The 57,671-nt window shown below is 70.1% G+C and carries 39 protein-coding genes and 1 tRNA gene (2 of these 40 cut by a window edge); 14 read left to right on the top strand and 26 right to left on the bottom strand.

Translation table 11 applies throughout. The features are described 5' to 3' along the window. Together mtaB and dapF are read right to left on the bottom strand one after the other, a co-directional pair. Positions 1–1,268, bottom strand: the 5' portion of a protein-coding gene (gene mtaB / locus B0A89_RS06500) for a tRNA (N(6)-L-threonylcarbamoyladenosine(37)-C(2))-methylthiotransferase MtaB (protein ID WP_085377445.1). The gene continues 4 nt to the left of window position 1, outside the view; the window shows 1,268 of its 1,272 coding nt (coding positions 1–1,268); the start codon lies at positions 1,266–1,268; its stop codon lies off the left edge, out of view. Then, entirely contained in the window at positions 1,265–2,107 is an 843-nt protein-coding gene (gene dapF / locus B0A89_RS06495; protein WP_085377444.1) for a diaminopimelate epimerase, read from the bottom strand. The genes mtaB and dapF overlap by 4 nt, the downstream gene beginning before the upstream one ends. A gap of 93 nt (positions 2,108–2,200) precedes the next feature. Between dapF and B0A89_RS06490 the strand changes: the two genes are divergently transcribed. The 3 genes from B0A89_RS06490 (at position 2,201) to B0A89_RS06480 (ending at position 5,728) form a co-directional block, all read left to right on the top strand. After that, positions 2,201–2,276: transfer RNA gene (locus B0A89_RS06490), tRNA-Lys, on the top strand. Between the two features lie 688 nt (positions 2,277–2,964). Further along, complete coding sequence (locus tag B0A89_RS06485) at positions 2,965–4,119, top strand: HlyD family secretion protein (RefSeq protein ID WP_240558667.1); 1,155 nt, start codon at positions 2,965–2,967, stop codon at positions 4,117–4,119. A gap of 163 nt (positions 4,120–4,282) precedes the next feature. Then, the gene (locus B0A89_RS06480; RefSeq protein WP_085378786.1) at positions 4,283–5,728 is read left to right on the top strand and encodes a DHA2 family efflux MFS transporter permease subunit; all 1,446 of its coding nucleotides are present in this window, start codon (positions 4,283–4,285) and stop codon (positions 5,726–5,728) included. 330 nt (positions 5,729–6,058) lie between these two features. On the opposite strand, the gene B0A89_RS06475 is transcribed toward B0A89_RS06480, so the two are convergent. The 3 genes from B0A89_RS06475 to B0A89_RS06465 are packed head-to-tail and all read right to left on the bottom strand — an operon-like array spanning position 6,059 to position 8,569. Continuing rightward, positions 6,059–6,838: a MetQ/NlpA family ABC transporter substrate-binding protein gene (locus B0A89_RS06475; RefSeq protein WP_085377443.1), complete on the bottom strand. Its 780-nt coding sequence runs from the start codon at positions 6,836–6,838 to the stop codon at positions 6,059–6,061. A 26-nt stretch (positions 6,839–6,864) separates the two neighbouring features. Then, complete coding sequence (locus B0A89_RS06470; RefSeq protein WP_085377442.1) at positions 6,865–7,536, bottom strand: methionine ABC transporter permease; 672 nt, start codon at positions 7,534–7,536, stop codon at positions 6,865–6,867. Then, a complete protein-coding gene (locus tag B0A89_RS06465) occupies positions 7,526–8,569 on the bottom strand; it encodes a methionine ABC transporter ATP-binding protein (protein ID WP_085377441.1) in 1,044 nt (347 codons plus the stop codon). The genes B0A89_RS06470 and B0A89_RS06465 overlap by 11 nt, the downstream gene beginning before the upstream one ends. 320 nt (positions 8,570–8,889) lie before the next feature. On the opposite strand from B0A89_RS06465, the gene B0A89_RS06460 reads away from it, so the two are divergent. Beyond that, a complete protein-coding gene (locus B0A89_RS06460) occupies positions 8,890–10,368 on the top strand; it encodes an efflux RND transporter periplasmic adaptor subunit (protein WP_157115268.1) in 1,479 nt (492 codons plus the stop codon). Positions 10,369–10,372: 4 nt separating this feature from the next. Then, the gene (locus B0A89_RS06455; protein ID WP_085377440.1) at positions 10,373–13,534 is read left to right on the top strand and encodes an efflux RND transporter permease subunit; all 3,162 of its coding nucleotides are present in this window, start codon (positions 10,373–10,375) and stop codon (positions 13,532–13,534) included. A 91-nt stretch (positions 13,535–13,625) separates the two neighbouring features. On the opposite strand, the gene B0A89_RS06450 is transcribed toward B0A89_RS06455, so the two are convergent. From B0A89_RS06450 to pobA, 8 genes are all read right to left on the bottom strand, one after another. Further along, the gene (locus B0A89_RS06450; protein WP_085377439.1) at positions 13,626–14,918 is read right to left on the bottom strand and encodes an MFS transporter; all 1,293 of its coding nucleotides are present in this window, start codon (positions 14,916–14,918) and stop codon (positions 13,626–13,628) included. 65 nt (positions 14,919–14,983) lie between these two features. Next, positions 14,984–16,303, bottom strand: a complete 1,320-nt coding sequence (locus B0A89_RS06445; RefSeq protein WP_085377438.1) for a lyase family protein — start codon at positions 16,301–16,303, stop codon at positions 14,984–14,986. A 24-nt stretch (positions 16,304–16,327) separates the two neighbouring features. Next, positions 16,328–17,182 carry a 3-oxoadipate:acetyl-CoA acetyltransferase gene (locus tag B0A89_RS06440; protein WP_085377437.1) on the bottom strand — a complete coding sequence of 285 codons (855 nt, stop codon included), beginning with the start codon at positions 17,180–17,182 and terminating at the stop codon, positions 16,328–16,330. Next, positions 17,175–17,900 carry a protocatechuate 3,4-dioxygenase subunit alpha gene (locus B0A89_RS06435; RefSeq protein ID WP_085377436.1) on the bottom strand — a complete coding sequence of 242 codons (726 nt, stop codon included), beginning with the start codon at positions 17,898–17,900 and terminating at the stop codon, positions 17,175–17,177. Before B0A89_RS06435 ends, B0A89_RS06440 begins: the two co-directional genes overlap by 8 nt. A 1-nt stretch (position 17,901) precedes the next feature. Beyond that, entirely contained in the window at positions 17,902–18,624 is a 723-nt protein-coding gene (gene pcaH, locus B0A89_RS06430; RefSeq protein WP_085377435.1) for a protocatechuate 3,4-dioxygenase subunit beta, read from the bottom strand. Further along, positions 18,621–19,013, bottom strand: a complete 393-nt coding sequence (gene pcaC, locus B0A89_RS06425) for a 4-carboxymuconolactone decarboxylase (protein WP_085377434.1) — start codon at positions 19,011–19,013, stop codon at positions 18,621–18,623. Before pcaC ends, pcaH begins: the two co-directional genes overlap by 4 nt. Next, positions 19,003–19,794 carry a 3-oxoadipate enol-lactonase gene (pcaD, locus tag B0A89_RS06420; RefSeq protein ID WP_085377433.1) on the bottom strand — a complete coding sequence of 264 codons (792 nt, stop codon included), beginning with the start codon at positions 19,792–19,794 and terminating at the stop codon, positions 19,003–19,005. The genes pcaC and pcaD overlap by 11 nt, the downstream gene beginning before the upstream one ends. Beyond that, positions 19,794–20,963: a 4-hydroxybenzoate 3-monooxygenase gene (gene pobA / locus B0A89_RS06415; RefSeq protein ID WP_085377432.1), complete on the bottom strand. Its 1,170-nt coding sequence runs from the start codon at positions 20,961–20,963 to the stop codon at positions 19,794–19,796. Before pobA ends, pcaD begins: the two co-directional genes overlap by 1 nt. An 89-nt stretch (positions 20,964–21,052) precedes the next feature. On the opposite strand from pobA, the gene pcaQ reads away from it, so the two are divergent. Beyond that, positions 21,053–21,976: a pca operon transcription factor PcaQ gene (pcaQ, locus tag B0A89_RS06410; RefSeq protein WP_085377431.1), complete on the top strand. Its 924-nt coding sequence runs from the start codon at positions 21,053–21,055 to the stop codon at positions 21,974–21,976. A 510-nt stretch (positions 21,977–22,486) separates the two neighbouring features. Here pcaQ and B0A89_RS06405 read toward each other — a convergent pair. The 6 genes from B0A89_RS06405 to B0A89_RS06380 all read right to left on the bottom strand — a co-directional run bounded on the left by B0A89_RS06405 (position 22,487) and on the right by B0A89_RS06380 (position 29,880). Further along, positions 22,487–23,587 (bottom strand): flagellar basal body P-ring protein FlgI, encoded by a 1,101-nt coding sequence (locus B0A89_RS06405; protein ID WP_085377430.1) that lies wholly within the window; start codon positions 23,585–23,587, stop codon positions 22,487–22,489. Then, positions 23,584–24,594, bottom strand: coding sequence for a flagellin (locus B0A89_RS06400; RefSeq protein ID WP_085377429.1), 1,011 nt, complete (start codon positions 24,592–24,594; stop codon positions 23,584–23,586). Before B0A89_RS06400 ends, B0A89_RS06405 begins: the two co-directional genes overlap by 4 nt. Further along, on the bottom strand, positions 24,591–26,042 hold the full coding sequence (gene flgK, locus B0A89_RS06395) for a flagellar hook-associated protein FlgK (RefSeq protein ID WP_085377428.1): 1,452 nt from the start codon (positions 26,040–26,042) through the stop codon (positions 24,591–24,593). Before flgK ends, B0A89_RS06400 begins: the two co-directional genes overlap by 4 nt. 34 nt (positions 26,043–26,076) lie before the next feature. Continuing rightward, on the bottom strand, positions 26,077–27,393 hold the full coding sequence (locus B0A89_RS06390) for a flagellar hook protein FlgE (RefSeq protein WP_085377427.1): 1,317 nt from the start codon (positions 27,391–27,393) through the stop codon (positions 26,077–26,079). Between the two features lie 84 nt (positions 27,394–27,477). Then, on the bottom strand, positions 27,478–28,224 hold the full coding sequence (locus B0A89_RS06385; protein WP_085377426.1) for a flagellar motor protein MotB: 747 nt from the start codon (positions 28,222–28,224) through the stop codon (positions 27,478–27,480). Positions 28,225–28,287: 63 nt separating this feature from the next. Next, positions 28,288–29,880: a GMC family oxidoreductase gene (locus tag B0A89_RS06380; RefSeq protein ID WP_085377425.1), complete on the bottom strand. Its 1,593-nt coding sequence runs from the start codon at positions 29,878–29,880 to the stop codon at positions 28,288–28,290. Between the two features lie 159 nt (positions 29,881–30,039). Between B0A89_RS06380 and B0A89_RS06375 the strand changes: the two genes are divergently transcribed. Genes B0A89_RS06375 through B0A89_RS06360 form a run of 4 tightly spaced genes read left to right on the top strand, consistent with a single transcriptional unit; the run spans position 30,040 to position 34,309 of the window. After that, complete coding sequence (locus B0A89_RS06375) at positions 30,040–30,786, top strand: paraquat-inducible protein A (protein ID WP_085377424.1); 747 nt, start codon at positions 30,040–30,042, stop codon at positions 30,784–30,786. Beyond that, positions 30,786–31,487 (top strand): paraquat-inducible protein A, encoded by a 702-nt coding sequence (locus tag B0A89_RS06370; protein WP_085377423.1) that lies wholly within the window; start codon positions 30,786–30,788, stop codon positions 31,485–31,487. Before B0A89_RS06375 ends, B0A89_RS06370 begins: the two co-directional genes overlap by 1 nt. Further along, positions 31,484–33,565 carry a PqiB family protein gene (locus B0A89_RS06365; RefSeq protein WP_085377422.1) on the top strand — a complete coding sequence of 694 codons (2,082 nt, stop codon included), beginning with the start codon at positions 31,484–31,486 and terminating at the stop codon, positions 33,563–33,565. The genes B0A89_RS06370 and B0A89_RS06365 overlap by 4 nt, the downstream gene beginning before the upstream one ends. A gap of 3 nt (positions 33,566–33,568) precedes the next feature. Next, positions 33,569–34,309: a PqiC family protein gene (locus B0A89_RS06360; protein WP_085377421.1), complete on the top strand. Its 741-nt coding sequence runs from the start codon at positions 33,569–33,571 to the stop codon at positions 34,307–34,309. Positions 34,310–34,312: 3 nt separating this feature from the next. Here B0A89_RS06360 and ferA read toward each other — a convergent pair whose 3' ends face one another. The 6 genes from ferA to B0A89_RS06330 all read right to left on the bottom strand — a co-directional run bounded on the left by ferA (position 34,313) and on the right by B0A89_RS06330 (position 42,676). Continuing rightward, a complete protein-coding gene (gene ferA, locus B0A89_RS06355; protein WP_169712141.1) occupies positions 34,313–34,867 on the bottom strand; it encodes a flavin reductase FerA in 555 nt (184 codons plus the stop codon). Continuing rightward, entirely contained in the window at positions 34,851–35,645 is a 795-nt protein-coding gene (locus B0A89_RS06350; protein ID WP_085377420.1) for a 3'(2'),5'-bisphosphate nucleotidase CysQ, read from the bottom strand. Before B0A89_RS06350 ends, ferA begins: the two co-directional genes overlap by 17 nt. Beyond that, positions 35,632–36,990, bottom strand: a complete 1,359-nt coding sequence (locus B0A89_RS06345; protein ID WP_085377419.1) for a TldD/PmbA family protein — start codon at positions 36,988–36,990, stop codon at positions 35,632–35,634. Before B0A89_RS06345 ends, B0A89_RS06350 begins: the two co-directional genes overlap by 14 nt. Positions 36,991–37,064: 74 nt before the next feature. Continuing rightward, entirely contained in the window at positions 37,065–38,747 is a 1,683-nt protein-coding gene (locus B0A89_RS06340) for a DUF2125 domain-containing protein (RefSeq protein WP_085377418.1), read from the bottom strand. Positions 38,748–38,916: 169 nt separating this feature from the next. After that, complete coding sequence (locus tag B0A89_RS06335; protein ID WP_085377417.1) at positions 38,917–39,297, bottom strand: hypothetical protein; 381 nt, start codon at positions 39,295–39,297, stop codon at positions 38,917–38,919. Positions 39,298–39,358: 61 nt separating this feature from the next. Next, entirely contained in the window at positions 39,359–42,676 is a 3,318-nt protein-coding gene (locus B0A89_RS06330; protein WP_085377416.1) for a M10 family metallopeptidase C-terminal domain-containing protein, read from the bottom strand. A 407-nt stretch (positions 42,677–43,083) separates the two neighbouring features. Here B0A89_RS06330 and B0A89_RS06325 point away from each other — a divergent pair, with 407 nt between their 5' ends. The 4 genes from B0A89_RS06325 to pbpC all read left to right on the top strand — a co-directional run bounded on the left by B0A89_RS06325 (position 43,084) and on the right by pbpC (position 57,505). Continuing rightward, positions 43,084–47,046 carry a glycosyltransferase gene (locus tag B0A89_RS06325; protein ID WP_085377415.1) on the top strand — a complete coding sequence of 1,321 codons (3,963 nt, stop codon included), beginning with the start codon at positions 43,084–43,086 and terminating at the stop codon, positions 47,044–47,046. After that, entirely contained in the window at positions 47,043–49,544 is a 2,502-nt protein-coding gene (locus B0A89_RS06320) for a glycosyltransferase (RefSeq protein WP_085377414.1), read from the top strand. The genes B0A89_RS06325 and B0A89_RS06320 overlap by 4 nt, the downstream gene beginning before the upstream one ends. A 196-nt stretch (positions 49,545–49,740) precedes the next feature. Then, complete coding sequence (locus B0A89_RS06315) at positions 49,741–55,290, top strand: alpha-2-macroglobulin family protein (protein ID WP_085377413.1); 5,550 nt, start codon at positions 49,741–49,743, stop codon at positions 55,288–55,290. Beyond that, positions 55,265–57,505, top strand: a complete 2,241-nt coding sequence (pbpC, locus tag B0A89_RS06310; RefSeq protein ID WP_085377412.1) for a penicillin-binding protein 1C — start codon at positions 55,265–55,267, stop codon at positions 57,503–57,505. The genes B0A89_RS06315 and pbpC overlap by 26 nt, the downstream gene beginning before the upstream one ends. Positions 57,506–57,650: 145 nt before the next feature. Here the strand turns inward: pbpC and pqqE are convergent, their stop codons facing one another. After that, positions 57,651–57,671: the 3' end of a pyrroloquinoline quinone biosynthesis protein PqqE gene (gene pqqE / locus B0A89_RS06305; RefSeq protein ID WP_085377411.1), read on the bottom strand. Its footprint extends 1,110 nt past the window's final position; the window shows 21 of its 1,131 coding nt (coding positions 1,111–1,131); the start codon falls outside the window, past its right edge — the gene reads right to left on this strand; the stop codon is at positions 57,651–57,653.

The following is a 57,671-nucleotide window of genomic DNA, read 5'->3' as shown; positions in this document are numbered from 1 at the left end:
GCGGCGATCAGCCGCGCGCCATCATGGCCCTGCGCCGACACGGTCAGCAGGGTGCCTTCGGGCATGTCGCGGGCAAAGGCGATCTCGGTGAACTGGGGGGTGCGCCCCAGGCGCGGGCCTTCGGTCAGGACGCGGTGCACCCGGCCGACCTGCGCATCCAGATGCGCGCGCAGCGCCGCATCGCCCGCGGCACGCAGGCGGGCGGCGCGTTCGCGGATCACCTCGCCGCGGACCTGCGGCATCCGCGCCGCGGGCGTGCCCTTGCGGGCGCTGAAGGGAAAGACGTGCAGGAAGCTCAGCCCGCAATCCCTCACCAGCGCCAGCGCGTTCTGGAACATCGCCTCGGTTTCGGTGGGAAAGCCCGCGATGATGTCGGCGCCGAAGACGATGTCGGGGCGCAGCTGCCGGGCCTGTTCGCAAAACCCGATCGCGTCATCGCGCAGGTGGCGCCGCTTCATCCGTTTCAGGATCAGGTCGTCTCCATGCTGCAACGACAGGTGCAGATGAGGCATCAGGCGCGGCTCGGTGGCGATCGCCTCCATCAGCTCGGCATCCGCCTCGATGCTGTCGATCGAGCTGATGCGCAGCCGCGGCAGGTCGGGCACCATCCGCAGGATGCGCCGCACCAGGTTGCCCAGCCGCGGCGCGCCGGGCAGATCGGCGCCCCAGCTGGTCAGATCGACGCCGGTCAGCACGACCTCGTTGAAGCCCCGGTCCCGCAGGCGCCTGATCTGGTCCACCACGACGCCGGCGGGCACAGACCGCGAATTGCCGCGCCCATAGGGGATGATGCAGAAGGTGCAGCGGTGATCGCAGCCGTTCTGGACCTGCACATAGGCGCGGTGGCGGCCAAAGCCGTCGATCAGGTGGCCGGCGGTTTCGCGCACCGACATGATGTCGTCGACCATCACCCGCTCGGTCCCGTAATCGGGGGCGGCAAGGCCGGCCCATGTCGCGGGCTGCATCTTTTCATGGTTGCCGACGACGCGGGCGACCTCGGGCATGGCGGCGAAGGTTTCAGGTTCGGTCTGCGCGGCGCAGCCGGTGACGATGATCGGCGCGCCGGGGTTCTCGCGGGCAAGGCGGCGGATTTCCTGGCGCGCCTTGCGCACCGCCTCGGCGGTCACGGCGCAGGTGTTCACGATCACCGCGCCGTCAAGGCCCGCGGCCGCCGCCATCTCGGCCATCGCCTCGGATTCATAGGCATTCAGGCGGCAGCCGAGCGTTGCCAGCAGCAGCGGGCGGGGGGAGCCTGCGGGCGCGGTCATGCCCCGTGCCCCGCGGCCAGCCATTCGGCGCGCAGCACGCCGTCAAAGACCCGCGCGACCGGGCCGGTCATCCACACACCGTCCTCGCGCCAGTCCACGATCAGCGTTCCGCCGTCCAGATCAAGGGTGACGCGCCGGCCCGTCAGCCCGCGGCGATAGGCCGCCACCGCAGCCGCGCAGGCGCCCGATCCGCAGGCGAGCGTGATGCCCGTCCCCCGTTCCCACACCCGCATCCGCAGCCGGTCGGGGCCGGTGAGGCTGGCAAATTCGACATTCGTGCGCTGGGGGAACAAGGGATCGCGCTCGACCGCCGGGCCGCGTTCGGCCAGGGGAACGGCCTCGGCATCGGGCACGAAGAACACGCAATGCGGATTGCCCATGCCCACCGCCGCGGGGCCACCCTCCAGCGGCAGGTGGCCCGGATCCACCGCGCGGGCCAGCGGCACCTCGTCCCAAGCAAGCTGCGGCGCGCCCATGTTCACCCAGACCCCGCCTTGCTCATGGCGGGCGGCAAGGATGCCCCGCGCCGTGGCAAAGCGGACCGCGCCGGTGCCCGCCTCGGCCAGCATCAGCGCCGCCACGCAGCGCGAGGCGTTTCCGCATGCGCCCGCCTGGCTGCCATCCGCATTCCAGAAGATCAGGCGGTAATCCGCCCCATCATCGGGGACGATCTCGGCCAGCTGGTCGAAGCCGACCCCCCGGTGCCGGTCCCCGATGGCGCGCGCCTGCGCGGGCGAGACGCGCCGCCCGTCCCGTGCGCGCGAATCAATGATGACGAAATCATTGCCCGCCCCGTGCATCTTGACGAAGGGCAGGCCGTCAGACGAAGGACGCTCCATCCCCCCTTCATACCTGCAAGGCCGCCTTTGTGCCAGAGCGTGCTTTTTCCGCTTGACCCCCGGCGGGACGCTGCCTAATCAGCCCCCTGTGTTGGGCCCATAGCTCAGTTGGTAGAGCAACTGACTTTTAATCAGTGGGTCACAGGTTCGAATCCTGTTGGGCTCACCACTGAATACCTTGCCGGGCGACCTGTGGTGTTGTCTTGAACAACAGCCTCCCTGAATGAGATCCCGGATCGGCTGCTCTGCGGGCCTGTGAACGGGCGACAGGCGTTGTCATCCAAGGCCGTTGGCCCTGACCGCAATGGCCGGCCTTATCCATATTGCGCACCTTCCTGCCAGTCCCGCGTAAAGCTGTGTCTCATCCCTCGTCCTTTCAGGGCCGCAGGCTGACCCGTCGTGGACCGGGCGCAGGGGTGCCACCAGCGGCATGGGACGGGCTGGGCGCGATCGGGCGGGGCGCAGATCGGGGTGCGGGGACGGGGCTTCACGGCCTTGCGCCTGCCGGCTGCGGGCGATCCGACCTTGTGAAATGATCTCCGTCCTGTCGCGGCGGGCGAGTGGGTGATTGAAAGACGGGGAATGGCTGACTATGCCATGAGCCTGCCTGACCTTTCCCCGGTTCGTATTGCCCGCTGCCTTTCGCCCCTTGGCCAATTCCCTTGCGATGCCGCCGCGGCGCGGCGCCTGCGCATGGCCGTGCGGGCCCGAAGGGGCGATCCGCGGCCGCATGCCCCCATCCGGCCCCGCGTCCCGCGCCCGGAAACCTGGGGCCGGCCCGGCCGGGATGCCGGGGCGGGACGACAACCCTGGCACGCCCTCGCCCGGCGGCGCCTTCATCGAACAGGACCGCAGGAATGAGTGACGATCTGCCGATGCCCGCCACCGAGGCGGCGAAACCATCGGGCCATGCAGCGAGCGCTGCAGTCACCGCAGCGCCCGCGCCGCGCCGCGCGGGCCGGCGGCGCGCCCTGATGCTGGCGCTGCCCGTGGCGCTTGCCGCGGCGGCCGGCTGGTATGTGCTGAACGGCGGGCGTTACGAGGAAACCGACAACGCCAGCCTGCATCAGGCGCGGCTGCTGGTCGCGCCCGATGTGGGGGGCCGCGTCACCGAAAGCCGCGTGCACGAGGGCGGGCGCGTCGCCAAGGGCGATGTGATGTTCGTCGTTGACCGTGAGCCGCTGGCGATCGCGCTGGCGCAGGCCGATGCTGCGGTCGCTTCGGCCCGGCTGCAGGTCACGGGTCTGCGGGCCGCCTGGCGGCTGGCGTCAAGCAAGCTGGACACCGCGCGCGAGGATCTCGCCTACCGGGAAAGCGAGGCGCAGCGGCAGGACCAGCTGACCCGCCGCGGGGTCGGAACCCAGTCGGCGCGCGACGAGACGAACCACGCCCTGCAAACCGCGCGCCAATCCGTCACGGCGGCCGAGGCCGAGGTTCAGAACGCCGCCGCGGCGCTGGGCGGGCAGCCCGAGGGGGCGGTGGACGACCATCCGCTCGTGCGCCAGGCCCAGGCCGCGCGCGACGATGCGGCCCTCAGGCTGGCCCGCACCGGGATGCGCGCCCCCGCCGACGGCATCGTCACGCAGGCATCCTCGTTCCGGCCCGGCCAGTTCGTGGCCGCCGGCACCCCGGTCTTTTCGCTGATGGTGACAGGCCAGAGCTGGATCGAGGCGAACTTCAAGGAAACCCAGCTGGCCAGCATCGCCCCCGGCCAGCCCGCCACGGTTGCGTTCGATGCCTTTCCGGGGCGCGAATACACCGCCCGCGTCGACACGATCGCCCCCGGCACGGGGGCCGAATTCTCGTTGCTGCCGGCGCAGAATGCGACGGGCAACTGGGTCAAGGTCACCCAGCGTGTGCCGGTGCGGCTGCTGCTGTCGGACGGACAGGACATCGCCGACCTGCGATCGGGGCTGAGCGCGACGGTCACGGTGGACACGCGCCGTCAGACGCGCCTGCAAGCCCTGGAAGGCCGGCTGGGCGCGCTGGCCGGGCAGGACGCGGTGCATTGAGCAGCAGCCCGCCCGCCGAGGCCCCTGCGCACCGACCGGCCCCCGGCCCGCCCCGCCCTCCGTCCCGCCGCCCGCCAAGGGCCTTGCCGCCGGCGCGGCCGCGGCACAGGCGGCGCCTCCGGCGGGGCCGGTGCCGCGGCGCGGGCTGATCACCATATCGGTGATGCTGGCGACGGTGATGCAGGTGCTGGACACCACCATCGCCAATGTCGCGCTGCCCTCGATGCAGACCGACCTGGGCGCCTCGCCCGACACGATCAACTGGGTGCTGACATCCTATATCGTCGCCGCCGCCATCGCGACGCCCCTGACCGGCTGGGTCGCCGACCAGATCGGGCGCAAGCGGCTGTTTCTCGTCTCGATCATCGGCTTCGTGCTGGCCTCGGTGCTGTGCGGGCTGTCGTGGAACCTGGGCGCGATGGTCGCCTTCCGCCTGATGCAGGGGCTGTTCGGCGCCGCCATCGTGCCGCTGTCGCAAACCTTCATGCTGGACATCAACCCGCCCGAGCGGCAGGGCCAGGCCATGGCGATGTGGGGCGCGGGGATCATGGTCGGCCCGATCATCGGCCCGACGCTGGGCGGCTGGCTGACGGAAAACTTCGACTGGCGCTGGGTGTTCTTCATCAACCTGCCGGTGGGCATCATCGCGCTGCTGGGGTCGGCCGCCTATCTGCCCGAACGCGCGCCCAGGCCGCGCCATTTCGACCTGTTCGGCTTTGCCTTCCTCGCGCTGGGCATCGGGGCGCTGCAGATGATGCTGGACAGGGGGGCCGAGCTGGACTGGTTCAGCTCCACCGAGGTCTGGGTGGAACTGGGGCTGGCGCTGACGGGGCTGTGGGTGGCCTCCACGCATTTCCTGACGGCCGAGCGGCCCTTCATCGACCCGCGCCTTTTCGCCGACCGCAACTTTTCCCTGGGGCTGGTGATGATCTTCGTGGTCGGGATGGTGCTGATGGCCTCGATGGCGCTGCTGCCGCCGCTGCTGTCGCGCATCTACGGCTTTCCGGTGCTGACGGTCGGGATGATCATGGCGCCGCGCGGCATGGGCACGATGCTCGTCATGCTGCTGGTCGGACGGCTGCTGCGCTTTGTCGATGCGCGCGCGCTGATCGCGGCGGGGCTGCTGCTGACCGGCTGGTCGATGCACATGATGAGCGGCTTTTCACCCCTGATGGGGGCCGAGCCGGTGATCCGCACCGGCGTGATCCAGGGGATGGGGATGGGCCTCGTCTTCGTGCCGCTGTCCTCGATCGCCTTCGCCACGATGGAGCCGACGCTGCGCGCCGACGGGACGGCGCTGTTCAGCCTGATGCGCAACATCGGATCGTCCATCGGGATCTCGATCCTCGGCTATCTGCTGACCCGCAACACGGCCGTGAACCATGTCGAGCTTGTCAGCCCCCTGACGGCCGTCAACCCCGACCTGCAGCGCATGGCCGATGGGCTGGGCGGGCTGACCACGGCGCAGGCGGCGGGCGTGATCGACAGCCTCGTGACCCGGCAGGCCATGATGATCGCCTATAACGACGATTTCGTGGTGATGATGTGGATGTGCCTCGCGGTGGTTCCGCTGATCTTCCTGCTGCGCCGCCCCCGGGCGCGGCGCTAGCCTGCGCCGGCGCCTGCCGCGCGCGGGCAAAGGCGCGCCGCCCCGCAGGGTTCACGGCGCCGCCGATCATGAACCGCCGGCCCGCCTTGCCGCGCGCAGGGCGCGCCCATGCCCGCCCGGTCAAAGGGCAAACGCCGCGGCCCTGGATGCAAGGACAAGGGCGCGCGCCCGGCCGCGCCTGCCTGCGCGCCACGGCCCTGCACGGGCGCGGCGGGCTTTCTGCCCCCGATTTGCCCTGCCTCGCAGCGCCGGCACCGCCCAAGCCGGAACGATGCCGCGGCGGCTGAGGCGGCCGCGGCACAGGGGCGGGGCCGTGCAGGCCCCTTCGGCTTACCAGGCGGTGATCACCGCACCGTCATACTTGCTGTCGATGAAGGTCTTGACCTCGGCCGAATGGTAGATGTCCACCAGTTCCCTGACCCAGGGCTTGTCCTCGTCACCCTGCCTGACGACGATCACGTTGGCATAGGGGCTGTCGGCCTTTTCCATCGCGATGGCATCGGTCTTGGGCTTCATCCCGGCGGCCAGGGCGAAATTGGTGTTGATGACTGCCGCGTCCGCATCCTTGAGCGCGCGGGGCAGCTGGGCCGCGTCCAGCTCCAGGAACTTCAGCTTCCGGGGGTTTTCCGCCAGATCCAGCGGCGAGGGCGTCAGCCCCGTGCCCTCCTTCAGCTTGATGATGCCCTTGTCCTGCAACAGCAGCAGCGCCCGCCCGCCATTGGTCGGATCGTTCGGGATCGCGACCTTGCCGCCCTCGGGCAGGGCGTCCAGCGATTTCAGGCTGGCCGAATAGACGCCCATCGGCGTGGTGATCGTCTTGCCGACCGCCGCCAGCTTGAAGCCGCGGTCCTTGATCTGGTTTTCCAGATAGGGGACATGCTGAAAGCTGTTGGCGTTCAGATCGCCGTCCGCCAGCGCCTGGTTGGGCACGACATAGTCGGAAAACTCGACCACCTTGATGTTCAGCCCCTTGGGGGCGGCCAACTTGGCGACCTCTTCCATGATCTCGGCATGCTCGCCGGGGGTGACGCCGACGGTGATGTCCTCGGCGGCGGCCATCGCGGCCGACAGGGCCAGCGCGGACAGGGACAGGGTGAGAATGCGGCGCATGATGCGTTCCTTTGCTGCGGGGATGGTCAACGGCGGCGGCGGGGGGCGCGCTTGTCCAGCCGGGCGGCGATCGCCTCGCCGATCGTCTGGACCAGCTGCACCAGCACGATCAGCACCACGACGACCGCCAGCATCACGGCTGGCATGAAGCGCTGATAGCCATAGCGGATGCCCAGATCGCCCAGGCCCTCGCCGCCCACGGCGCCGACCATGGCGGAATAGCCGATCAGGCTGACCGCCGCCAGCGTCAGGCCCAGCACGATGCCGGGCAGCGCCTCGGGCAGCAGCACCTTGCGCACGATCTGCCAGGGGGTCGCGCCCATGGCGCGGGCGGCCTCGATCAGCCCGGCGTCCAGCTCGCGGATCGAGGTTTCGACCAGCCGCGCGATGAAGGGCGCGGCGGCGATGGTCAGCGGCACGATGGCCGCGGTGGTGCCGATCGAGGTGCCGACCAGCGCGCGGGTAAAGGGGATGATCGCCACCACAAGGATGATGAACGGGACTGATCGCGCGGCGTTCACCACCAGCCCCAGCCCCGCGTTCAGCGCCGGCGCGGCCAGCAGCTCGCCCCGCCGCGAGGTGGCAAGGAACACCCCCAGCGGCAGACCGATCAGCGTGCCCAGCAGGGCCGCGGCGGCGACCATGTAGAGCGTCTGCCCGGTGGCCTGCGCGATCAGCGCGATCAGTTCAGGCGACATAGCCCAGCACCCGCGTCAGCATCCCGTGCCTTTCCAGTTCGGCCGCGGCCTGGCCCGCCTGGCCGGCATCCAGCGCCACCAGCAGGTTGCCGAAGGGGCGCGGCCCGATTTCCTCGATCGCGCCGGCAAGGATGTTCACGTCCAGCCCCAGATCGCGGGTCAGCCGCGACAGCATCGGGTCGGTCGCGTGCTGGCCGACGAAGGTGACCTGCATCACCGCCTGCGAAGGCCCCTGCGGGCGCGTCTCGGTCATCCGCTCGGCCACGAAGCGCGGCAGGGCGATGGTGGTGATCCCGGTCAGGAAGGACCGCGTCACCGCATGGGCAGGGGCGGAAAAGACGCGGTAGGTTTCGCCCGCCTCGACGATGCGCCCGGCCTCGATCACCGCGACATGGGAACAGATCTGCCGCACGACCGCCATTTCATGAGTGATCAGCAGGATGGTCAGGCCAAGCTGGGCATTGATGTCCGACAGCAGCGCCAGGACCGATCGGGTGGTTTCGGGATCAAGGGCTGATGTCGCCTCGTCCGACAGCAGCACCCGCGGGCCGGTGGCCAGCGCGCGGGCGATGCCGACGCGCTGTTTCTGCCCGCCTGACAGCTCGGCCGGATAGCGGTCCAGCAGACCGTCCAGCCCGACCAGCCGCGCCAGCTCCCCCACCCGCCCGGCCGCGTCGCGCCGGCCCGCGATTTCCAGCGGCAGCGCGATGTTGCCGGCCACCGTGCGGTTGGCCAGCAGGTTGAAATGCTGGAAGATCATTCCGACATCGCGGCGGATCGCGCGCAGGGCGGCGCCGCTGGCGCGGCCGACATCCGCCTCGCCCACCCGGACAGTGCCGGCGGTGGGCCGCTCAAGCCCGTTGGCCATGCGCAGCAGCGTGGACTTGCCCGCCCCGGACCGGCCGATGATGCCGGTGATCGCGCCGGCTGGCACGTCAAGCGTCACCCCGTCCAGCGCCCGGACCCCCTGCCCGTCCCGCTGCGGCCAGACCTTGCTGACGGTATCGAAACGGATGGGAACGGCGACGCTCATGCCGGGCGGGATAAACCCAGCCGCCGGCGGGCGCAACGGGGCTGACCCGCGGGCACATGGGCGGGCGCCGGGCGCAAGGCTGATGTGTCCTTTACACTCCTTTGCGAAGGTTGCTAGATCGGCCCCATCCGAGGCTGGCGGACAATGCGGCAGGGCAAGCAGCCCGAAAGCCGGCCCCTGCCCCGATTCGCGTGCAGGTTGTCGCGCACGGCTGCCCCCTGACCGGGCAGAAGCACCCAAGCCCTGCCGGCGGGCATTGCCCTTGCCCGCCGCTGCGCATGAAATATGTGCAAGCCCTGTCCGTTGTTCGAAAGCGCGCCATGTCCCTTCGCACCACCTTTCGCCTTGCCCTTGCCGCGACGATCGGCGCCCTGATCCCCCTGGCTGCGGGCGCCCAGGAAGGCGCGCCCAAGCCCTCGGTGACGGTGGTGGCGGCGCAGCCCACCGATTTCACCCTCAGCGCGCGGCTGCCCGGACGGATCAAGGCCTCCACCGTCGCCGAGGTGCGCCCGCAGGTCTCGGGCATCATCCGCGAGCGGCAGTTCGAGGAAGGCTCGAATGTCGAGGCGGGGCAGGCGCTTTATACGATCGAGCCTGAAACCTATGCCTCGGCCGTGGCGGCCGCCAAGGCCAGCGTGGCGCAGGCCCAGGCCAATTTCGACCTGACCCAGCGCGAGGCGCGGCGCGCGCAGGAACTGTTCGCCCGCAACAACGCCTCGGGCGCGGCCCGTGACAGCGCGCTGGCCGCCCGCGATGCGGCGGATGCGGCGCTGCAGCTTGCCAAGGCGCAGCAGCAATCGGCCGAAATCGACCTTGACCGGACGACGATCCGCGCGCCCATCGCCGGGGTCATCGGCTTTTCGCAGGCGACCGCCGGCTCACTGGTCGCGGCGCAGCAGACAGCCGCGCTGACGACCATCCGTTCGCTGGACCCGATCTATGTGGACGTGACGCAATCGGCCAACGACCTGCTGCGCTGGCAGCAGTCGCACAAGGGCGGCGGGGTTCTGGCCACCGGACAGGCAACGCTGATCCTGCCGACCGGGGACATCTATCCTGTCAAGGGCGAGCTGCGCGCGGCCGAGCCGCAGGTCGAGCCGACCACCGGCATGATCACCCTGCGCGTGTCCTTCGCCAACCCCGACCACCTGCTGCTGCCCGGCCTTTACGTCGAGGTCGCCCTTCCCCAGCAAGAGGAAAAGGGCGTCTACATGGTGCCGCAGATGGCGGTGATGCGCGATCAGCAGGGCACGGCAAAGGTCTGGGTGGTCGAGAACGGCGTGATCGCCGAGCGGCCGCTGAAGGTGCTGACGGCGGATGGAAACAACTGGGTCGTGACCGAGGGCCTCAAGCCGGGCGATCTGATCGTCACCTCCGGCTTCCAGAAGGCCGGACCGGGCGCGCCGGTCGATATCGCCGCGCCCGAGGCGGGCGCGGAGGGTGCCGCCGCAGGGCAGGCTGCGCCCGAGGGCGCCAGCACGGCGGGCGGCGAACATACGAGCGGCACGGCCGCAGGCGCCCCGGCACCCGCGGACGGTGCGGGCGCAGCGGCAGGCGGCACGGCGCCGGACGGCGCGCCCATGGGCGCCTCGGCCCCGGGGGCGGGGGCGGCGGGCGGCTCGGCAGGGCAGACGTCCGAGGGCGGGGTGGATGCAGCCGGCGCGCCGCAACCGCAAAGCATGGCCCAGCCCGCCGGATCGGCAGGATCGCCGGCGGCGGGCGCGGGCGCATCCTCGGGATCGACTGCGGCCCCGTCCGAGGGCGCCGGCGCGGGCGCAGCCCCGGCGCAGGGGAACTGAGCCGATGGCGCGATTTTTCATCGACCGGCCGATCTTTGCCTGGGTCATCGCCATCATCATCATGGGGCTGGGCACCCTGTCGGTCCTGCGGCTGCCGATCTCGCAATATCCGTCCATCGCGGGGCCCTCGGTCGTCATCAGCGCCGCCTATCCGGGCGCCTCGGCGCAGACCGTCGCCGATACCGTGGTGCAGGTGATCGAACGGCAGATGACCGGCCTTGACGGGCTGCGCTACATCAACAGCTCGACCACCTCGGCCGGCAGCGGGCAGATCACGCTCAGCTTTGCGCTGGGCACCGATCCCGACATCGCGCAGGTGCAGGTCCAGAACAAGCTGGCCCAGGCCGAGGCCGGCCTACCGGAGGCCGTCACCCGCCAGGGCGTCACGGTCGAGAAATCGGCGACCGGGTTCCTGATGGTCATCGGCCTGGTGTCCACAGACGGCACACGCTCGGCCGTGGACCTGGCCGACTATCTCAACAGCTACATGGTCGAGCCGCTGTCGCGGACCCAAGGGGTCGGCAACATCAGGGTGTTCGGGTCGGAATACTCGATGCGCATCTGGCTGGACCCGACGCGGCTGAAATATTACAGCATCACGCCCGCTCAGGTCATCGCCGCGGTCAGCGCCCAGAACGCGCAGATCTCGGCCGGATCGTTCGGGGCCATGCCCGCCCCCGCCGGCCAGCAGCTGAACGCCACGATCACGGCCCAGTCGCTGCTCAAGACCCCCGAGGATTTCGAGCGGATCGTCCTGCGCTCGGACACCGATGGCGGGCTGGTCCTGCTGCGCGACGTGGCGCGGGCCGAACTGGGGGCCGAGAACTACGAGATCGCCAGCTTCTTCAACGGCAAGCCGGCATCGGGGATGGCGATCCAGCTTGCCTCGGGCGCGAACGCACTGGACACCGCCAAGCTGGTCAAGGCGCGGGTGGCCGAACTGGCCAAGTTCATGCCCGCGGGGATGGAATATGTCATTCCCTATGACACCACCCCCTTCGTGCTGCTGTCCATCGAGGCGGTGATCCACACCCTGGTCGAGGCCATCGTCCTGGTCGTGCTGGTCATGCTGCTGTTCCTGCACAATTTCCGCGCGACGCTGATCCCGACGCTGGCGGTGCCGGTGGTGCTGTTGGGCACATTCGGCATCATGGCGCTGCTGGGCTTTTCCATCAACACGCTGACCATGCTGGCCATGGTGCTGGCGATCGGCCTGCTGGTCGATGACGCCATCGTCGTGGTCGAGAACGTCGAGCGGATCATGCGCGACGAACATCTCGGCCCGGTCGAGGCGACACGCCGGTCCATGGACGAGATTTCGGGCGCGCTGATCGGCATCGCGCTGGTCGTTTCGGCCGTGTTCGTGCCGATGGCGTTCTTTGGCGGCTCGACCGGCGAGATGTACAAGCAGTTCGCCGTGACCATCGTGTCGGCGATGCTGCTGTCGGTGTTCGTGGCGCTGACCTTCACCCCGGCGTTGTGCGCCACGATCCTGAAACCGCATGCCCGGCCCGGCACGCGGCGGCAGGGGGTGCTGTCCCGGCTGGGCACCGGCTTCGGCAACTGGTTCGAGCGCAACTTCGGCCGGCTGACGAACGGCTACAGCCGGATCGTGCGCTTTGCCACCGGCCATCCCGTCATCATGTTCGTGCTGTATGCGGCAATCGTGGGCGCGATGGTGCTGATGTTCCAGCGCACCCCCACCGCCTTTCTGCCCGAAGAGGATCAGGGGGCGATCATGACCATCGTCCAGGGGCCTTCGGGCACGACCGCCGAACAGACCGAGGCGGTGCTGTCGAAGGTGTCGGGCTATTATACCGCAGCCGAGGCAGACAATGTCGATTCGGTGTTCTCGGTGCGCGGCTTTTCCTTTGCCGGGCAGGGGCAGAACATGGGCATGATGTTCGTGCGCCTGAAGGACTGGGAAGAACGCGCCACCCCCGAGCGTTCGGCGGCGGCGATCGCGGGGCGCGCCTTCGGCCCCCTGATGGGCGGCATCCGCGAGGCCATGGTCATCCCGATCGTGCCCCCGGCGGTGCTGGAATTGGGGAACTCATCGGGCTTTTCGGCCTATCTGACCGCCGGCGCAGGGCAGACGCATGAAGAGCTGCTGGCCGCGCGCAACATGCTGCTGGGCCTGGCGGGCAAAAGCCCGGTGCTGGCCGCCGTGCGCCCAAGCGGGGTCGAGGACGCCTCGCAGTTCGAACTGAACATCGACTGGGCCAAGGCCGGCGCGGTCGGCGTGACGGCAGCGGATGTCGGCTCGTTCCTGGCCAGCATCTGGTCGGGTTCCTATGTCAACGACTTCCTGTATCAGGGCCGCATCAAGCGCGTCTATGTGCAGGGCGAGCCGTGGGCCCGCACCACGCCGCGCGACCTGAGCCTGTGGCGCGTGCAGAACGCGAATGGCGATTTCGTCGATTTCAGCAGCTTTGCCACTCAGGACTGGGTCTATGGTCCCCAGCAGGTTCAGCGCTATAACGCGCAGCCCGCCATGGCGATCGACGGCTCGGCAGCCGATGGCTATTCCACCGGCGACGCGCTGGCCGAGATGGAGCGGCTGGCCACCCAGCTGCCGCCCGGCTTCTCGCTGCAATGGACCGGCCTTTCGCTTGAGGAAAAAGAGGCCGGATCGGGCGCGATGATGCTGTATGTGCTGGCGCTTGCGACCGTGTTCCTGTGCCTTGCGGCGCTGTATGAAAGCTGGTCGATCCCCATCGCCGTCCTGCTGGCGATGCCGGTCGGCATCTTCGGCGCCCTGCTGGGCGCATGGGCCGGCGGGCAGGCGAACGGGGTCTATTTCCAGGTCGGCCTGCTGACCGTGGTCGGCCTGACCGGCAAGAACGGCATCATGATCGTCGAATTCGCGCGCGAATACATGGAAAAGGCGGGCGAATCGGCAATCGAGGCGGTGCGGCACGCGGCCCGGATGCGCCTCAGGCCGATCCTGATGACCTCGCTGGCCTTCGGCCTGGGGGTCTTGCCGTTGATGCTGTCCACCGGGGCGGGCGCAGGGGCGCGCGCCGCGATCGGCTATGCCACGTTCTTCGGCACCTTCACGGGGACGTTGCTGACGCTGATCTTCGTGCCGGTGTTCTTCGTGGTGGTCACGCGGATCTTTGCGGGCCGCGGCAAAAAGCCTGACGCGGCCGCTCCGGTCGCCTGACGGCCGGATGCCGGGGCCGGCAGGACTGGAAAAAGGGGCCGGACGGCCCCTTTTTCATTGGCTCAAGGCTGGATGCGGCGGGGCCGGCGCCCTATCGGCGCATCACGCGGGTCGAGGCAAGCGCAAGCGCGCCGACCGCCCCGACCAGGGCAAAGAAATAAAAGCCCCAGGGATGCCCGATCTGCATGGAAACCAGCATCCCGCCGATCAGCGGCCCCGCGATCGCCCCCAGCCGGCCGACCCCCGCCGACATCCCCAGCGCGGTGGCGCGCACGGCGGGCGGATGATTGGCCGCGGTATAGGCATAGACGAGCACCTGTGCCGAAAAGACAAAGCAGCCGGTCAGGAAGACCAGCGGATAAAGCAGCGCCGGCGCGACCTTGATCGACAGCATCGCCAGCAGCGCCGCCCCTGCCGCAAACCACAGGATGCCCGCGCGGCGCAGGCCGATGCGGTCGCCGACCGCGCCCGCCACCAGCAATCCGCAGATCGCCCCTGCATTCAGCAGCAGCAGCAGCCACAGCCCGCCCGTCAGCCCGTATCCGGCCGCCACCATCAACTTGGGCAGCCATGTGTTGAGCGCATAGACCAGCAGCAGCCCCATGAAGGACGTGGTCCAGATCCCCAGCGAATTGCGCAGCCAGGGCCGGCGGAACAGCGCCGCTGCGGAAACGCGCGCCTCGGCGCCGGACGGGACGGCCGCATCCGCAGATGCCAGGCCGAACCGTGCGGCGATGGCGCGCGCCTCGGCCTCGCGCCCTTTGGCGATCAGGAAGGCCGGCGATTCGGGCAGGATGCGCAGCATCAGGGGCGCCAGCGCCAGCCCCGGCAGGGCGCCGATCACGAACAGCGAACGCCACCCCAACCCGCCCAGCACCAGCAGCGCCAGCAGCGCCGTCGCCACCGCGCCCACGTGATAGCCCGTCATCAGCGCGGTCGAGGCCTTGCCCGCCCTGCCCCTGGAAAACTCGGTCACCATGGCGATGGCGGTGGGCAGGCAACCGCCCAGCCCGAAACCGGCCAGAAAGCGCATCAGACCCAGTTGCCGGTAATCCTGCGCCAGCGCGCAGCCCAGCGTGAACAGGGAAAACACCAGGACCGCCCCGACCAGCGCCCGCCGCCGGCCGATCCGGTCGGTCGCCGCGCCGATCACCAGCGCGCCTATCGTCATGCCGACAAGGCTGATGGTGCCCACGAAGGTCGCTTGCGGGGGCGTCATCCAGGGGCTTTCGCCCCCCGTCAGGGTCGGGATCAGCGCGCCCAGCACCACCAGGTCGAACCCATCCAGCACGACGGCGGCCCAGCACAGCGCCGCAACCAGCCCGGCCGATCCGCCCCCGCGCCTGCCCCCGCGCCGGGGGGCGGCTGAGGTTGTCTCGATCATGGTCAATCATTCTCCTTTCATGGGGGGCCGGGTGATGGCGCAGCGTCCATCGCGGCCCCGGCGGCTCAGCCGCCTGCGGATGCGGCTTTGGCGAAGCGCCTTGCCTCGTCCGGCGCGGTTCCCAGGCTGACCGCCGCGCTTGAGGCCAGCCCCGGAAAGTCGCGTTCGACCAGAGCGGGCAGGGGCGTTGCGGTTTCCAGCGCCTCGCGGCACAGGGCCTTGATGCGCGACTGCGCCTCGGGCCGGGGCATCCGCCGGGCCAGCGCAAAGGTCAGCCCCTCGGCCAGGATGACACCCTGCCCCTCGGCCAGGCCGCGCGCCATCGCGGCGGGGTCGGGTGCAAGGCCCTCGGCCACCTCAAGCGCCAGGCCGATGCCGCGCCCGGTGGAGATACACAGCTGCGGCAGCGTCAGCCATTCCACGAACCAGGCCGCCCCGTCACGCTGCTGGCGGTGGATGGATGCGCCCTGCATGGCGGCGGACAGGGCCGTGACCTGCCGAGCCAGCGCAACCAGCACAGACGGGCCGACCGGATTGTGCTTTTGCGGCATGGTGGACGATCCGCCGGCCCCGGCCAGGCGCAGCTCGCCGATGCCGGACTGGGTCATCAGGATCAGATCCTCGCCCATCTTGCCCAAAGATGCGGTCAGCCCGGCCATCCAGGCGGCGAAATCGCCCATGCGGTCACGCTGTGCGTGCCAGCTGTGGCCGGGATCGGCCAGGTCCAGCGCCTCGGCCAGGGCGGCGCGCACGGCGGGGCCGTCCTTGCCCATCGCCGACAGCGTGCCCGCCGCCCCGCCCAGCGAAACGGTGGCCAGCCGCGCGCCGACCTCGGCCAGCCGCGCCCGGTGGTGGACGAGCGGCCAGCCCCAGCCTGCGACGATTGCGCCGAAGCTGGTGGGCGTCGCCGCCTGACCATAGGTCCGCGCCGCCATCGGCAGGTCGGCATGCGCACCCGCCAGCCGCCCCAGCGCGGCAAGCAAATCGCCAAGCCGCCGGTCCCAATCCTGCGTCACCCGCCGCAGCCGCAGGGCAAGGGCGCTGTCCATGATGTCCTGGCTCGTCGCGCCCCAGTGCAGGAATTGCGCATGTTCGGGCGCCTGCATCGCCTTGCGGAACGCCGCGACAAGGCCGGGCACGGGAACGCCGTCCACCGCCGCCTCGCCCCCCAGCGCGGCCGGATCGATCTGCACCTCGCGGCTGGCGCGGTCGATGGCGGCGGCGGCGGTTTCGGGGATCAGCCCCAAGCGCCCCTGCACGCGGGCCAGCGCGCCTTCGACCAGCAGCATGGCGCGCAGCTCGGCGCTGGGGGTGAACAGCGCGGCGGTGGCCGCGTCCCCGAACAGGGGACGATAGAGCGCGCTGTCGGCAAGGGCTGCGGGCATGGTCTGTCCTTGTGCAGCGCGGCGTCAGGCCGCGGCGGGCATGCGCAGGCCCAGGATCGCCCTGGCCTGCCGCCAGTCGGCCACGGGGCGGTCATATCGCGCGCACAGATCCGCCGCGCGCCGCACCAGCGCCGCATTCGACGGCGCCAGCCTCTCGCGGTCGAGCCGGACATTGTCCTCAAGCCCTGTGCGCGCATGCCCGCCCGAGCTGATCGCCCATTCGTTCAGCACGATCTGGCTTGGCCCGATCCCCGCCGCGCACCAGGGCGCATCCGCGCCGAACAGCCGTTCCACCGTGCGGATGTAATAGTCGAACACGTCGCGGTCGGCGGGCATGGCGTTCTTCACGCCCATCACGAACTGCACATAGGGCGTGCCGGCCAGCCGCCCGTCATCGGCCATCCGCTTGGCCTGCAGGATATGGGACAGGTCAAACGCCTCGATCTCGGGCTTGACGCCATGGGCCAGCATCTGCGCCGCCAGCCAGTCCACCAGATCGGGCGGGTTCTCATAGACGCGGGTCGGAAAGTTGTTCGAGCCGACCGACAGGCTGGCCATGTCGGGCGCCAGCGGCAGCATGCCCCCCCGCGCCTGCCCCGCGCCAGACCGCCCGCCCGTGGACAGCTGCACGATCATGCCGGGGCAGTGCTGCTCGATCCCCTCCTTCAGCCGGGCGAACCGTTCGGGGTCCGAGGTCGGCCGCCCCTCGTCGTCGCGCACATGGCAATGCGCGATGGTGGCACCGGCCTCAAAGGCCTCATGCGTCGATTCAACCTGCTCGGCGATGGTGATCGGAACCGCCGGGTTGTTCTCCTTGGTCGGCAGCGACCCGGTGATCGCAACGCAGATGATGCAGGGCTTGCCAGAGACGTCAGACATCGAAGAAAACCGTTTCATTGTCGCCCTGCAGGCGGATTTCAAAGCGATAGACCGGCCTGCCGTCGCGATCCATGCGGCGGGCGATCAGCGTCGCGCGGCGGTTTTCCCATTCGATCAGGTTCAGCACCGGATCCCTGGCATTCGCCTCGGCCTCGTCCTCGAAATACATGCGGGTGTTCAGCCCGATATTGATGCCGCGGGCGACGATCCACAGGTTCAGATGCGGCGCCATGGGCGGGTGGCTCTCGTCCATGCGCCCTTGCCAGTCGGGATGGCTGTCGCGCACCGCCTGCGCGACCGAGGACTGCATCTTGCGCCGTGCCGCGACCGGGCCGGGCTTGATGGTGTCGAAGGACCATTCCCCGGTTTCAAAATCGGTGATGATCCGGCCCCAGCCGCGGAACCCTTCCTCGACATTGCCGCGCCCGCCGGTGCCGGCATGTTCGGGATGGGCATAGATGCCCTCGGCATTGGCCTGCCAGACCTCGATCAGCACGTCCTTGACCGGGCTGCCGGTGCCGTCGATGACCAGCCCCTCGACGCGGATGCGCTCGCCCTTTGCATTCGGCCCGGCGATGTCGCCGCCCAGCGTCCTGTCGAAGATCTCGAACCCCGCGGCGGCCGGCGCAAGGCCGATATGGACATAAGGCCCCGCCGTCTGCGAGGGGGTTTCGCCTAGATACTGCGGGGCGTTGTTGCGCGCGTCCACGACGTTCATCTCAGTTACCCTCCAGCCGGTTCTCGAACATGGTGGACCGCCGCCCGCGCAGCACGATGTCAAAGCGATAGGCAATGGAATCCAGCGGCACGCTCGCGTTCATGTCAAGTTTGGCCGTCAGCCGTTCGACGGCATCGGCATCGGGCAGCGTCTGCACGATGGGGCAGATCGGGATCAGGGGATCGCCCTCGAAATACAGCTGCGTGATCAGCCGCTGGCAAAAGGCGCGGCCGAACACCGACACGTGGATATGCGCGGGGCGCCAGTTGTTGACCCAGTTTCGCCAGGGATAGGCCCCCGGCTTGACCGTGCGGAAGAAGTAATACCCGTTCTCGTCCGTGATCGTGCGCCCGCAGCCGCCGAAGTTCGGGTCGATCGGGGCAAGATAGGTGTCCTTCCGGTGGCGATAGCGCCCGCCGGCATTGGCCTGCCAGATCTCGACAAGGGTGCCGGGCACCGGGCGCGCGTTCTCGTCCAGCACGCGGCCGTGGACGATGATCCGCTCGCCCACCGGATCGCCGGTCTTGGCGTAGTTCTTGATCAGGTCGTTGTCGATCGGGCTGATGTCGCCATGGCCGAACACCGGCCCCGTGGTTTCCGACACCGACCCCTGCAGCGAAATCAGGCTGTAGCGCGGGCTGCGCGCCACGCTGGTCTTGTAGTCGGGGGTCAGCGCGGGCGGGTGGCGGCGCCGGTCGCGCTGATGGTATTCGGCCTCGGTCATTGCTCCTCCTCCATCTCGGCATAGGTCTGGCGCGCCAGTTTCAGGGCGTGGTTCGCCTTGGGCACGCCGCAGTAGATGGCGACGTGCTGGAACGCCTCGAGCACGTCGCGCTTGCTGGCGCCGGTGCGGGCGGTGGCGCGGATATGCATGGGAATCTCCTCGAAATTGCCCATCGCGGCCAGCAGCGCCAGCGTCAGCATCGAGCGTTCGCGCCGCGTGATCCCGTCCGAGGCCCAGACCGTGCCCCAGGCCGCATGGGTGATGAGATCCTGGAACGGGATGTCCAGATCGGTCTTGGCCGCCTCGGCCCGGTCCACATGGGCATCGCCCAGCACCTGGCGGCGGACGGACATGCCGCGGTCATAGCGGTCAGGCGGCTCAGCGGACATGGCCGATCTCCTCAAGAAAGCGGGTGATGATGGCGGCGTATTCTGCGGGCGTTTCCACGCAGGGGATATGCGCGGCATCCTCGATCAGGGCAAAGCGCGCGCCGGGGATCAGGCCCGCCGTGGCGCGCACGATTTCCGGGGGGGCCGCGCCGTCATGGGCGCCGGCGATCACCTGCACCGGCAGGCGCAGCGCGGGCACCGCGCCTCGCAGGTCGGCCGCCGCCAGCGCCCGGCACAGCGCGCCATAGCCGCCCGCCGGCTGGCGCGCCAGCATGCGCGCCCAAAGGCGGTCGGACCCGCCGGCGCGGAAGTCGGGCGAGAACCAGCGTTCCATCGTGGCCTCGGCGATGGCGGGCAGCCCGCCTTGCTGCACCCGGTCGATCCGGTCCTGCCAGGATGCCGCATCGCCAAGCTTTGCCGCCGAGTTCGAGATCACCAGCCCCGCCAGCAGCTCGGGCCGCCGCAGCGCCAGCGCCTGCCCGATCAGCCCGCCGATCGACAGCCCCACGAACACCGCCGGGCCAAGGCCAAGATGTTCGATCAGCGCCGCGGCGTCATCGGCCAGCAGCTCGATCGAACAGGGGCCAGGGGTCTCCTCGGACAGCCCGTGCCCGCGCTTGTCATAGCGCAGCACCCGCAGCCCGGCAGGCAGCAGCGCCAGCAGCTCGTCCCACAGCCTCAGATCCGTCCCCAGGGAATTGGCGAATACCACCGCCGGCCCGTCCTTCGGCCCGGACAGGGCATAATGCAGGTTCACGTTGTTCACGGTTGCCGTCAGCATCAATAAGGCAGCCCCACATAGTTTTCCGCAAAGGCGCGCTGTTGCGATTCATTGTCGCGCAGAAAGGCGATCTCGGCCTGCTGCATCCTGCGGTCGAACCCGCTCATATGCGGATAGACATGCAGCAGGCTGGAAAACCACCAGCTGAACCGTTCAGCCTTCCACACGCGCAGCAAAGCGCGTTCGGAATAGCGGTCGATGCCCTCGGGATCGGCCTCCTCATAGAACTGGCGCAGGCCCTGATGCAGGTAATGCACGTCGCTGGCCGCGGTGTTCAGCCCCTTGGCGCCGGTCGGCGGCACGATATGGGCCGCGTCCCCGCACAGGAACAGCCGGCCCCAGCGCATCGGCTCGGTGACAAAGGAACGCAGCGGCGCAATCGACTTGTCGATCGAGGGGCCGGTCACCAGCCCATCGGCCACCTCGGGCGGCAGGCGGCGGCGCAGTTCCTGCCAGAAGGCGTCGTCTGTCCAGTCCGAGGGGCTGTCCGACAGGGCGCACTGGATGTAATAGCGCGACAGGTTTTCGTTGCGCATCGAACACAGCGCAAAGCCGCGATCCGAATTGGCATAGATCAGCTCGTCCGCCACCGGCGGCGTGCGCGACAGGATCCCCAGCCAGCCGAAGGGATAGGTCTTTTCGTATTCTTGCCTGGCGGACAGCGGAATCGCCTGGCGGCTGATGCCGTGAAACCCGTCGCAGCCGGCCACGAAATCACACGCGATCCGCAGCGATTGCCCGCCCGCGGTCAGGGTGACGAAGGGATGATCGCCCTCCAGCCCGTGCAGGGCGACATCCTGCGCCTCAAAGATCGTCTGCCCGCCCGCCGCATCGCGCGCATCATAAAGATCGCGCGTGATCTCGGTCTGGCCATAGACGGTCACAGGCGCCCCGGCCAGCCGGGCCAGGTCGATGTGGAACATCTCGCCCCCGAAGGCGATCCGGGTGCCGTCATGGACGAACCCCTCGGCATGCAGGCGGCCTGCAACGCCCGCCTCCTCCATCAGCCGCACCAGCCCCTGCTCGATGATGCCGGCGCGGATGCGGCCCAGGACGTAATCGCGCGTCTTGCGTTCCAGCACCACGGCGTCGATGCCCGCGCGGTGCAGCAACTGCCCCAGCAGCAGGCCGGAGGGACCGCCGCCGATGATGACAACCTGTGTGCGCATGGATTCCCCCTTCTCGGCGTTATCTTGATCCCGTGAAACCCGCAGGTAAATTGAGAAAGACGGGGCGAAACTTACCAGAACGGGTAATCATGGACCGGCGCATCCGGCTGCGTCACCTGCAGGTCTTCGTCGAGATCGTCCGCCAGGGCAGCCTGAGGCGGGCGGCCGAGACGCTGTTCCTGACCCAGCCCGCCATCTCGCGCACCCTGGCAGAGCTGGAGGAGATCGTCGGCGCGCGCCTCATGGTCCGGGGGCGGCGCGGCATCACCTTGACGGCGCGGGGGGAATACCTGCACGGGCACGCGCTGGGCGGGCTGTCGGCGCTGGCGCAGGGGCTGGCGGCCGAGGGCGCAGGCTGGTCCGAGCCGGTCGCCATCCATGTCGGCGCCCTGCCCTCGGTGGCGGTGCGCCTGATGCCCAAGGTGGCCGCGATCCTGCGCCAGACCGCCCCGCAGCTGCGCCTGCACATTGCCGACGGGGCGCATGGGCACCTGACGGCGCTGCTGCGTTCGGGCGATCTGGACGCGGTGATCGGCCGGCTCGGCGCGCCCGAGCTGATGCAGGGGATCAGCTTCACCCAGCTTTATCTGGAGCGGGTCGCCGTCGTGGTCCGGCCGGGCCATCCGATCCTGGCTGATCCCGACCTGCGCCGGATCGCGGCCTTTCCGGTTGTGTATCCAACCCCCCAGTCGGCGATCCGCCCGCTGGTCGAAAACCTGCTGATCGCCTTGGGAATCCCGCCGCCGGCCGATCGGATCGAGACGGTCTCGGGCGCCTTCGGCCGCGTGTTTGTCGCCCAGAGTGATGCGGTGTGGTTCATCTCGGCCGGAGTCGTCGCGCGCGAAATCGAGGATGGCCGTCTCGTCAGCCTGCCGGTGGACACGGCGCTGACGGCGGGGCCGGTCGGGCTGATGGTGCGTGCCGCGCAGCCCGACACGCCGGCCCGCCTGCTGCTGCGTCAGGCGGTGACGCAGGCCAGCACGGAAATGACGCAATCCTTGCAGTTTCCCTGAAGCCCCCCGATGCCGAGGCGCCGGGCCGAGCGGGGATGCAACCCCATCGACACCTCGCGCGCCACTGCCCTGACCGCATTGTCACACGGCGCCGGCCGGATCAGGGATGGGACGGCGTCAACACGCCGGGATGCACCTGCCCGGCCGGTCAGCTCGCTGCAGGGGCCGGACCTGTGGCCCGCCGCGGCGGCCAGAAAGCAATGTGCCGGCCGGCCGGCGACCCGACAGCGCGGCCTAGGGAAGACGCGATCCCCAAAGGCAAGCGCAAGGGGCCGTATCCCGGACGAAAGCACCAGGCCATGCCGGCAAGGAGAGAACCCGGGCCGGAGACCCGAGACTGAGACTGAGACTGAGACAACAACAACAACAACGGCAGGCCGAAAAGGCGGCCAAGACAACGCGCCCTGGCAATGACGCCGGTCCGAAGGGCGGCAAGATGCCAGGCCATCCGGCACAAGGGCAGGTCCGCGCCATCGGCGGCTCTGCCTTGAACGCGCCGTGGCGGATGTCTCAGTTCACGATGAATTCTGCATGCAGCGCGCCTGCGGCGTGAACGGCCTTGAGGATGTCGATCAGCTCGCGCGGCCGGACCCCCAGCGCATTCAGCCCCGCCACGACATCCGACAACGAGGATTCGCCGCTGACCTCGGCAAAGCCGATCCCCGGTTCCTGGGTGATCTGCGCATCCGTGCGCGGCACTACCACCGTCTGCCCCGGAGCGAAGGGATTGGGCTGCGACACCATCGGGGTTTCGCGGACCCGCAATGTCAGATTGCCCTGCGAGACGGCGACACGCGAAATCCTTACGTCCTCGCCCATCACGATGGTGCCCGAACGATGATCGACCACTACCCGCGCATGGCTTTCCGGCTCGACCTCGATATTCTCGATCCGCCCCACCAGGCGGGCCGGATTGACCTCGCCCAGGCGTTTTGAATCGATCAGGATCGTGGCGGCATCCAGCAGGGTCGCGATCCCGTTGCCCAGATCGGCGTTGATCGCCCGCTCCATCCGGGCGCCAGTCGTGAAATCCGCTGTACGCAAGGCGATGCGGAAACTGGTCATCTGCGAGAAGTCGAAATCCACCTCGCGTTCGACCCGCGCACCTGACGGGATCGTTCCCGATGTCGGCACCCCCTGCACGACCGAGGCGGCTTCACCCTGGGCAGAGGCGCCCCCCGCGATGACAGAGCCCTGTGCGACTGCATAGACCTCGCCATCGGCAGCATTGAGCGGGGTCATGATGAGCGTGCCGCCCAGAAGGCTTTTCGCATCGCCGATCGCGGCGACCGTGACATCCATCTGGCTTCCCGCGCGGGCAAACGGGGGCAGCGTGCCCGTGACCATGACCGCTGCCACGTTCTTGGGGCGAAAGCTGTCTGACGTGACGTTCACGCCCAGCCGTTCCAGAAGCCCACCCAGCATTTCTTCGGTGTAGGGCGCGTTGCGCACGCTGTCGCCCGTGCCGTTGAGGCCGACGACCAGCCCATAGCCCACAAGGTCGTTGCCGCGGACCCCGTCTATCGTGGCCAGGTCCTTGATCCGCACAGGCGCCGCCAAGGCAAGCGCCGGCAGCAGAACAAGGATCGCAACGATGCGGAACAGCCTCATTTGATGTAATCGGTCAGAGACAGCTGGGACAGGCGGGCGGTCAGCGCATACAGGTTTTGCAGGCTCGTCTGGGTCTGGGCCAGGGCCGATGCGGTCTCATACGGATCGGCCGAAAGCATGTCCGAACGGGCGATCGAGAGAGCGCTTGTCTCAGCCGTGTTCCGGCTGACAGCCTGCTGGACGATTTCCTGCTTCATGCCCAATTCCGCCTGCAGCTGGGTTATGAGCGTACTGCCCTGCACAAGGCGCTGTCCTGCCTGGCCCAGCAGCGCGGCCTTGCTGGCCGAGGACAGGCCAAGCCCGGGATCACCGGCAAGGGCCCCAAGAACCAGCCCCTTCAGCGTGGTCCGAAAGGCGGGATCCAGCGCGTTCACGTCCTGCGTGATGGTCGTGTCGGGCGAAACCCCCGCCGAGGTCGGCAGGGAAGTGCCGTGAAAGGCTTGGGCGGCAAATCCCGTCGGCGCGTCCGAGGCGAACCATGCGTCGATCGCGGCAGAAATCCCGGCCGGATCGCTCAGCCCGCTGACCTGGGCACGGGCCAGATCGAGTATGTCATCTGGCTGGGACAGGGGCGCTGTCGTGACGGCCGTGCCCGACAGCACAAAACGGCCGCCGATTTGGGTATTCAGCATCCTGACTACCGTACCGAAATCCTGCATTGCCTGGCCGCAAAGCGCGTCCACGGCGATGCCCGACAGCGTCGGCGCGGCCAGCATCTGGGCCCCGCGCGCCGAGACGATGTCGCCCACTCCGGTCAGGGCGGCCTGCAGGCCGTCCTGCTCGGACTGAAGGAGGGATGCGTTCCGATCATAGCTTTCGAGCAGGGCCAGCCGGCTTTGCACATGCGCCAGGCGTCCCATGTTGCCGCCCAGCGCCGCGGGCACATCCGACTTCAGCCCGCTCGCCGCCTCTTTCGACAACAGGGCAAGCCGGGCCTTCAGCAAGGCGTTGGATTGTCGAAGCTGCGCAAAGCGCGACAGATCGCCGATCGAATTGGAGCCTTTCATGACAGCCTCAGTATTGTCTGGATCATGTCGTCCACTGCCGACAGAACCTTGGCATTGGCCGTATAGGCGCGCTCAAGACCAAGAAGCGTTTCCATTTCCTGATCGCTGTCGACCCCGTCCTGGCGGATCATGGCATCATAGCTATCGGATCTTGCAGTGGCCCCGGCCAGGGCGGATTCGGCACCCAGCCGGGCCGTTGCGGCCCACGAGGTCACATCGGCCGCCATCGTCGCCGCGCTGCGCGGCGTCGCCGACATCCCTGAGGAGCCGGAAATCCGCTGTTCGGCCAGGGCACCGCGCAGCCGGTCCAGCAGGGCCGTCTGCCCCACAGGTCCGGGCGCGCTGGCGCCAAGGCCGTCGCGCAGGCGCCACAGGCTGCCGCCCTGTGCGATATCGACGACCGCGTTGACCGCAAGGCGCTGGGAAAGGCCCGCCTCCTTCGCGGGATCGAGCGAGGCGCCGGCATCGGTGAAAAGCCCCGGCCCGTTCCCCCGCGTCGCATCCACGTCCGGATCGGAAAAACGCTCGACCAGATCGCGGGCTGCCGCATCCAGCCGCGATTGCGCCGCCGGCGCATCAACGTCGCGGATCTGGAAATTGGCGGCCAAGCGGCCGCCCGAGAACATGACCATCTGGCCCGCCGACAATTCCTGGCCGTTGAAGGACAGCCGTCCGACCGAAGAACCCTCGACCGTCATGCCGGCAGCAAGGGGACCGGCCGCGTTGAACCCGATCGCGGCGGGGGTGACCCCGTCCAGCAGGATCGCGCCCCCGGCCGTGAACAGGGCCACCCGGCCGCCGTCACGGGGCAGCTCCTGGATGGGAACGATCTCGGACAGGCTGTCGATCAGCTGCCGGCGGCTGTCCTGCAAAGCCGTTGCATCATCCCCGGCCGATTGCTGCACGCTGATCTGCCGATTGAGCTCGGCCACCTGGGCCAGCCCGTCATTCAGGGCCTGAACGTCCGAGGCGATCGCACGGTCCGCTTCGGTCCGCGCATCCTGCACCTGGGCGCCGAGGGTGCCATAGCTGCGCGCAAGGGTCTGGGCGGTGGCGAGCACGCGGGAAAGATTGATCTCGCTTTGCGGCTGCGCGGCGGCCGCTGTCAGGGCGGCATCGAAATCTGCCAAAAGCGTCGTCAGGGCCCCTGTTTCGCCAGGAACACCGATCGAATCGGCCATGGTCTTGTGGAAGGTCGCAATGATTTGGGTGCGCGCGGTATCAGCAGAGGCGACCCGCCCCTGGGCCACGACAGAGGTTCTGACCGTTCTGGTCACCCCATCGACGTGAACGCCGCCGGCAGCATAGGGGCGCGCGGAAAGCTGAAGCTCGCGCCGGGCAAAGCCGGGGGTCAGCGCATTGGCCAGGTTCGAGGACACGACCTCGGTCCCCCGGGTGACCGCGGCGATGCCGGACATCGCATTGGAAAGGGCGTTCGACAGGCTCATCGGTCAACCCGCGGCGTGCCGCGGCCTTTCTCGCTCAGCGTTTGATATTGGTGGTTTCCTGAAGCATCTCGTCCACGGTCTGGATGACCTTGGCGTTGGACGAATAGGCGCGCTGCGTCTGGATCAGGTCCGTCAGTTCGGCGGCAACGTCGGTCGTCGATCCTTCGAGCGCATAGCCCATGATCGAGCTTGTGGGGCCATCGCCCGCATCCCACAGGAAGAACGACCCCGAACTGGGCGAGATCTGATAGGCCTGGTTGTTCAGCGACAGCAGTCCGTTCGGGTTCGGCACATCGACCAGAGGAATCTGGTAGAGGGTGCGGACAAAGCCCGTGTCATAGGTCGCCTTCATCATGCCGTTCTCGTCCACCTCGACGGCCGTCACCGACCCGGCGGGCGAGCCGTCCTTGGTCACCGTCGGCTTGAAGGCGCTGTCCAGCTGGGTCAGCCCGTTCTGGTCGTTCGGCCTGCCGATGCGGACGGTCATCGGCCCGCCCGCCACGGTCAGCGACAGCGTTCCGTCGTTTGCGTCATAGGCCCCGCCGCTGAGCCGGGTGACCGAGGCCAGCCGCCCGCCGCGTTCCTTGCTGTCGTCGAAGACCAGCTGGTAGCTGCCCACCAGGTTGCTGCCGGCCGGAGAGGCGCTGTCGCGGATCTCCATCCGCCAGGTGTTGGACATCTGCCCGGCCTGCGTCGAAGGGACGGGGACAAAGGTGATGTCCAGGCTTTCCGAACTTCCCAGATTGCCGAAATATTCGGCCTTGGTGGGCCATGACGTGGCCGCCGCGCCCTGCTTGGTATCTGCTGCGGGCAGGTTGATGTTCAGCGACATCGTCGTCGTCGGGTTGGCCGAGGTCTGGTTCATGTTGAGCACGACCGGCTGCAGGCCGCCGACCGAATCCCGCGAATTCACCGGAATCCGCCCGTCCGAATTGGCGGGCCAGCCCATCAGCACAAGGCCGGACTGGGTCCGCAGGACGCCGTCCGCATCGGGGCGGAATGAACCCGTGGAGGTCATCATCATCGGCGTGCTGCCAAGGCCCGACCCCATCATCGCCGAGGGCATCACCGGCAGGAAGCCGCGCCCCGACACCGCCAGGTCGAGCGCGTTCGAGGACGACACCAGCGCCCCCTTTTCGTCGATCAGCCGCGAGGCCGTCGCCCTGACCCCGCCGGCCGAATAGATCCCCGCCCCGCGCGCCTGGTTGATGACCATGCTGTCGAATTCGGTCGAAACGCGCTTGTAGCCGTTCGTCCCCGAATTGGCGATGTTGTCCGAAATGCCGGCCAGCCGCGTGGCGTTGGCGGCAAGACCCGCGACGCTGGCATTGAGGGACGAGGAAATCGTCATGGGATCATCCTGCTTGAGTCGTCGTTGCGGTCACGGTGCACGCCAAGGCTTAATTTCCGGCTAACGCCGGGCCGCGCGCCACCGCTATCTGAGTAAAATCACTTCGATCCGGTTGTTGGACGGGTCCATCGGATTGCCGCTGCGGGCCATCCTGTCGCCAAAGGCGGTCACGCGCTGGATGCGCCGCTCGTCCAGCCGGGCTGCCTCCAGCAGGGCGCGCGTGGCCTGTGCCCGGCCATCCGACAGCGGCCAGGCCGGGTTTTCGATCAGCATCCGGGGAAAGCCGCGCACATGGCCGCTGATCGCGACGCGGTTCCTGACCCGGTCCAGCACCATGGCCAGGATGCCGGTCAACTCGCGCATCACGGGGGTCGGCTCGGCGGTGTCGCCGGCGAAAAGCGGCTCGTTCACCACATCGCCCAGCTCGATCACCAGCCCCTCATCGGTCATCCTCGTGACGACATGGCGCAGCAGATTGACACGCTGCATCGATTCAGCGCCGCTGCCGGTCAGCGCGTCCTGCAGCTGCCTGGCCATCTGCTGCAACTGGGCGTCGGTGGCCGGGTGGTCGTCGGGCGGGGCGCTGGTGCCCTCGACCCCATCGGTGCCGCCTGAGTCCGACCGCACGATGGTTGGGTCGAAATAATCCGCCAGGCCCTGGCGCTGTTTCTCGGTGGTCGCGTTCAGCAGCCACATCAGCAGGAAAAAGGCCATCATCGCCGTCACGAAGTCGGCATAGGCGACCTTCCACGCGCCGCCGTGGTGGCCGGCCTCGCCGCCCTCCTCGATGCGCCTGATGATGATGGGCCGCGTGCCCCTGTCCGCCGGCATGTGGACCCCCTGACTGCCCGGCGCCGGTCCTAGCAGCCTTGCGGTTTCCCGGCGGTTAACAGATCAAATGCCGCGGATTTCCTCGGCGATCATGATGGCCGCCTTTTCGGCGATCATGATCGTGGGCGCATTGGTGTTGCCCGAGGTGATCGTGGGCATCACCGAGGCGTCCACCACGCGCAGCCCATCGACCCCCCGCACCCGCAGCCGCGGATCGACGACAGCCCCCTCGTCCGCGCCCATCCGGGCGGTGCCCACGGGGTGAAAGATGGTCGATCCGACCATCCCGGCGGCCCGGGCAAGCGCCTCGTCCGAGCGGTATTCGGGCCCCGGCCTGAATTCCTGCGGGCGATAGCGGGCCATGGCGGGGTTTTCCATGATCGCGCGGGTGCGCCGGATCGCGCGGGCGGCCACGATCCGGTCGCCGGGCGTGGACAGGTAGTTCGGCGCGATCACCGGCGCGCGCATCGGATCGGGCGAGCCGATGCGCACATGGCCGCGGCTTTCGGGGCGCAGGTGGCACACGCTGGCGGTGATGGCGGGGAAATCATGCAGCGGCTGGCCGAACGCCTCGAGGCTGAGCGGCTGGACATGCCATTCCAGGTCGGGCGTGGCCATGTCGGGCGACGAGCGGGAAAAGGCCCCCAGCTGGCTGGGCGCCATGCTCATCGGGCCGGTCCGGCGCAGCAGGTATTCCGCGCCGATCCTGCCCTTGCCCCACCAGCGGCGGGCAAGCTGGTTCAGCGTCCGCGCGTCCGACACCTTCCAGGCGCAGCGCAGCTGCAAATGGTCCTGCAGGTTCTCGCCCACCGGGGCATCGCGCAGCACCCCGATGCCCATGTCCTGCAGCAGCGCCCCCGGCCCGATCCCGGACAATTGCAGGATCTGCGGCGTGCCGACCGCCCCGGCGCACAGGATGACCTGGCCGCCGCGCACGATCTCGGCCCGGCCGTCCGAGAACAGTTCAAGCCCGACCGCGCGGCGCCCCTCGAACACCACGCGGCGGACATGGCGGTGGGTCAGCACGGTCAGGTTCGGCCGGCGCATGGCCGGGCGCAGAAAGGCGCGCGCGGCCGACATGCGAAAGCCGTTCTTCTGGCTGACCTTGAAATAGCCGACCCCCTCATTGTCGCCGGTGTTGAAATCCTCGACGCAGGGGATGCCCTCGGCCTCGGCCGCCCGCGCCCAGTCGTCGAGGATATCCCAGCGCAGGCGCTGACGCTCGATCCGCCAGGGACCGCCTGCGCCGTGATGCTCGGACGGGCCGGCAAAGTAATCCTCGGACCTGATGAACAGCGGCTGCACATCGTCCCAGCCCCAGCCGGTGCAGCCCATCTGCCGCCAGCCGTCATAATCGGCCGCCTGCCCGCGCAGATACAGCATCCCGTTGATCGAGCTGCACCCGCCCAGGCCCAGGCCGCGCGGATACAGCAGCGCGCGCCCGTTCAGCCCCGCCTCGGGCGCGGTCTTGAACATCCAGTCCGTGCGCGGATTGCCGATGCAGTAAAGATACCCGATCGGCACATGGATCCAGGGATAGGTGTCGCGCCCCCCCGCCTCGACCAGCAGGACGCGCAGGCGAGGGTCTTCGGACAGGCGCGCGGCCAGCACACAGCCGGCGCTGCCCGCGCCGGCGATCACGATGTCATAGGGCATGGCTCCCCCCTCACCCAAGGCGCGGCGATGTTAGCAGCCGCCCGCCGCCCTGCAAGCCGCAGTCTCCCTCCATCCTTGACGCGCCGGAACGGGCCGGCGCGGGGCGCGGCGGGGGCCGCCCCTACTTGCACGGGCGTCCGGGCCGGCTATCTTCCCCCCATGATCGAGGCGGGCCATTACGACATCGAGACCGGCGCGGGGCTGATCGCCTGCCCGCGCTGCGATGCCCTGCATGTCGAGGCGGAGCTGCATGCGGGCGAAGTCGCGCGCTGCGTGCGCTGCCACAGCGTCCTTGCCCGCCCGCGCGAGGGGGCGTTCACCCAGATCGTGGCCCTGTCCTTCACGTCGATGGTGCTGATGGTCGCGGCGGTGTTCTTTCCGTTCCTCGAAATCTCGCGCATGGGGCTGGGCAATGCCACCTCGCTGTTCGGGGTGGCGATGGCCTTTGCCCATGGCTGGCTGATGCCGCTGGCGGTGGCGGTGCTGGCCTTCATCGTCGGGCTGCCGGCGATCCGGTCGGCGCTGCTGATCTATGTGCTGCTGCCGATGCGCGGCGGAGGCAGCCCCGCCTCGCGCGCGGGCGAGGCGTTCCGCCTGTCCGAGCTGCTGCGCCCCTGGTCGATGGCGGAAATCTTCGTGATCGGCACCTCGGTCGCGATGATCAAGGTGGCGGGGCTGGCCCATATCAGCCTCGGTCCGGCCTTCTGGGCGTTCTGCGCGCTGATCCTGGTCAGCGCGGCCAGCAACGTGTTCACCTGCTCGACGACCATCTGGGACACGCTCGAGGATCGCGGCGCCTTCACCGACGGGCGCGAGGTCGTGCCCGATCTCGCCGCGGCCGCGGCCGCGCGCGCAGCGGCAGACCCCGCCCGCACCGTCGCGGCCCCCCTGGGCGCGGGCGATTGATGCCGCCGCGCCCTGCCGCCCCCGGCGCCCCAGGCGTTCATGCCGCGCGCGAGGATGCGCCGCTGCTGACCGCGCACCGCGCCCATCTGGTCGGATGCCGCGGCTGCGGCCGCGTCTGGCCCGAGGGAGAGGCCCGCTGCGGCCGCTGCGGCGCCGCGCTGCACACGCCCGACCGCGCCAGCCTGCAGGCCGTCTGGGCCTGGCTGCTGGCGGGGCTGGTCTTCTATGTGCCGGCCAACCTGCTGCCGATGCTGAAGACGCAGACCTTTGCCGGGCTGCACGGCAGTTCGGACGCCACCATCTTCGGCGGGGTGGTGCAGCTGCTGGAATACCGCAACTACGGGGTGGCGGCGGTCATCTTCGTCGCATCTATCATCGTGCCGATCGGCAAGTTCATCGTGATCGCCTGGCTGGCCCGCGTGGCCGGCCGCCCGGCGACGGTCGAGGCGGCGCATATGCGCCTGCGCGCGCTTGAGGCGGTCGAATTCATCGGGCGCTGGTCGATGATCGACGTGTTCGTCGTGGCGATCCTGTCGGCGCTGGTGCAGCTTGGCTTTGTCGCCACGATCCAGCCCGGCCCGGCCGCGGCCAGCTTTGCCCTTTCGGTTGCATTCACGATGCTTTCGGCGCAAAGCTTCGATCCGCGGCTGATATGGCGGGGCCTGCCGCTGAGAAACCGCTCGGACAGGACCGCTGCATGACCGACGCCCCCCCGCCCGAGCGGCCTGCCCCATCCCCGCCGCTGCGCCCCGCCAGTCCGATCCGCCGCACCGCCGGGCGCGCCGCGCGGGCGGGCGTATCGGTCATCTGGGCGGTGCCGATCCTGGCTCTGCTGGTCACGCTGGCGCTGGCCTGGAACGCCTATACCGGGCGCGGCACGCTCGTCTCGGTCGCCTTTGGCGATGCCACCGGCATCACGCCGGGGGAAACCGCCCTCAAGTTCCGCGAGATCACCGTCGGCAAGGTCGAGGCGGTGCGCTTCACCAAGGATCTGCAGCGCGTCGTCGTGGATCTGCGGGTGGACAAGGGCATTGCCGAATTCATCGATGACGACGCCGAATTCTGGATCGTGCGGCCGCAGGTTTCGGCGCAGGGGATCTCGCGCCTGGACACCGTCCTGACCGGCGCCTTCATCGAGGGCTGGTGGGACGACAAGCCGGGCAGCACCGACAAGGCCGTCCATGACGGGCTGGACCGGGCGCCGCTGACGCGCAGCAACGAAAAGGGCACCTGGTATGCCCTGACATCGAACAATGCCAAGGGCATGACCGAAGGGGCGCCCATCTTCTATCGCGGTCTGGCGGTGGGGCGCATGCAGAACCTGCGCCTGGCCGAGGGGGATGAACGGGTCATCGCCGATGTGTTCATCGAATCCCCCCATGACCAGCGGCTGACCACCGCGACGGCGTTCTGGGACACGTCGGGCTTTTCGGTTTCGCTGGGCCCGCAAGGGGTTGCGCTGAACGTCCAGTCGGTTTCCTCGCTGGTTCAGGGGGGCGCCGAATTCGCCACGCTCAGCTCGGGCGGGCAGCCGGTCGAGCCGGGGCATGTCTTTGAACTGCAGCCCGATGAGCAATCCGCCCGCAAGAGCCTGTTCACCGCCTCGCCCGATCAGGAACTGCGGCTGAGCGTCCTTTTGCCCGATGCAGTGCGCGGGCTGGCCGAAGGGGCGGACGTGCAGTTCCAAGGGCTGACCGTCGGGCGCGTCACCGGCCTGTCTGTGCGCGTGGCCGGCGGCGCCGAGGGCCAGCCGCGCCAGGTTCTTCAGGACATCACCATCGCAGTCTCGCCCCAGCGGCTCGGGCTTGCCGACAACGCGACGCCCGCCGATGCGCTGGCCTTCCTGTCGGAACGTGTGGCCCAGGGCTTGCGGGCCCGGATCAGCGGATCGGGCTTTCTGGGCACCTCGCTGATCGTCGAGCTGGTTGACCTGCCGTCCAGCAGCCCCGCCCAGATCGCCGCCGATGCCCAGCCCTTCCCTGTCATTCCGGCCGCGCCTGCGGACAGCGCGAACATTGCGGCCAATGCGCAGGGCCTGATGAACCGCATCGGCAATCTCAAGATCGAGGAACTGCTGAAATCCGCCTCGGACATGATGGACAGCATCACGGCAGTCGCTTCCTCGCAGGACACCCGCGCCCTGCCGGGCAAGCTGGGCGCGGCCGTGGACAAGGTGGCGGGCGCGGCCGGGGACATCGGCACCATCGCCGCGGACCTCAAAACCGCGGGGGTCGGACCCAAGATCGGCCAGTTCGCCGATGACGCCGCGGGCGCGGCAAAGACGATCCGCGAGGCGGCCGTGAACCTGCCCAAGATGGTGGACAGCATCGACGCGGCGGCGACATCGCTGGATGAATTCGACTGGGGCGGGATCAGCGGATCGGCCAAGGGCGTCATCGATGACGTGCGCGCCATGCTGGGAACCGAGGATGCGGCGCAGCTGCCGCGCAACCTGTCTGACACGCTCAAGGCCGCATCGGGCCTGCTGAACGATCTGCGCAGCGGCAATGCCGCCGGCAATCTCAACGCCGCGCTGGCCAGCGCGCGGCGGGCCATGGACCAGGTGGCCCAGGCCGCAAACAGCCTGCCGCAGCTGTCCGCCCGCTTCCAGGCGCTGGCGGCGCGCGCGGACGGCGTCATCGGGGCCTATGGCGAACGGGGCACCTTCAACATCGAAACCCTGAATGCCATCCGCTCGTTGCGGCGCGCGGCCGACAATCTCGCCAGCCTTGCCGCCACCATCGAGCGCAATCCGCGCGCCTTCATCCTGGGACGATAGACCATGCGCCCTGCCTTGATCCTCATCTGTGCAGCCGTCGCGCTGGCGGGCTGCTCAAACCCGGAAAAGACCGGGCGTTACCTGATCGACCCGCCCACCCCGGCCGGGCGGGTGGCTGACAACCTGGGCACGGCCGAGCTGCGCGAGGTCACGCTGCCCGAATATGCCTCGTCGGGCGAGATAAGCTGGCAGACTGCCGACGGCGCGGTGCGGTCGAACCCGCGCAACCTGTGGGCCGACAAGCCGGAACGGGCCTTCACCCAGACGCTGGCGCGCGCGATTTCGGACTTGTCGGGGGCGACCGTGATTCCATCGCCATGGCCGCTGGCCGAACCGGCCAGGCGGCAGATCGAGGTGCGGGTGGAAAAGGCGCTGGCGCAGCGCGACGGCGTCTATCGGCTGTCGGGCCGCTATTACGTGTCGAACGCCAGCGCGGGCGGCGCCAACCAGGCGCGTAGTTTCGACATCACGGTGCCCCTGCCGGTAACGCAGCGCGCGGCCGGCAGCGGCATCGGCGCGCTTGCCGGGGGCCGGTCGGCCGGCCCGGTGATGACGCCGGGGACCATCGCGGCGGCGCAGAATGCGGCCATCTCGAAACTGGCGGCGCAGATCGCGGTGATCGGCGGGCCGGGCAGGACGATCCGCACCGCCACGCCCAAGCTGGACCCGCTGTTCTCGGGCGCGCTCGACCCCCTGCCCCCGCTCGACCCGCTGCCCGAGATCAGGATCGCGCCGGCGAGCTGAGGGTCAGCCCGCCGCCTCGAAGCCGCCAAAGCGGCCGGCGGCAAAGACGAGCGGGTGGTCATCCGGCCCCCCGACCGTCACCTGCGCCACCCGCCCGATCAGCACGGTATGATCGCCCCCCGGATGCACCGCCTCGGTCGTGCAGTCAAAGCGCGCCGCGACACCGGGGATCAGGGGGGTGCCGAGCGCGGTGCGCCCCAGCTCCAGCCCCTCGAACCCGGCGCCGTTGCGGGTGAAGCGCAGGCAGATGTCCAGCTGTTCGGCCCCCAGGACATGGACGGACCATGCCGCCGCCCCGGCAAAGATCGCATGGCGCGATGAGGTGCGGGCCGGGCACCACAGCACCAGCGGCGGGTCGAGCGAGACGCTGGCAAAGCTGTTGACCGTCATCCCGGCAGGGCCGGCAGGGCCTTGCGTCGTCACCACCGTGACACCCGTGGCAAAGCGGCCGAGCGCATCGCGGAACAGGCGGCCGCTTTCATTGGCGGGATGAAAGCTGATCGCGTCGGCCAGGCGGTCCAGTGTCTCGGGGGAAGCCGGCTCATGGGCGTGCTGCATCCTCTGTGATGGCGGCGGCAAGCGCCCCGTGCAGCCGCGGGCCTGCCGCGATCAGCCCGTTGCCCCGTGCCGACGGGCTGTTGAACGCGAAGGCCCGGCCGCTGCGGTCGGTGACGCGGCAGCCCGCCCGTTCGGCGATCAGGCTGGCGGCGGCGATGTCCCAGTCCCACACGGGACGGACGGACAGGGCCGCATCGAACCGCCCCTCTGCCACGAGGCAGAGCCGCCAGGCCAGCGCGGGCCGGAAATGCCGCCTGAGGCCCGGCACCCGCCCGCCCCGCCAGTGATCGGGGGCCAGCGCAGCCTTGGCCGCCAGCACGCTCGCTCCTTCAGCGGCGGTGGGGTCCGAACAGCGGATCGGCACGCCATTGCGCAGCGCGGGCCCGCCCTCTCCGGCCGCATAGGTCAGCCCCGGCGCCGGCAGATGGACCACGCCGGCCAGCGCGCGGCCATCCTCGACCACCGCGATGCAGACGGCAAATCCTTCGTCCCCGTCGATGAAGGCGCGGGTGCCGTCGATCGGGTCGATGACAAAGCAGCGCCGCGCCGACAGCCGCGCCGGATCATCGGGACTTTCCTCGCTGAGCCAGCCGTAATCGGGACGGGCCGGGCGCAGCAGCGCCTCGATCCGGGCGTTCACGGCCAGATCGGCCTCGGACACGGGGCCAAGCCCCGCTTGCTTGTCCCAGTGGCGGTAATCGCCCCGCCAGAATCCCAAGGCCAGGCGGCCGGCATCCTCGGCGGTGGCGCGGATCAGGTCCAGATCACTGCCCGGCAACGGTCATTCCCTCGACCAGCAGGCTGGGAACCCGGTGGGTCCGCCAATCGGGCAGGTCGTTGGCAGGGGTCATCCGCATCAGCATGTCGCGCAGGTTGCCGGCGATGGTGCATTCGTTCACCGGATAGGCGAGTTGCCCGTTCTCGACCCAGAAGCCGGCAGCGCCGCGGGAATAATCGCCCGTGGTCGGATTGATCGACGCACCCAGCATCGAGGTGACGACCAGCCCGCGCCCCATGTCGCGGATCAGCTCGGCCGGGCTGGCGGAACCTGCGGTCAGGATCATGTTCGACACACCGGGCGATGGCGGCGCCGAGGTGCCACGCACCGCGCTGGCGGTCGAGCGCATGCCCAGCTTGCGCCCCGTCGCCAGGTCCAGCGTCCAGCCTGCAAGCACCCCGTCCGAAACCACGGCACGCCGCGCGGTCGGCAGCCCTTCGCCGTCAAAGGGCCGCGACGAGGGATGGCGCGGCAGGCGCGGGTCTTCGATCAGGTCCATGCCGGCGGGCAGGACAGGATTGCCCAGCTCGCCCAGCAGCCAGCTTGCCCCCCGTGCGACCGCGGTTCCATTCACCGCCGACAGCAGATGCGCGATCAGCGTTGCGGCGACGCGTTCGTCATAAAGGATCGGAAAGGCCCCGGTCGGCGGCTTGCGCGCGCCGCGGCGGGCGACGGCGCGCTCGCCCGCGCGCCGGCCGATCTCCTCGGGCGCGGGCAGGTCATCCTGCCAGACGCGGGATTCCGAGGCCCAGTCCCGTTCCATCCCCGTGCCCTCGCCGGTGATGGCGACGGCCGAAATCCCGTGGCTGCTGCGGCCGTAACCGCCCGAAAAGCCGTTCGTGCCCGCCATCCACAGCCGCCGGTGCATCGCCGAGGCGCCTGCGGATTCGGCCATGCGCACCCCGTCCACCGCCAGCGCCGCCGCCTCGGCCCGCAAGGCGAGGTCCAGCAGCGCCTCGGGTTGCGGCGCGGCAAGCCCGTCATCCAGATCAAGCCCCAAGGCATCGCGCTGGGGCGACAGTTCGGCCGGATCGGCAAGGCCGATCATGTCATCGACCGGTGCCTCGCGCGCCATTGCCACGGCGCGTTCGGCCATCTCGGCGATGGTGCGCGCGCTGCGGTCGCTGGCCGACACGCAGGCCTGCCGGCCGCCGATCAGGACACGCAGACCGATTTCCACGGCGGCGGCGCGGTCTGCATGTTCCAGGGCGCCGCCCCGGACATCCACGGACAGGGATTCGCCCGCAACGGCGACGGCATCCGCCTCGGTCGCGCCGGCCTTGCGCGCGGCATCCAGCAGCGCCGCGGTCAGCTGAGACAGATCGGCGGCGTCACGGTCAGCCATCGCGGAAATCTCGCCTTGGAAAAAGCCGGGGGCCGGACTGGGCCGGCCCCCGCGCAGTCGTTCAGGGGCGAGTGTTACTTGATCTTCTGCCCGTTGGCAAAGATCTCGCCGCCCTGCTTGAACTCGATCTGGCTGACCAGCGCATCGCTGCCCTCGGCGGCAGGCTTGGCGAACATCGCCAGCATCATGCGGAAGCCGGCCAGCTGGTCGCTTTGCACAAGGCCCATTTCCACCAGCTTGTCCATCAGCCCGTTGGCGCCGTCCAGCCGCGCCGAGATCTGGCCGACCGGCGTTTCCACCGTGCTGCCGTCGGGGATCGACACGCTGCCCGAGGCATCCAGCCTTACGCCGGCGGCATCAACCGCCAGCTTGTTGAGGGTGATTTCGGTCGGGGCGAAGGGATCGGGCGTGGCGGCGGGCATCTCGGACGTGTCGGTTCCCTCCGCCGCGGCTCCGTCTGCTGTGGCCCCATCGGCTGCGGTCCCGTCGGCTGCGGCATCCGGGGCGCTGCCGCCCGCGGCGGCTTCCGCCTCGTCGGCGGCCTGTTCGGGATCCTTGCCGGGCGCGGGTGCCGCTGCGTCAGCCTGCGTGGCCGTCTCGGCAAGGGCGGGATCGAACAGGTCGGCGTTGATCTTGGCCATGCCGGTCAGGTCGAGGTCGATGCTGGCCGGATCGCGCGGCAGCTTCTTGCCGGGATCGAAGGAATTCCACAGCGCATCGCCGATCGTCAGGCCGGCGACCGAATAGGCGAACTTGAAGGGCTGCGGCTGGTCCGATTTGGAAACCGGCACCTGGAAATCGCCGGTCGTGCTCTGGGCCGCATAGCTGATCGGGAAGGGCAGATCGGGCGATTTGACCTCGACCGAGCTGGCATCGGAACTGGTCTGATATTTCATCCCGTCCTGCGCCAGGCTGAAGGTCAGGTCGATGCCCTTGGCGTCAACCTTTGCCTGGGTGGTCTTGTCCCCGCCGTCCTCTTTCTTTTCGGTGGCGGCGATGTCCATGAGGACGCCTTCCGTCGAAAGCTTGCCGGACATGGACAGGCCCGCCTTCAGCGCGCCGCTCAGATCCTGGCCGATGCTGATCCCCTTGGGCAGGGCATAGCTGACCTCGCCGGCCACCTTGTCCAGAGTGCCCTTGACGGTCGCATGGCCCTCGTGATCGCCCAGGTCGGCGGAAAGCTCCAGCCGGTCGGCGCTGCCGGTGGCGTCGATGGCCGTCGCCGCGCCGTCAACGACATGCTGGCGCGAGGTGAGGTTGACCAGCTTGACCGATACCGGCAGCGGCTTCTCACCCTCGGCATCGGTGATGGTGGCCAGCGTGACGCCCGCCTCGCCGGCACGGCTGTCATGGGTCATGTCCCCGGCGCTGCCCGAGGAGATCATCTCGAAATCGGCCATGTGCAGCGCCCCCGCGACCGAGACGGGCTTGCCCTCCTCGTCCGTGAAGTCCAGCCGGACCGGCATCTCGTCGGAAAAGACGGTGCGGACCTTGCCGTCCCCGGTGGCCGTCAGCGTGATCTCGGGCGCGGACAGGTTGATCTTGGCGCCGTCCTGCGGCGCATCATAGGCAAAGACCACGTTCCTGAGCGACAGCGTCTCGCCTGCCTGCTCGCGCGCCCCTTCGGTCACCACATAGCCGTTGGCCTTGTAGTAATCGATCCAGTTCTGCCACACCTGAACGGGCGTGACATCGGCAAGCGCCGGCCCCGCGAGGGCGAGCAGCGCGATGGCCGAGCTTGTCGGTCGGAAGAACATTGCCGGGACCCTTCGGGACTGTTGCGTGACGCGAGGTTAGTGTCACAGGAATGGCCGTGGGCCAAGAAGCCTCATGCGATCTGCGCCGCAAACCGGCAATCCGCGCCGTTCACGATTTCGTTGGACCCGTTGCAGGGCCCGCGATCACCGTAAGGGAGGGCCGGGCGGGTCAGTACATGACGGTATAGAGCGTGATCTCGAGCGGCGTTCCGGGCGCATAGCCGGCGCTGCCGCGGGCAAGCAGCCAGCCATCCGCGCGCTCGAGCCGGGCGACGATCTCGGCGCCGGGCGCGGGGGCAGCGGGCAGGGTGAAGGTCATCTGCCGCGCATCCCCGCCGCTTGCGGCCTCGGCGAGCGCCGTCTTGGGCGCGCCGGGGGCGTCCAGCGAAACCAGGACCCGTCCCTTGGGGATCGCGGCGCCGTTCTCGAAGGTGATGGTGCCGCGGACGGCATCGCTCTGGGCCATGGCGCTGCATCCCATGATGGCCGCGGCAACGCTGCCCGCTGCAGCCAGCAGGACAGCGCGGCGGCGCGTGGTCGGTCGGCTCATCCGGGCCTCCTCGTTGCCGTTGCGGATCGGGGGGGGCGCTTTTTCAGCGCCCCCCGGCAGGTCAGATGATGTGGAAATCGTCGGCTGAAATCAGGCGCGTGCCGCTGATCTGCGCAAAGACGATCGCTGCCGCGCCGCCTGCCCCGTCCGCGTCATAGGCCAGCATCCGATCGTCGGTGTCGAAGATGATCCGGTCATCGGCATCGATGGCCAGCCCCCCGCGGTTTGCCTGGAAGGCCCCGACCGCCAGATCGCCCTCGGCGAGCGTCGCAAAGATGCTGCCGTCCAGCAGGCACATGTCGGACCCCGCATCGAAATCCATGATGCGATCGACATTCCCTTCCCCCAGCGCCGTGGCGAAGCGGAAGAAATCGTCGCCGGCGCCGCCGATCAGCGTGTCGGCGCCCACTCCGCCGTCCAGCAGGTCGTTGCCATCCCCGCCCACCAGCCGGTCGGCCCCGGCCTCGCCCGGCTGCGCGGGGGCGGGCGGAAACTCGACCGAGACGTTCAGCTCATACGAGGAGCCTGCGGGCACGCTGGCCGACCAGCCGTCGCCCGCCCCCTCGGGGTCCCAGCGGCCTTCGAGAATATAATAGGTTCCCGATGCGGGCGCGGTGAAGACCAGCCCCGAATCACGGCCGCTCGATGATCCCGGATCGCTGCCGCCATCGTCGTTTTCGGCGATGACATTGCCGGCGGCGTCCAGCACCCGCAGCCAGCTGTCATGGACATCCGGATCGGCGATATGGTCGATGTCCAGCGTGATGACCGTGCCGGCCGCAACGTCCAGACGGTAATAGCCGCCCTGCCCGGTGCCGACCGCGTTGACCGTGGTGTGCAGCACGGTGGTCGAATCGAAGATGTCCGGGTCGGCCGCCGTGGTGAAGTTGTTCGACAGGTCCAGCGCCGTGGCGATGGACCCGTTCGTGGCGTCCGCCCCCAGCGTGACATAGCCGCTGCCCATGCCGGGCCGCGTCACGACGGCGGTCTGGTCGAAATCGCCCAGCAGCGTGTCATCGCCCGCCGCCCCGATCAGCGTGTCCGCGCCGCCCTGCCCGGTCAGCAGGTTGGCCCCGTCATCGCCGTGGATGCGGTCGCCGAATCCGCTGCCCGACAGGTTCTCGATCGAGACATAGGCATCGCCGCCCGAACCCGCATGGGACAGGTCCAGCCGGACCCCGCCGGCCCGGTCGGAATAATCAGCCGTGTCGCGGCCCGCGCCCCCGGCCAGCGTGTCGGGGCCAAGCCCGCCGGTCAGCGTGTCGTTCCCCGCGCCCCCCGACAGGAGATTGGCCCGCCCGTCCCCGATCAGGCGGTCGTCATGCATCGAGCCGACGGCATTTTCAAAGCCCCGCAGGATGTCGTGGCGGATCACCATGCCCCGCCCGACGATCTGCACCGGGCCGTCGGCATCGCCCCCGCTTGCGGTCCCCGCCGCCAGATCGACCGTCACGCCCGCCGAGCTGCCCTCATAGACGACCGTGTCGGTTCCGGCGCCGCCGTCCAGGTAATCCTGACCCGAGCCGCCGATGATCGTGTCGTTGCCACCCTCGCCATACAGGATGTCGCCATCCGCGCCCCCGTCCAGGATGTCGTCGCCGGCCCGGCCGTTGAAATAGTCGCCCCCGCCCCGGCCCCAGAAATGGTTGCCGGCCTCGTTTCCGACAAAGCGGTCGATGCGGTCATCCGAGCCGATGAGATTCTCGATCCCGTAGAAGGTATCGCCCGTTCCCGTGCCGCCGCTGGCGACATTGGTTTCCAGGTTCACGAGCAGCTGGAACGGGCTTTCCATGCTGTAATCGACCGTGTCGATCCCGGCGCCGCCGCGGAACACGTCCGCGCCGGCCTGCCCGCGCAGCACGTCATCGCCCGCCCCGCCGTCCAGCGTGTCCTCGCCCGCGCCGCCCATGATCGTGTCGTTGCCCGCCCCGCCATACAGGGCATCGGCGGCGTCGTTGCTTTCGGTCTGGTCGTCCAGATCGGCGATCGGGATGGTGTTGTTGATGTCGCGGCTGTCCAGCGAATCGCGCCCGCCCACGATCAGGTCATCGCCATCAAGGCCGAAGATCGTCTGGCTGCCATCGCCCCCGTCCAGGCTGTCGCCGGCAGCGGTGCCTGCCAGGATCTCGCCCACCGGGCTGCTGCCGGATTCAGTGCCGCCATCGGCGCTGCCCGGTTGCGGCGAGCCGCCGACATAGACGATATGTTCGACATTGGCGATGCGCCCCAGCCGCACCCCGTCGGTCATGACATAGATCGTGTCGTTCCCGCCGCGCCCGCGTTCGCGCACCACGTCATCGGCGGAATCGACGAAATAGACGTCGTCCCCCGCGCCGCCGGCCATGCTGTCGGCGCCGCCCCGTCCGTCGATCCGGTTGGCGCCGTCATTGCCGATGATGACATCGGCATGATCGCTGCCGACGGCGTTCTCGATGTAATAGGCCGCCTGGTCGGCATTGTGGCCGGCAAAGATCGAGACGTTGTTGCTGTGGCCGTTGACGCTGGAGAAATGCCCGGCGCGCATGTCCAGGATCGTGCCCGCGGTCGAGCCGGAAAAGTCGATGGTGTCGTTGCCGCCCGTATCGTGGATCAGAAAGCCCACATCGTGCGTCATGCCCGTGGCCGTCAGCCGCTGGCCCAAATGGGTGCCGCCGAAGCCGTAGGTGTCGTCCCCGGTGTTCAGCTCGATCGTCTGATAGGTCCGGTTCCCGGCCGCATCGACGGTCGAGAAGAACCGCCGGATCACCGTCTCGACATCGGCCATCAGGGCCGTCGTCGCCGACCAGCGCGAGGTTTCCCCCACATCGATGCCGTCGAAATAGGACATGACGCTGTATTGCTGGCGGTCATAGATCCAGGTGGCGTTGTTGATATAGCTGATCTGCACACCCCCCGGCCCGCTGTAGTTGTAAAGGCCGGGGTGGTTCAGCCCGAACTCATGCCCGAATTCGTGGATGAAGCTGTCAAAGACATAGCCGCCCACATCCGTCAGGTTCGGCTCGCTGTCATGAAAGCGCTGGCCGATGCTGACATAGCGGTTGCTGGAATAGGCCGAGCCGTCGCTCGGCTCGCCGATCTCGGGGCTGACGACGCGGATCCAGTCCTTGTTGCGGTCATAGGCCGCATCGTCCACGATCTCGAACTTGAGCGGCGTGACCGTCGCCCAGGTCTGCAGCGCCCCGATGGCCGCCGCCTTGTAATCGGGATGGTCGTTCAGCTCGGTCACGTTGATGCGCAGCGTCCCGGCGGCAATGGCGGGCGTCAGGCTGCGGTTGAGGGCGCCCAGATAGCGCAGATAGCCCTCATAGTCGTCGCTCTTGCCGAAGGGGTTGTCGGGGGTCTGGTCGTTGACCCACCAAGGATCGTTCTGGTTCGTCATCTTGGCAACCTCGCTGCTGATCGACTGCGGATTCTCTCGCCCTGAAGCGGCGCTTTGCGGACACACGCCCTGCGTGCCGGAGCACGGCCGGACAAACTGCCCGGTTGAATAGTGAAAGGGTAAACGGAAGCTGTCCACGGTTTTTATCGCCTGCCTCCTTGCTCTGTTCCTGTCCGGTCCGGCCGGGGCCGGGCAGGACGGGCAGGCGGAACCTCTTGCCTCGCGCCAAGGGAACGCTATGCTGACAGGCTGACCAAGGCACCGGACACGGGTTCACATCCCATGACGATCACCCCTGCCAGGACTGCACATGGCCCTGCCGGCCGTGCTGGCCCAAGGCGCCCCCTGTCCCGGCCGCTGCGCCGGGACGCTTGCACCAGGAAGAACAGGGAACGTTCGTCCGCGTCATGACAAGCAATCCTGATCTGTCGCCGCGCGGCGCGCTTCGCCTTGCGAAACGGCTGGCGCGCTCGGCACTGGGGCGAAGCGTCCCGCCCGCCAGCGCGCCTGCCTTTGCGGGCAATGTCGATGTCCTCACCCCCTTGAGCGTCGTGGGCTGGATCGCCCGCCCCGGCGACGGTGCGCCGCTGCGGGTGGACATCCTGTCGGGGCGGCGGATCATTGCGCAAGGCCTGCTGGCCGACAATCATCGCCAAGACGTGCAGGATGCGGGCTTCGGCAGCGGGCGGCACGGTTTTTCCGTTGCCGTGACAGGCGCGCCGCTCGACCCGGCACAGGGGATCGAGCTGCGGCTTTCCGCCACGGGCGAGGTCGTGCTGCGCCGCGCCATGACCGGCGCGGCCGGCCCCGTCGATGCCGACCCCGCTGCTGAACGCCCCGCGCCTGGCCGCGCGGCCGGCGGCGCCGTCGGCGGCGCAAGCGGCCATCGCGGCAAGATCGAACGGCTGTCGCCGACGCAGTTGCGCGGCTGGGCCGTGGATGGCGCCCATCCCGGCCGGGTGTTCGACAGCCAGCTGCTGATCGACGGCATCCCGCTGATGACGGTCCGCAACGACCGGCCGCGCCACGATCTGCAGGCGGCGGGGCTGTCGGCCGGGCTGGGGGGGGTGGATGTCGCGCTGCCCCTGGGGCTGCTGGAAGCGGGCGAGCATGTGGCAACGCTTCGCCTGCCGGACGGCGGGGAACTGCGCCAGACGATCAAGATCGCGCAGCAGCAACAGCGGCCCGCGCTGAACGGCGGGGTGCCGGCGGTCCGGCCTGCCGATGTGGCGGTGATCGTGCCGGTCTGGAATGCGGCCGACGATGTCGCCACCTGCATCGAGCGGCTGGAGCGGCACACCCCGCCCGAGGTCGAGGTGCTGTTCATCGACGACGCCTCGCCCGATCCGGCGATCGCGCCGCTGCTGGCGGGGGCCGCCGCCCGCCGCCCTGCGACGCGGGTGCTGCGCAATGCCCAGAACATGGGCTTTACCCGCACCGTCAACCGCGGGCTCGAGGAAATCGGCCGCAAGCATGCGGTCTTGCTGAACAGCGATGCGCGCGTGACCCCCGACTGGATCGAAGGGATGCTGGAGGCCGCCGCCTCTCGCCCCCGCGTGGCGACGGTCACGGCCATGTCCGACCGTGCCGGGGCATTCTCTGCCCCCCGCATCGGGAATGACAACGACCTGCCGCCCGGGCTGGAGGAGGATGCCTATGCGCGGGCGTTCCGGCGCCGCTCGCTGCGGCTGCGCCCCGTGGTGCCGACGGGCAACGGCTTTTGCATGTTCGTCAACCGCGCCTGCATCGACGAGATCGGCGCGCTGGATGCCGGGGCCTTCCCCCGCGGCTATGGCGAGGAAAACGATTTCTGCATGCGCGCCCGCCGGGCGGGCTGGGCGAACCTTGTCGATGACGCGACCTATGTCTTTCATGAACGCTCGCGCAGCTTCGGCCAGTCCAAGACTGAACTGATGGCGGCGGGGCGGGCCGTCATCGAGGCACGCTATCCCGAATACGGGCGCGCGATCCGGGTCTTTTCCGAAGGGGCCGATCTGCACCTTGCGCGCTGGCGCGCGGCGCAGGCACTGGCGGATTGCAACGACCCTGCGGCCGGGCTGCCGGCGATGCTGTTCGTCGTCTCGACGCAAAGCGGCGGCACGCCGCAGACGAATCTCGACCTGATGCGCCAGCTCGGCGACGAGGCCGATCTGTGGCTGCTGCGCTGCGACAGCCGCGCCCTGACGCTGAGCCGGCTGCAGGACGGCGAACTGGTCGAGATGCGCAGCCACCGGCTGGGCGAGGCCGTCGATCCGATCACCCATGGCTCGGCCGAATACGATGCCATCGTCGCGGACTGGCTGGGCTGGCTGCGCCCCTGCATCGTCCATATCCGCCATCTCGCCTGGCACAGTCTGCAACTGCCGACGCTGGCGCGGGATTGCGGCGCGCGGGTGGTCATGTCGTTCCACGATTTCTATGCGCTGTGCCCCACGGTCAAGCTGCTGGACGAACGGCGGGTGTTCTGCGGCGGACGCTGCACCGCCACGCCTGGCGACTGCGCGGCCGAGTTGTGGCCGCCCGCCAGCCTGCCGCCGCTCAAGCATCGCTGGGTCCATGTCTGGCAGGGCATGTTCAACCGGGCGCTGGCGGCCTGCGACGCCTTCATCACCACCTCGCCCAGCGCCCGCGCGACGCTGCTGGCGGGGCTGCCCGGCGTTTCGCCGGACCGTTTCCACGTCATCCCCCATGGCCGCAACTTTGCCCGGATGGACAGCATCGCCGCCCGGCCCGCGCCCACCGAGCCGATCCGCATCCTGCTGCCGGGCAATATCGGCGTGCCCAAGGGGCGCGACATCCTGGCGGCGCTGCTGGATCACGACGGGGCCGGGCGGATGGAGTTTCACGTTCTCGGCAAGATCAGCGATGCCGCCGAACTGGCCGGCCAGCCCCGGCTGTTCCTGCATGGAGAGTATAAGCGGGACGAGTTCGCCGCCCGCGCCGCCGCCATCCGCCCGCATCTGGGGGCGATCTTCTCGATCTGGGACGAAACCTGGTGCCATACGCTGACCGAGCTGTGGTCCGCCGGCCTGCCGGCGCTGGTGTTCGATTTCCCCAATGTCGCCGCGCGGGTGCGCGAATCGGGGGCCGGCTGGGTGGTGCCGCATCAGGATGTCGCGGCGCTGCACGACGCGATCCTCGCCGTCGCTGAAAACCCGGCCGAAATGGCCCGTGCGGCCGCCGCCGCCGCCGCATGGCAGCAGGGGACCGGCATCGCCATGACTACGCCGGTCATGGCCCAGCGCTATCGCGCGATCTACCGCAGCCTGCTGCGGCCTGCGGCGCCTGCCCGTCCGGTCGTGGCGGTGGTGGCGCCCGCGTTTCCCCTTTTGGATACGGCAGACGCTTCGAGACAGGTCAGACTGCGGGAACGGACCGTCAACCACCCTGATCGCCCCGTCGCCTATGTCCGCATGAGCGCCGAAACGGCGATCGCCAACCTGTCCATGGGCAGCGTGGACGGGGTGATCGTCCAGCGGACCGGGGTTCCGCCGGAACTCACCGCGCCGCTGCTGGCCGCGCTGGAACGACAGGGCATCCGTCATCTGCACGACCTGAGCGACGATTTGCTCAACATGCCCGCCGACAAGGATCCCGATGGGACCTATGCGGCGGCATCCGTGCCGCTGGCGCGGCTGGTGGCGGCGGCGGGGGCGGTCACGACCTCGACCGAGGCGCTTGCCGCCCGGTTGGCGGCCATAAACCCGGCCGTTCATGTCCTGCCCGACCGGCTGTCAGGGCGCCTGTGGCGCGGCACGGTGCCCGGCCGCGCGCCGGACGGGATGGTCCGCGCGTTTTACATGGGCACCAGCACCCATGCCGAGGACCTAGCTGCGATCCTGCCGGCGCTGGAGGCGCTGGCCGCGCGCGAGGCGGGCTTTCGCCTGGCGGTGATCGGCATCCAGGACGCCCCCCTGCCCTCCTGGGCCGAGCGGGTCGCCATACCAAAGGGGATGCGCAGCCATGCCCGTTTCGTCGGCTGGCTGCGGGCGCAGGCGGGGCGGTTCGATTTTGGCCTTGCGCCGCTGGCGCGCACCGCCTTCAACCTGCGCAAGTCGGATCTGAAGGTGATGGAATACGGGGCGTTGGGCCTGCCGGTGCTGGCCTCGGACCTGCCGGTCTATGCCGATCTGGGTGCCCGCCAGCCGGGCGTGACGCTGGTGCCCGCGGATGGCTGGGCCGAGGCGCTTGAGGGTGCGCTCGCGCAGGCGCGCAGCGGCGACGCCGACCGCCGGGCGATCCGCGCCTGGACGATGCAGCACATGGCGCTGGACCCGACGCTGGCCGATTTCGACGCGCTGGTGCTGCGCCATGTCAGGGCGGCGGCAGGGCCGGGCGCAGCCGAAGGCAAGGGACGCGCCCTTTCTTGACTGGGCCCATCCCCAGCTATCGGGCCTTTCGCAGCCGGCACGGTGCCCAGCGCGCGCAGCGCCGCCGGCTGGCCGCGCCGGGCCTTGCCAGCGCCGGTTTTCTGGAACGACAGATGATCCTGGGCAACCGCCTGCGGCTTGAGGGCTGGGCCATCGCCGATGCGGTCAGCGTGGTTGACGCCGAAGGGGCCGAGCTGGCGCGCACCGCGCCCCTGCTGCCGCGCCCGGATGTTCGCCGCCAGATCGGGGGAAAGGCCGACGGCTATGGCTTTGCCGTCGTGGTTCCGGCCGATGCGGCGGCGGCCATCGTCCTGCATCGGGGGGGCGCCGCGATCCGCACCCCGCTTGCCCAAGGTGGCTGCGTTGCCGGGCTGAAAGCCGAGGCGGCGCTGCTGCGCGATTACCTGCGCAGCGCCGCGGCGGCGGCGCCTGACCTGACGCGCTGGCTGGTGGCGCGTGACCCGGCCGCCCGGCACCGTCTGCAAAGCCGCTTCGGCACGCAGGAGGAGGCCGTTCCCCTGCTTTGCCCCGATGCCCTTGCCGGGCAGGGCTGGCCAGCCGGGATCGCCCCCGACCCGGTCACCATCATCCTGCCCGTCTATCAGGGCCACGACCTGCTGGACGGGGTGCTGGCGCGGGTGGCCGAACATACCGACCTGCCCTGGCATCTGGTGGTGCTGGACGACGCCTCGCCCGATCCGCGCATCCTGCCGCTGCTGCATCGCTGGCGCGCGCGGCTGGGGGAGGGGCGGATGACGCTGATCGCGAACCCGCAGAACCTGGGCTTTGTCGGCTCGGTCAACCGCGGCCTGCAGGTCGCGGCAGCGCGAGGCGGGGATGTGGTGCTGCTGAATGCGGACGCCTTTGTTCCGGCGGGCTGGGCAAGCCGGCTGCTGGCGCCGCTGCGCGCGGGCCGGGATGTCGCCTCGGTCACGCCGATGTCGAACGAGGCCGAGATCGCCAATGTCCCGGTCATCTGCGTGCCCAGCGCCATGCAGCCGGGCGAGGCGGACCGGCTGGACGCCATGGCGGCCGGGTGGAACGGACCGGGCGCGGTCGCCGCCGCGCCCACGGGGGTCGGCTTCTGCATGGCGCTTTGCGCCCGCGCGCTGGCGCAGGTGCCGCAATTCGATCCCGTATTCGGCCTGGGCTATGGCGAAGAGGTGGACTGGTGCCAGCGCACCGCCGCCGCCGGCTGGCGCCACCTGCTGACGGCGGGGCTGTTCGTCGAGCACCGGGGGGGGCAGTCCTTCGGCGCGGCCGCCAAGGCCGAACGCATCGCCGCCAACGGGCGGATCATCTCGGCCCGCTATCCGCGATTTGACGCCGAGGTGGCAGGCTTCATCGCCGCCGATCCCTTGCGGACCCAGCGGCTGGCCTTGGGGCTGGCCCTGGCGCAGATGCGGGCCGCCGGCCGGGGCGAACGGCTGCCGGTGCTGATCGGCCATGCCTGGTCGGGGGGCGCGCGCATCTACCTGGACCAGCGGATCGCCCAGGCCCTTGAGGCGGCGGGCGGCGCGGCAGTGCTGCGGGCGATGCCCCATGGCGCGTGGCAGGTCGAGCTGCACACCCCCGCCGGCATCACGCAGGGCTGCATCGAGAGCGCGGACGACATCCTGCGGCTATGGCCCGGCGCCGCCGGCCTGCATGTCGTCTATTCCTGCGCCGTGGGCACGCCCGAGCCGCTGGAAGTGCCGCGGCTGCTGCTGTCGCTGGCGGATCGGCCGGACAGCAGGCTCGAGGTGACGTTCAACGATTTCTATCCGATCAGCCCCTCCTATACCCTGGTGGGGTCGGATGGCGCGTTCCGGGGGGTGCCGGGGCCGGACGATCCCGATCCGGCGCATGTCTTTGCGCAGCCGGGCGGCGCGGCGATACCCTTGCGCGACTGGCGGGCCGCATGGGACGGGGCGATCGCGCGGGCCGACCAGCTGACCGCATTCTCGCCCAGTTCGGCGCGCATCATCGCCGAGGCATGGCCCGCCGCGCGCAGCCGCATCGTGGTCAGGCCCCACAGCCTTCCTGCCCTGGTGCCGCGCCTGACCCCCGCGGCAGGCGGCGATACGCCCGTGATCGGCGTGCTGGGCAATCTCAACGCGCCCAAGGGGGCCGCGGTGATCGCGGATCTTTCGGCCCATCTGGCCCGCTCGGGCGAGGGCCGGATCGTGCTGCTGGGCGCGCTCGACGACGCCTATCGGCTGGCCCCGCCCTCGGCTGTCGCCGGCCCCTATACCATGGAGGATCTGCCCGAACTGGTGCGCCGCCACGGGATCGACCGCTGGTTCTTTCCCTCGGTCTGGCCCGAGACGTTTTCCTTCGTGATCCACGAGATGCTGCTGACCGGCCTGCCGGTCGCCAGCTTTGACCTGGGCGGGCAGGCCGATGCGGTGCGCCAGGCGATCGCGCAAGGGGCGGGCAGCGCGCGGCTGCTGCCGCTGCCCCCCGGCCCCATCGACATCCCCGCGCTTGCCAGAACGCTGACCGGCGCGCCGCGCTGACAAAGCGCGGGCCGCAGGCAAACCCCTGCCCGCCCGGATGGCCGCCGCGCAACAAGGCAGAGCCCAGCCCGGATGACACCTTCGCCCGCAAGCCGCAGGCATCGGGCGGGCGGGCCCTGCGCTGGCTCGCGGTTGCGGGACGGGCCGCTGCATGGCAAGCTGAGGGCGCCTGTCCCCTCTGCGCCAAGGTTGTGAAATGCGTCTTTCAGACCATCTGCGGGCCGCCTTGGCCTGTGCGTCCCTGATCCTTTCGGGCGCCGCTGCCCTGGCGCAGGGCGCGGAGGATGGGGTGATCCCGGCGCGCCGGATCGTGCTGGATGCCGATACCGACCTGCCGGGCGGGGATCTGGCGCAGGTTTTCAACACAACCGCCTCGGCCTGCGCGGCGCTGTGCCTTGGCAACAGCGACTGCACCGCGCTGACCTATAACACCAAGGCGCGATCCTGCTTTCCCAAGGGCAGCGGCGCGGGCGAGGCGCAGGCCTTCATGGGCGCGCTGTCGGGCCATGTGCTGACCCCCGCGCCCGAGGCCGCCGGGGCCGAGGCGGGGCGCCTGGCCGCCGCCGCAGGATGGCTGACGCCGGCCGACCGCCGGACCGCGCGCGAGCAGGCGGAATCGCTGGGCACCCTCTATCCCGGCACGGGCGAGGATGTGCAGGCCCTGCGCGACCGGGCCGCCGAGGCGGGCGCGTCCGGGGATGCAGAGGCCGTCATGCGCTGGACCGGCGCCGCCGCGGCGCTGAGCGATGCCCCGGCCGACTGGCTGTCGCTGGCGCAGGCGCTGGCCTCGGCCGCCGATGCCGATAATGGGACCGAGGCACAGCGCCGCGCAGCGATGGCCGCCGCCGTCAACGCCTATGCCCGCGATCCGGGGCCGGCTGGCGAGGCGCTGATGATGTGGGCAGCCCAAGCGGAAAAGCAGGGCCGCGGGTCCGCCGGGCTGAAGGCGCTGCGCCAGGCCGCCGCCGCCGATGCGCAGAACGGCGCCCTGGCCGAGCGGGTCGAGGCTTTCGCCGGCCGCTTCGGCTTTCGGGTCGAGGAAAACCGCGTCGATGCCGAAGCCCCCCAGCCCCGCGCCTGCGTGGTGATGAGCGAGGATCTCGCCCCCGGCGCCGATTACCGCAGCTTTGTCGCCCTGCCCGACCGGACGCTGGCGGTCGAGGCCGAGGGCCGGCAGCTGTGCGTCAGCGGCGTCACGCATGGCCAACAGGTGCAGATCACCCTGCGCAAGGGGCTGCCCGCCGCCTCGGGCGAGGCGCTGGACAAGGATGTGCCGGTCAGCTTCTACATCCGCGACCGCGCGCCTCTGGCCCGCTTTGCCGGGCGCGCCTATGTCCTGCCGGCGGGCGGCGATCAGGCGGTGACGCTGCGCAGTGTGAACGCCGACAAGGTGGCGCTGACGCTTTATCGCATGTCGGACCGGATGATCGTCGATGCGCTGCGCCAGGACATCTTCGGCCAGCCGCTGAGCGGATCGAACACCGACGACTTCACCGGCCACATGGGCGTTCAGGTCTGGAAGGGCGAGGCCGACATCGCCCCCGGTGCGGGCGGCGGGCCGCGCAAGATGAACGAGGAAACCGCCACGCGCCTCGACATCGGCAAGGCAGCCGGGCCGCTGCTGCCGGGCGTCTATGCCCTGACCGCCGCCATCCCCGGCGCTGATGCCGAACGCAGCCCGGCCACGACCCAGTGGTTCATGATCTCGGATCTGGGGCTGACAAGCTATTCGGGCACCGACGGGCTGACGGTCGCGGTGCGCGGGCTGTCGGACGCGGCCGCCCGGCCGGGGGTGCAGGTGCAGCTGATCTCGCGCGGGAACGCGGTGCTGGCCACGGCCGCGACCGATGCGGACGGGATCGCCCATTTCGATGCCGGGATGACGCGCGGCACGGATGCCGCCGCGCCCGCGATGGTCACCGCCACCGCCATGAAGGGCGATGCGGTCGCCGACACCACCTTCCTGTCCTTGGGAGAGCCGGAGTTCGACCTGTCCGATCGCGGGGTCGAGGGGCAGCCGCCCGCGCCGCCGATCGACATCTTCGCCACCACCGACCGGGGCGCCTATCGCGCGGGCGAGACGGTCCACGCCACCATCCTCGCCCGCGACGACAGGGTTCATGCGCTGGACGGCCTGCCCCTGACGGCGGTCATCAGCCGCCCCGACGGGGTCGAGGCGCTGCGCCAGCTGGTGCCGGCCGCAGGCGACGGGGGGCATGTCCTTGACTGGCCGATCCCCGCTACCGCGCCGCGCGGGACGTGGCGGATCGACCTGCGGGTGGAAAAGGACGGCCCCGACCTTGCCACGCTGCGCGTCCTGGTCGAGGATTTCCGCCCCGAGCGGATCGACCTGGCGCTGGACCTGCCCCCCGCGCCGCTGCCGGCCGGGGCGCCGCTGACCGCCGGTCTTGCCGCCCGCTGGCTTTACGGCGCGCCGGGCGCCGATCTGCCGGTCGAGGGCGAATTGCGCATCGCGCCCGCCAAGGCCGTGCCCGGATGGGACGGCTACCGCTTCGGCCGCCACGATGCCGAGGATCAGGCCAGCGTCACCACGCTGGACGCCGGCACGACCGATGCCGAAGGCCGCTTCACCGCCGCGATTCCCGTGCCGGCGGCCCTGTCGGGTGCCAGCCAGCCGATGGAGGCGACCTTTGTCATGTCGGTGCGCGAAGGCGCGGGCCGCCCCGTCGAACGGCGCGAGACGCGCCTTGCCATGCCCGCCCGCCCCGTCATCGGCATCAAGCCCGCCTTTGACGGCGGCGCCGTCGCCGAAGGGGCCGAGGCGGGGTTCGGGCTGATTGCGCTCGGCCCCGACGCAAAGCCGGTCGCGGCCAGGGCAAGCTGGGTGCTGAACAAGGTCACGACCGACTATCAGTGGTTCGCCATCGACGGCACATGGAACTGGGAGCCGGTGACGACCCGTGCCCGCGTGGACGGGGGCGAGGTTCAGATCACCGCCGATCCCGCCAGCCTGTCCCTGCCGGTCCAGTGGGGCGAATACGAACTGGTCGTCAGGACTGCGGAGGGCGCCGAAAGCGCAGTGCTGTTCTCGGCCGGCTGGGGCGCGGCCAGCGCGGGCAGCGAGACGCCCGACCGGCTGCGCGTGACGCTGGACAAGCCGGCCTACAGGGCGGGCGAGACCGCGCAGGTCCGCCTTGAGGCGGCGGCGGAGGGAACGGCGCTCGTCTCGGTCCTGTCTAACCGGGTGATCGCGCTGCGCGCGGTGCCGGTCAGGGCGGGCGCGAACACCATCGATCTGCCCGTGACCGACGAATGGGGCGCGGGCGTCTATGTCACCGTCAGCGCGATCCGCCCGGTCGGGCGGGATGCCGCGGATGCGGGCCATGCCCCGATCCGCACGCTGGGCCTTGCCTATGCCGCCGTCGATCCCGGCGCCCGCAAGCTGGATGCGCGGATCGAGGCGCCGGCGGAAACCACCCCGCGGGGCGAGGCCAAGGTGCGCCTGACCGTTGCCGGCGCGCAGGCGGGCCAGACGGTCCACGCGACGATTGCCGCGGTCGATCAGGGCATCCTGAACCTGACCGCCTTCAGATCGCCCGACCCGGATGGGCATTATTTCGGCCAGCGGCGGCTGGGCGTCGGGCTGCGCGATCTTTACGGCCGGCTGATCCTGCCTTCGGGCGCGGCCAACGGCGCGATCCGCAGCGGCGGCAGCGATGCCGGCCCCCAGCAGGCCGCCCCGCCGCCGACCGAAAAGCTGATGGCGTGGTTTTCCGGCCCGGTGACGCTGGGGGCGGATGGCGCGGCCGAGGTCACGGTGCCGCTGCCCGACTTCAACGGCGAGGTGCGGCTGATGGCCGTCGCCTGGACTGCCGATGCCGTCGGACAGGCCGAGGCCGCGATGGCGGTGCGCGATCCGGTGGTGATGACCGTCACCGCCCCGGCCTTCCTTGCGCCGGGGGACGAGGCGCAGGTCAGCCTTGCCCTTGCCCATGTCGCTGGCCCCGCCGGCGCGGTCGGCCTGACGGCCGAAAGCCTGCCGGGCGAGGGGCCGGGCGCGCCGACGCTGGGCCTTGCCGGCCTGCCGGCCGAGGTGACGGTGAAGGACAAGGCCCGCGGCACGGCCAGCCTGACGATCACCGCGCCCGAGGCCGAGGGCATCGCCCATCTGCGCCTTTCCGCGGCGCTGCCGGGGGGCGGGCCGGTCGTGACCAAGGATCTGGCGATCACGGTGGAACGGCAGGATCCTTCCATCACGCGCAGCACGCGCCTGACCCTTGGCCCGGCGCAGGCGCAGACGGTCGATCCGGCCAGTCTTGGCGATTTCAGGCCCGGCACGGGGCGGGCGGTGCTGACCAGCGGCGCCTTTGCCCAGTTCGACCTGGGCGCCGCGGTCGAGCGGCTGGAAAGCTATCCCTATGGCTGCACCGAACAGCTGGCCTCGGGCGCCATGCCGCAGCTTTATCTGGCGGGGCTGATGCCCGATGCCGCGCCGGTCGATCCCGCCGCGCCGACGCGCGATGTCGATCAGGCGATCGCCACGATCCTGACGCGCCAGACCTCGGCCGGGGGCTTCGGGCTGTGGTCGGCCGAGGACGGGGACAGGTGGCTGGATGCCTATGTCACCGATTTCCTGTCGCGGGCGCGGGCGGCGGGCCATGCGGTTCCGGACGAGGCGTTCCGGCGCGCGCTGGCGAACCTGCAGAACAACCTCAACGCGGCCAGCGATCCGCAATATGCCGATGCCGCCGACAATGCCGCGCTGGCCTATGCGGCCTATGTGCTGGCCCGCGAACATGCGGCCGTCATCAGCGATCTGCGCTATTACGCCGATACCGGCGCGGCGGCCTTCGCGACCCCGATGGCGGCAGCGCAGCTGGGCGCGGCGCTGGCGGCCTATGGCGACACGGCACGCGCCGACAGGCTGTTCCGCGCGGCGCAGGAACGGCTCAAGGACGCGGCCACGGGCGATGACAAGGGGCATGTGCGAGCCGATTACGGCACGGCCCTGCGCGATGTGGCCGGCACGCTCGCCCTCGCGGCCGAGGCGGGCAGCAAGGCGGTGGACCAGACCGCCGCCGCGACCACCCTGTCGGCGCTGATCGCCGCGCGGCAGGCGGAAGGCGGCGCCCTGTCCACGCAGGAGGCGGTCTGGGCGGTGCTGGCGGGCCATGCGTTGCAGGCGGGCCCCTCGGCCCTGACCATCGGCGGCGCGCCGGCGGCGGGCGGGGTCACGGCGCTGGGCGATCCGGCCGCGGCCGGGCCGGTGGCGCTGCAGAACACCGGCAGCAGGCCGCTGGACGTGACGCTGAGCGCGACGGCCGTTCCCGCCGCCCCCGCCCCTGCCGGCGGCACCGCCTGGACCATCACCCGGCGCTATTTCACCCCCGATGGCACCCCGGCCGATCCGGCGCAGCTGGCGCAGGGCACGCGCCTTGTTGCCGTGATCAAGGTGAGGGGCGCGGGCGAAGGCGGCGGGCGGCTGATGGTGACCGACCCCCTGCCCGCCGGGTTCGAGATCGACAATCCCTCCCTGGTCGCCTCGGGCGAGCTGGCGGGCCTGTCCTGGCTGGACGGGCTGACCGAAACCGAGATGACCGAGTTCCGGCAGGACCGCTTTGCCGCCGCCGTCAGCCGCAGCGACGGGCAGCCCTTCACGCTCGCCTACCGGTTGCGCGCCGTGGCGGCCGGCCGTTTCGCCCACCCCGCCGCGACGGTCGAGGACATGTATCGTCCCGAACGCCGTGGCTGGACGGACAGTGGTGCGGTCACGATCACGCCCTAGCGCGGACCGATCGCGCGGCGCCGGGCGGTGGCTGATCGCGGCGGCGGTCGCGCTGGGGCTGGCCGGCGGCGGCGCCGATCAGGCGCGGGCGCGGCTGGACCGCTGGATCGCGGCGACGCCGCTGCCGGCGCTGGAGGTGCCGGTCGGGACAGAGGTTCTGGCCCGCGACGGCAGCCTGCTGCGCGCCTTTCAGGTGGGGAACGGGTTGTGGCGCCTCGCCTCGCCGGATGGCGGGGTCGATCCGCGCTATCTCGCCATGCTGCTGGCTTGGGAGGATCGGCGTTTTTATGACCATCCCGGCGTCGATTCCCGGGCGGTCCTGCGGGCGGCGGGGCAGGCGGCGCTGCATGGCCGCGTGGTGTCGGGCGCCTCGACCCTGCCGATGCAGGTCGCCCGGCTGATCGAACGCGGCCCGACGGGCCGCTGGCCCGGCAAGCTGCGGCAGGCGCGGCTGGCCCTGGCGCTGGAACGGCGGCTGGGCCGGGACGGGATCATCGAGCTGTATCTGCGCCTTGCCCCCTATGGCGGCAATGTCGAGGGGCTGCGCGCCGCCAGCCTGATGTGGCTGGGCAAGGAACCGCGCCGCCTGACCCCGGCCGAGGCTGCGCTGCTGGTCGCCCTGCCCCAGTCGCCCGAAACCCGCCGCCCCGACCGCCCGCAGGGGCGCCTTGCGCTGCAGGCGGCGCGGGCGCGCGTGCTGGCCCGCGCCCGCGCCGCCGGGATCATCGACGCCGAGGCCGAGGCGGCGGCGCTGGCCACGCCCCTGCCGACGCGCCGCATGGCCTTTCCGGCCCATGCCGCGCTGCTGGCCGAACGGCTGCACCGCGCCAATCCCGGCGCGCCCCGGATCGAGACGACGATCGACCCCGGCCTGCAGCGCGCGGCCGAGGCAGCCATTGCCCGCGCGGTGGCCGGCCAGCCCGGCACCGTCTCGGCCGCGGCGCTGATAGCCGATCACCGCAGCGGCGAGATCCTGGCCAGTGTCGGCACCGCCCGCTGGTCGGACGAGCCATCGGCCGGCTTCGTGGACATGACGCAGGTGCTGCGCAGCCCCGGATCGACGCTCAAGCCCTTTGTCTATGCGCTGGCTTTCGATGACGGGCTGATCCATCCCGAAACCCTCATCGAGGATCGCCCGGCCACCTTCGGGCGCTGGCAGCCGGTCAATTTCGACCATCGCTTTCGCGGCACCGTCACGATCCGGCAGGCGCTGACGGAATCGCTGAACATCCCTGTGGTGCGGATCGCGGCGGCCCTTGGCCCGGCGCGCATCGCGGCGGTGCTGCGCCAAGCGGGCATGGACCTGCGCTTTGCCGGGGACGGGCCGGGCCTTGCGCTGGTGCTGGGCGGCGGCGGGGTCAGCCTGCAGGATCTGGTGCAGGGCTATGCCGGCCTTGCCAATGGCGGGGCCGCGGTGCGGCTGCATGATCAGCCGCTGGCGGGCGATGCGGCGGGCACGGCAACAGGGCAGGGGCAAGGCGGGGCTGCGGCTCTGAACGGCCCGGCCGTGGGCCGGGGCGCGCGCTCCGCGCCTGCGCCGGCCGGGGGGGCACGGATCGTCTCGCCCGTGGCGGCCTGGTATGTCGGCTCGATCCTGTCGCATATCCCGCCGCCGACCGGCGCGCCGGCAGGGCGCATCGCCTACAAGACGGGCACCAGCTATGGCCACCGCGACGCGCTGGCGGTCGGCTATGACGGGCGCTTCGTCGCCGGGGTCTGGCTTGGCCGGGCGGACGGAACGCCCGTGCCCGGCGCCTTCGGCGGGGCGGTCGCGGCCCCGGCGCTGTTCGACCTGTTCGATGCGCTGGGGCCGCGCGCCGCCCCCCTGCCCCCGCCCCCGCCCGAGGCGCTGACCCTGCCCACCGCCCGCCTGCCGCGCGCGCTGCGCCATTTTGCCGGCCCGGGCGAGGCATCGCCCGCCCCCGCCGCGGCGGGCCAGGCGGGCATCCCCGCGCCCGAGGCGCTGACGATCCTGTTCCCGCCCGAAGGCGCGGCGGTCGAACTGGCGGCCGGCCGCCCCCTGACCGCGCGGCTGCGGGGCGGGCGGCCGCCCTATGTCTGGCTGCTGAATGGCCGGCCCGTGGCCCGCTCGGACGGGGGGGAAACCGCAACCCTGCCCGCGCCCGACCCCGGCTTTTCGCGCCTGTCGGTCATCGACAGCGCCGGCCGTTCACAATCGGCCGCCTTCAGCGTCATCGCCCCGGCCCGCCCCTAGCGGCAATCCTGCGCGCCCCTCGGGCGCGGCCGATCGTCCGGCATGGCCGGGCGCGTTCCTGTGCCCGCCGGCGGGGGATTGCCGCCGCCGCCAGGTACGCGCCGGCCAGAACCCCATGCCTTGGCCATCAGGCCATGCCACGGGATCAATCCCCCCCGTGCCGGGG

Origin of the sequence: Paracoccus contaminans, assembly GCF_002105555.1 — a bacterium.
Classification (GTDB): Bacteria; Pseudomonadota; Alphaproteobacteria; order Rhodobacterales; family Rhodobacteraceae; genus Paracoccus; species Paracoccus contaminans.
This window is presented reverse-complemented; position numbering and strand designations above follow the sequence as displayed.

Bases quoted from the DNA above. Each gene is read 5' to 3' on its own strand.
- dapF (WP_085377444.1), bottom strand. From the start codon at position 2,107: ATGGAGCGTCCTTCGTCTGACGGCCTGCCCTTCGTCAAGATGCACGGG.
- B0A89_RS06485 (WP_240558667.1), top strand. From the start codon at position 2,965: ATGAGTGACGATCTGCCGATGCCCGCCACCGAGGCGGCGAAACCATCG.
- B0A89_RS06480 (WP_085378786.1), top strand. From the start codon at position 4,283: ATGCTGGCGACGGTGATGCAGGTGCTGGACACCACCATCGCCAATGTC.
- B0A89_RS06475 (WP_085377443.1), bottom strand. From the start codon at position 6,838: ATGCGCCGCATTCTCACCCTGTCCCTGTCCGCGCTGGCCCTGTCGGCC.
- B0A89_RS06470 (WP_085377442.1), bottom strand. From the start codon at position 7,536: ATGTCGCCTGAACTGATCGCGCTGATCGCGCAGGCCACCGGGCAGACG.
- B0A89_RS06465 (WP_085377441.1), bottom strand. From the start codon at position 8,569: ATGAGCGTCGCCGTTCCCATCCGTTTCGATACCGTCAGCAAGGTCTGG.
- B0A89_RS06460 (WP_157115268.1), top strand. From the start codon at position 8,890: ATGTCCCTTCGCACCACCTTTCGCCTTGCCCTTGCCGCGACGATCGGC.
- B0A89_RS06455 (WP_085377440.1), top strand. From the start codon at position 10,373: ATGGCGCGATTTTTCATCGACCGGCCGATCTTTGCCTGGGTCATCGCC.
- B0A89_RS06450 (WP_085377439.1), bottom strand. From the start codon at position 14,918: ATGATCGAGACAACCTCAGCCGCCCCCCGGCGCGGGGGCAGGCGCGGG.
- B0A89_RS06445 (WP_085377438.1), bottom strand. From the start codon at position 16,303: ATGCCCGCAGCCCTTGCCGACAGCGCGCTCTATCGTCCCCTGTTCGGG.
- B0A89_RS06440 (WP_085377437.1), bottom strand. From the start codon at position 17,182: ATGTCTGACGTCTCTGGCAAGCCCTGCATCATCTGCGTTGCGATCACC.
- B0A89_RS06435 (WP_085377436.1), bottom strand. From the start codon at position 17,900: ATGAACGTCGTGGACGCGCGCAACAACGCCCCGCAGTATCTAGGCGAA.
- pcaH (WP_085377435.1), bottom strand. From the start codon at position 18,624: ATGACCGAGGCCGAATACCATCAGCGCGACCGGCGCCGCCACCCGCCC.
- pcaC (WP_085377434.1), bottom strand. From the start codon at position 19,013: ATGTCCGCTGAGCCGCCTGACCGCTATGACCGCGGCATGTCCGTCCGC.
- pcaD (WP_085377433.1), bottom strand. From the start codon at position 19,794: ATGCTGACGGCAACCGTGAACAACGTGAACCTGCATTATGCCCTGTCC.
- pobA (WP_085377432.1), bottom strand. From the start codon at position 20,963: ATGCGCACACAGGTTGTCATCATCGGCGGCGGTCCCTCCGGCCTGCTG.
- pcaQ (WP_085377431.1), top strand. From the start codon at position 21,053: ATGGACCGGCGCATCCGGCTGCGTCACCTGCAGGTCTTCGTCGAGATC.
- B0A89_RS06405 (WP_085377430.1), bottom strand. From the start codon at position 23,587: ATGAGGCTGTTCCGCATCGTTGCGATCCTTGTTCTGCTGCCGGCGCTT.
- B0A89_RS06400 (WP_085377429.1), bottom strand. From the start codon at position 24,594: ATGAAAGGCTCCAATTCGATCGGCGATCTGTCGCGCTTTGCGCAGCTT.
- flgK (WP_085377428.1), bottom strand. From the start codon at position 26,042: ATGAGCCTGTCGAACGCCCTTTCCAATGCGATGTCCGGCATCGCCGCG.
- B0A89_RS06390 (WP_085377427.1), bottom strand. From the start codon at position 27,393: ATGACGATTTCCTCGTCCCTCAATGCCAGCGTCGCGGGTCTTGCCGCC.
- B0A89_RS06385 (WP_085377426.1), bottom strand. From the start codon at position 28,224: ATGCCGGCGGACAGGGGCACGCGGCCCATCATCATCAGGCGCATCGAG.
- B0A89_RS06380 (WP_085377425.1), bottom strand. From the start codon at position 29,880: ATGCCCTATGACATCGTGATCGCCGGCGCGGGCAGCGCCGGCTGTGTG.
- B0A89_RS06375 (WP_085377424.1), top strand. From the start codon at position 30,040: ATGATCGAGGCGGGCCATTACGACATCGAGACCGGCGCGGGGCTGATC.
- B0A89_RS06370 (WP_085377423.1), top strand. From the start codon at position 30,786: ATGCCGCCGCGCCCTGCCGCCCCCGGCGCCCCAGGCGTTCATGCCGCG.
- B0A89_RS06365 (WP_085377422.1), top strand. From the start codon at position 31,484: ATGACCGACGCCCCCCCGCCCGAGCGGCCTGCCCCATCCCCGCCGCTG.
- B0A89_RS06360 (WP_085377421.1), top strand. From the start codon at position 33,569: ATGCGCCCTGCCTTGATCCTCATCTGTGCAGCCGTCGCGCTGGCGGGC.
- ferA (WP_169712141.1), bottom strand. From the start codon at position 34,867: ATGCAGCACGCCCATGAGCCGGCTTCCCCCGAGACACTGGACCGCCTG.
- B0A89_RS06345 (WP_085377419.1), bottom strand. From the start codon at position 36,990: ATGGCTGACCGTGACGCCGCCGATCTGTCTCAGCTGACCGCGGCGCTG.
- B0A89_RS06340 (WP_085377418.1), bottom strand. From the start codon at position 38,747: ATGTTCTTCCGACCGACAAGCTCGGCCATCGCGCTGCTCGCCCTCGCG.
- B0A89_RS06335 (WP_085377417.1), bottom strand. From the start codon at position 39,297: ATGAGCCGACCGACCACGCGCCGCCGCGCTGTCCTGCTGGCTGCAGCG.
- B0A89_RS06330 (WP_085377416.1), bottom strand. From the start codon at position 42,676: ATGACGAACCAGAACGATCCTTGGTGGGTCAACGACCAGACCCCCGAC.
- B0A89_RS06325 (WP_085377415.1), top strand. From the start codon at position 43,084: ATGACAAGCAATCCTGATCTGTCGCCGCGCGGCGCGCTTCGCCTTGCG.
- B0A89_RS06315 (WP_085377413.1), top strand. From the start codon at position 49,741: ATGCGTCTTTCAGACCATCTGCGGGCCGCCTTGGCCTGTGCGTCCCTG.